Annotated in this window: 58 protein-coding genes, 2 tRNA genes and 3 pseudogenes (1 of these 63 running past the window's edge); 28 read left to right on the top strand and 35 right to left on the bottom strand. The window is 34.2% G+C overall.

The genetic code is table 11. The annotated features are described in order from the left end of the window. Both dnaB and KA814_RS10250 read left to right on the top strand, forming a co-directional pair. Positions 1 to 624: the 3' end of a replicative DNA helicase gene (gene dnaB, locus KA814_RS10255; protein WP_070038543.1), read on the top strand. It extends 780 nt beyond the left edge of the window; 624 of the gene's 1404 nt are visible here — the last part of the coding sequence; its start codon lies off the left edge, out of view; the stop codon is at positions 622 to 624. 291 nt (positions 625 to 915) lie between these two features. Beyond that, entirely contained in the window at positions 916 to 2199 is a 1284-nt protein-coding gene (locus KA814_RS10250) for an adenylosuccinate synthase (RefSeq protein ID WP_070038546.1), read from the top strand. Between the two features lie 111 nt (positions 2200 to 2310). Here the strand turns inward: KA814_RS10250 and KA814_RS10245 are convergent, their stop codons facing one another. After that, on the bottom strand, positions 2311 to 3531 hold the full coding sequence (locus KA814_RS10245; RefSeq protein ID WP_070038549.1) for a macrolide family glycosyltransferase: 1221 nt from the start codon (positions 3529 to 3531) through the stop codon (positions 2311 to 2313). Positions 3532 to 3832: 301 nt separating this feature from the next. Here KA814_RS10245 and KA814_RS10240 point away from each other — a divergent pair. The 10 genes and pseudogenes from KA814_RS10240 (at position 3833) to KA814_RS10200 (ending at position 12555) form a co-directional block, all read left to right on the top strand. Continuing rightward, a tRNA-Glu gene (locus tag KA814_RS10240) sits at positions 3833 to 3907 on the top strand. A gap of 6 nt (positions 3908 to 3913) precedes the next feature. Further along, positions 3914 to 3986 (top strand) — tRNA-Asp (locus tag KA814_RS10235). A 561-nt stretch (positions 3987 to 4547) separates the two neighbouring features. Further along, the gene (gene yycF, locus KA814_RS10230) at positions 4548 to 5249 is read left to right on the top strand and encodes a response regulator YycF (RefSeq protein WP_019468531.1); all 702 of its coding nucleotides are present in this window, start codon (positions 4548 to 4550) and stop codon (positions 5247 to 5249) included. Between the two features lie 13 nt (positions 5250 to 5262). After that, positions 5263 to 7095: a cell wall metabolism sensor histidine kinase WalK gene (walK, locus tag KA814_RS10225; protein ID WP_046207189.1), complete on the top strand. Its 1833-nt coding sequence runs from the start codon at positions 5263 to 5265 to the stop codon at positions 7093 to 7095. Continuing rightward, on the top strand, positions 7085 to 8425 hold the full coding sequence (locus KA814_RS10220; protein WP_070038552.1) for a YycH family regulatory protein: 1341 nt from the start codon (positions 7085 to 7087) through the stop codon (positions 8423 to 8425). Before walK ends, KA814_RS10220 begins: the two co-directional genes overlap by 11 nt. Beyond that, entirely contained in the window at positions 8426 to 9208 is a 783-nt protein-coding gene (locus tag KA814_RS10215; protein ID WP_046207191.1) for a two-component system regulatory protein YycI, read from the top strand. It abuts the gene before it with no gap. A gap of 425 nt (positions 9209 to 9633) precedes the next feature. Next, entirely contained in the window at positions 9634 to 10434 is an 801-nt protein-coding gene (locus tag KA814_RS10210) for an MBL fold metallo-hydrolase (protein ID WP_107360062.1), read from the top strand. A 741-nt stretch (positions 10435 to 11175) separates the two neighbouring features. Continuing rightward, positions 11176 to 11655, top strand: coding sequence for a 23S rRNA (pseudouridine(1915)-N(3))-methyltransferase RlmH (gene rlmH / locus KA814_RS10205; RefSeq protein WP_046207193.1), 480 nt, complete (start codon positions 11176 to 11178; stop codon positions 11653 to 11655). A 77-nt stretch (positions 11656 to 11732) separates the two neighbouring features. Further along, positions 11733 to 11915 (top strand): annotated as a pseudogene (locus KA814_RS13680) (type I restriction-modification system subunit M); the annotation flags it as partial. 373 nt (positions 11916 to 12288) lie between these two features. Further along, positions 12289 to 12555 carry a hypothetical protein gene (locus KA814_RS10200; RefSeq protein WP_210122750.1) on the top strand — a complete coding sequence of 89 codons (267 nt, stop codon included), beginning with the start codon at positions 12289 to 12291 and terminating at the stop codon, positions 12553 to 12555. A gap of 178 nt (positions 12556 to 12733) precedes the next feature. Here KA814_RS10200 and KA814_RS10195 read toward each other — a convergent pair whose 3' ends face one another. From KA814_RS10195 to KA814_RS10180, 4 genes are all read right to left on the bottom strand, one after another. Then, entirely contained in the window at positions 12734 to 13951 is a 1218-nt protein-coding gene (locus tag KA814_RS10195; protein WP_001291561.1) for a tyrosine-type recombinase/integrase, read from the bottom strand. Between the two features lie 81 nt (positions 13952 to 14032). Then, positions 14033 to 14236 carry an excisionase gene (locus KA814_RS10190; protein ID WP_000814511.1) on the bottom strand — a complete coding sequence of 68 codons (204 nt, stop codon included), beginning with the start codon at positions 14234 to 14236 and terminating at the stop codon, positions 14033 to 14035. 460 nt (positions 14237 to 14696) lie between these two features. After that, on the bottom strand, positions 14697 to 14927 hold the full coding sequence (locus KA814_RS10185; RefSeq protein ID WP_000857133.1) for a helix-turn-helix domain-containing protein: 231 nt from the start codon (positions 14925 to 14927) through the stop codon (positions 14697 to 14699). Then, on the bottom strand, positions 14924 to 15346 hold the full coding sequence (locus KA814_RS10180; protein WP_000804885.1) for a sigma-70 family RNA polymerase sigma factor: 423 nt from the start codon (positions 15344 to 15346) through the stop codon (positions 14924 to 14926). Before KA814_RS10180 ends, KA814_RS10185 begins: the two co-directional genes overlap by 4 nt. A gap of 504 nt (positions 15347 to 15850) precedes the next feature. Between KA814_RS10180 and KA814_RS10175 the strand changes: the two genes are divergently transcribed. After that, positions 15851 to 16204, top strand: a complete 354-nt coding sequence (locus tag KA814_RS10175) for a helix-turn-helix transcriptional regulator (RefSeq protein ID WP_001227347.1) — start codon at positions 15851 to 15853, stop codon at positions 16202 to 16204. A gap of 59 nt (positions 16205 to 16263) precedes the next feature. Here the strand turns inward: KA814_RS10175 and KA814_RS10170 are convergent, their stop codons facing one another. The 14 genes from KA814_RS10170 to KA814_RS10100 form a co-directional block, all read right to left on the bottom strand. Beyond that, the gene (locus KA814_RS10170; RefSeq protein WP_000336323.1) at positions 16264 to 16431 is read right to left on the bottom strand and encodes a cysteine-rich KTR domain-containing protein; all 168 of its coding nucleotides are present in this window, start codon (positions 16429 to 16431) and stop codon (positions 16264 to 16266) included. Positions 16432 to 16549: 118 nt separating this feature from the next. Beyond that, positions 16550 to 18469: a tetracycline resistance ribosomal protection protein Tet(M) gene (tet(M), locus tag KA814_RS10165; protein WP_000691749.1), complete on the bottom strand. Its 1920-nt coding sequence runs from the start codon at positions 18467 to 18469 to the stop codon at positions 16550 to 16552. A 15-nt stretch (positions 18470 to 18484) separates the two neighbouring features. Then, entirely contained in the window at positions 18485 to 18562 is a 78-nt protein-coding gene (locus tag KA814_RS10160) for a tetracycline resistance determinant leader peptide (protein WP_078372222.1), read from the bottom strand. Positions 18563 to 18845: 283 nt separating this feature from the next. Next, positions 18846 to 19778 carry a conjugal transfer protein gene (locus tag KA814_RS10155; protein WP_001224318.1) on the bottom strand — a complete coding sequence of 311 codons (933 nt, stop codon included), beginning with the start codon at positions 19776 to 19778 and terminating at the stop codon, positions 18846 to 18848. Next, positions 19775 to 20776, bottom strand: coding sequence for a bifunctional lytic transglycosylase/C40 family peptidase (locus KA814_RS10150; RefSeq protein ID WP_000769868.1), 1002 nt, complete (start codon positions 20774 to 20776; stop codon positions 19775 to 19777). The genes KA814_RS10155 and KA814_RS10150 overlap by 4 nt, the downstream gene beginning before the upstream one ends. Then, positions 20773 to 22950: a CD3337/EF1877 family mobilome membrane protein gene (locus KA814_RS10145; RefSeq protein ID WP_000804748.1), complete on the bottom strand. Its 2178-nt coding sequence runs from the start codon at positions 22948 to 22950 to the stop codon at positions 20773 to 20775. The genes KA814_RS10150 and KA814_RS10145 overlap by 4 nt, the downstream gene beginning before the upstream one ends. 2 nt (positions 22951 to 22952) lie before the next feature. Beyond that, positions 22953 to 25400 (bottom strand): conjugal transfer ATPase TcpF, encoded by a 2448-nt coding sequence (gene tcpF, locus KA814_RS10140; RefSeq protein WP_210122749.1) that lies wholly within the window; start codon positions 25398 to 25400, stop codon positions 22953 to 22955. After that, a complete protein-coding gene (locus KA814_RS10135) occupies positions 25384 to 25776 on the bottom strand; it encodes a conjugal transfer protein (RefSeq protein WP_000723888.1) in 393 nt (130 codons plus the stop codon). The genes tcpF and KA814_RS10135 overlap by 17 nt, the downstream gene beginning before the upstream one ends. Positions 25777 to 25864: 88 nt before the next feature. Then, positions 25865 to 26362 carry an antirestriction protein ArdA gene (locus KA814_RS10130; RefSeq protein ID WP_000342539.1) on the bottom strand — a complete coding sequence of 166 codons (498 nt, stop codon included), beginning with the start codon at positions 26360 to 26362 and terminating at the stop codon, positions 25865 to 25867. 116 nt (positions 26363 to 26478) lie between these two features. Next, positions 26479 to 26700 carry a hypothetical protein gene (locus KA814_RS10125; RefSeq protein WP_001009056.1) on the bottom strand — a complete coding sequence of 74 codons (222 nt, stop codon included), beginning with the start codon at positions 26698 to 26700 and terminating at the stop codon, positions 26479 to 26481. Positions 26701 to 26742: 42 nt separating this feature from the next. Beyond that, positions 26743 to 27948: a MobT family relaxase gene (mobT, locus tag KA814_RS10120; protein WP_000398284.1), complete on the bottom strand. Its 1206-nt coding sequence runs from the start codon at positions 27946 to 27948 to the stop codon at positions 26743 to 26745. Positions 27949 to 28125: 177 nt separating this feature from the next. Continuing rightward, positions 28126 to 29511: an FtsK/SpoIIIE domain-containing protein gene (locus tag KA814_RS10110; protein ID WP_000813488.1), complete on the bottom strand. Its 1386-nt coding sequence runs from the start codon at positions 29509 to 29511 to the stop codon at positions 28126 to 28128. Between the two features lie 28 nt (positions 29512 to 29539). After that, positions 29540 to 29923: a YdcP family protein gene (locus KA814_RS10105; protein ID WP_001234286.1), complete on the bottom strand. Its 384-nt coding sequence runs from the start codon at positions 29921 to 29923 to the stop codon at positions 29540 to 29542. 18 nt (positions 29924 to 29941) lie between these two features. Next, a complete protein-coding gene (locus KA814_RS10100; RefSeq protein WP_000420682.1) occupies positions 29942 to 30256 on the bottom strand; it encodes a YdcP family protein in 315 nt (104 codons plus the stop codon). Positions 30257 to 30561: 305 nt separating this feature from the next. Here KA814_RS10100 and KA814_RS10095 point away from each other — a divergent pair, with 305 nt between their 5' ends. The 6 genes and pseudogenes from KA814_RS10095 to KA814_RS10075 all read left to right on the top strand — a co-directional run bounded on the left by KA814_RS10095 (position 30562) and on the right by KA814_RS10075 (position 38046). Further along, the gene (locus KA814_RS10095) at positions 30562 to 31578 is read left to right on the top strand and encodes a Shedu immune nuclease family protein (protein ID WP_210122748.1); all 1017 of its coding nucleotides are present in this window, start codon (positions 30562 to 30564) and stop codon (positions 31576 to 31578) included. Positions 31579 to 31708: 130 nt separating this feature from the next. Further along, a pseudogene (locus KA814_RS13840) lies at positions 31709 to 31795 on the top strand (hypothetical protein); the annotation flags it as partial. A gap of 101 nt (positions 31796 to 31896) precedes the next feature. Continuing rightward, the gene (locus tag KA814_RS10090; RefSeq protein ID WP_119521782.1) at positions 31897 to 32124 is read left to right on the top strand and encodes a hypothetical protein; all 228 of its coding nucleotides are present in this window, start codon (positions 31897 to 31899) and stop codon (positions 32122 to 32124) included. Positions 32125 to 32143: 19 nt separating this feature from the next. Then, a complete protein-coding gene (locus KA814_RS10085; protein ID WP_210122747.1) occupies positions 32144 to 33658 on the top strand; it encodes a class I SAM-dependent DNA methyltransferase in 1515 nt (504 codons plus the stop codon). After that, positions 33648 to 34940 (top strand): restriction endonuclease subunit S, encoded by a 1293-nt coding sequence (locus tag KA814_RS10080; protein ID WP_210122746.1) that lies wholly within the window; start codon positions 33648 to 33650, stop codon positions 34938 to 34940. The genes KA814_RS10085 and KA814_RS10080 overlap by 11 nt, the downstream gene beginning before the upstream one ends. Next, entirely contained in the window at positions 34924 to 38046 is a 3123-nt protein-coding gene (locus KA814_RS10075; RefSeq protein ID WP_210122745.1) for a type I restriction endonuclease subunit R, read from the top strand. The genes KA814_RS10080 and KA814_RS10075 overlap by 17 nt, the downstream gene beginning before the upstream one ends. 196 nt (positions 38047 to 38242) lie before the next feature. Here the strand turns inward: KA814_RS10075 and KA814_RS10070 are convergent, their stop codons facing one another. The 9 genes from KA814_RS10070 to KA814_RS10030 all read right to left on the bottom strand — a co-directional run bounded on the left by KA814_RS10070 (position 38243) and on the right by KA814_RS10030 (position 48103). Further along, on the bottom strand, positions 38243 to 38755 hold the full coding sequence (locus KA814_RS10070; RefSeq protein ID WP_210122744.1) for a DUF1643 domain-containing protein: 513 nt from the start codon (positions 38753 to 38755) through the stop codon (positions 38243 to 38245). A gap of 20 nt (positions 38756 to 38775) precedes the next feature. Then, the gene (locus KA814_RS10065) at positions 38776 to 39087 is read right to left on the bottom strand and encodes a DUF960 family protein (protein WP_210122743.1); all 312 of its coding nucleotides are present in this window, start codon (positions 39085 to 39087) and stop codon (positions 38776 to 38778) included. A gap of 84 nt (positions 39088 to 39171) precedes the next feature. Beyond that, positions 39172 to 39522 carry an SAUGI family uracil-DNA glycosylase inhibitor gene (locus KA814_RS10060; RefSeq protein ID WP_031869224.1) on the bottom strand — a complete coding sequence of 117 codons (351 nt, stop codon included), beginning with the start codon at positions 39520 to 39522 and terminating at the stop codon, positions 39172 to 39174. A 569-nt stretch (positions 39523 to 40091) separates the two neighbouring features. Continuing rightward, positions 40092 to 41021 carry a ketopantoate reductase family protein gene (locus KA814_RS10055; protein ID WP_002506256.1) on the bottom strand — a complete coding sequence of 310 codons (930 nt, stop codon included), beginning with the start codon at positions 41019 to 41021 and terminating at the stop codon, positions 40092 to 40094. A gap of 537 nt (positions 41022 to 41558) precedes the next feature. Continuing rightward, positions 41559 to 43187, bottom strand: a complete 1629-nt coding sequence (ccrB, locus tag KA814_RS10050) for a cassette chromosome recombinase CcrB (protein ID WP_210122742.1) — start codon at positions 43185 to 43187, stop codon at positions 41559 to 41561. Positions 43188 to 43207: 20 nt separating this feature from the next. Continuing rightward, complete coding sequence (ccrA, locus tag KA814_RS10045; protein ID WP_210122741.1) at positions 43208 to 44557, bottom strand: cassette chromosome recombinase CcrA; 1350 nt, start codon at positions 44555 to 44557, stop codon at positions 43208 to 43210. Positions 44558 to 44733: 176 nt separating this feature from the next. Continuing rightward, positions 44734 to 44991 carry a hypothetical protein gene (locus KA814_RS10040; RefSeq protein WP_210122740.1) on the bottom strand — a complete coding sequence of 86 codons (258 nt, stop codon included), beginning with the start codon at positions 44989 to 44991 and terminating at the stop codon, positions 44734 to 44736. 67 nt (positions 44992 to 45058) lie between these two features. Beyond that, positions 45059 to 46846, bottom strand: a complete 1788-nt coding sequence (cch1, locus tag KA814_RS10035) for a cassette chromosome replicative helicase (protein ID WP_210122739.1) — start codon at positions 46844 to 46846, stop codon at positions 45059 to 45061. 270 nt (positions 46847 to 47116) lie between these two features. Beyond that, positions 47117 to 48103, bottom strand: coding sequence for a hypothetical protein (locus tag KA814_RS10030; RefSeq protein WP_245335673.1), 987 nt, complete (start codon positions 48101 to 48103; stop codon positions 47117 to 47119). Between the two features lie 357 nt (positions 48104 to 48460). Here KA814_RS10030 and KA814_RS10025 point away from each other — a divergent pair, with 357 nt between their 5' ends. From KA814_RS10025 to KA814_RS10005, 5 genes are all read left to right on the top strand, one after another. Further along, positions 48461 to 48808, top strand: a complete 348-nt coding sequence (locus KA814_RS10025; protein WP_245335672.1) for an SEFIR domain-containing protein — start codon at positions 48461 to 48463, stop codon at positions 48806 to 48808. A 71-nt stretch (positions 48809 to 48879) separates the two neighbouring features. Continuing rightward, the gene (locus tag KA814_RS10020) at positions 48880 to 49380 is read left to right on the top strand and encodes a hypothetical protein (RefSeq protein ID WP_245335671.1); all 501 of its coding nucleotides are present in this window, start codon (positions 48880 to 48882) and stop codon (positions 49378 to 49380) included. A gap of 88 nt (positions 49381 to 49468) precedes the next feature. Continuing rightward, positions 49469 to 50881, top strand: coding sequence for an ApeA N-terminal domain 1-containing protein (locus tag KA814_RS10015; RefSeq protein ID WP_210122737.1), 1413 nt, complete (start codon positions 49469 to 49471; stop codon positions 50879 to 50881). A 402-nt stretch (positions 50882 to 51283) separates the two neighbouring features. Next, positions 51284 to 51901 carry a CadD family cadmium resistance transporter gene (locus tag KA814_RS10010; RefSeq protein ID WP_037538729.1) on the top strand — a complete coding sequence of 206 codons (618 nt, stop codon included), beginning with the start codon at positions 51284 to 51286 and terminating at the stop codon, positions 51899 to 51901. An 18-nt stretch (positions 51902 to 51919) separates the two neighbouring features. Continuing rightward, positions 51920 to 52261 carry an ArsR/SmtB family transcription factor gene (locus tag KA814_RS10005; protein ID WP_203265324.1) on the top strand — a complete coding sequence of 114 codons (342 nt, stop codon included), beginning with the start codon at positions 51920 to 51922 and terminating at the stop codon, positions 52259 to 52261. Between the two features lie 19 nt (positions 52262 to 52280). Here KA814_RS10005 and arsC read toward each other — a convergent pair whose 3' ends face one another. From arsC to arsR, 3 genes are read right to left on the bottom strand one after another with little or no spacing between them, the layout of a single operon-like run. Continuing rightward, on the bottom strand, positions 52281 to 52682 hold the full coding sequence (gene arsC, locus KA814_RS10000; RefSeq protein ID WP_061854114.1) for an arsenate reductase (thioredoxin): 402 nt from the start codon (positions 52680 to 52682) through the stop codon (positions 52281 to 52283). 17 nt (positions 52683 to 52699) lie between these two features. After that, the gene (arsB, locus tag KA814_RS09995) at positions 52700 to 53992 is read right to left on the bottom strand and encodes an arsenite efflux transporter membrane subunit ArsB (RefSeq protein ID WP_203265325.1); all 1293 of its coding nucleotides are present in this window, start codon (positions 53990 to 53992) and stop codon (positions 52700 to 52702) included. After that, entirely contained in the window at positions 53989 to 54303 is a 315-nt protein-coding gene (gene arsR, locus KA814_RS09990; RefSeq protein ID WP_065865872.1) for an As(III)-sensing metalloregulatory transcriptional repressor ArsR, read from the bottom strand. The genes arsB and arsR overlap by 4 nt, the downstream gene beginning before the upstream one ends. A gap of 205 nt (positions 54304 to 54508) precedes the next feature. Between arsR and KA814_RS09985 the strand changes: the two genes are divergently transcribed. The 4 genes from KA814_RS09985 (at position 54509) to KA814_RS09970 (ending at position 56187) form a co-directional block, all read left to right on the top strand. Further along, positions 54509 to 54709, top strand: a complete 201-nt coding sequence (locus KA814_RS09985; RefSeq protein ID WP_002452584.1) for a hypothetical protein — start codon at positions 54509 to 54511, stop codon at positions 54707 to 54709. 32 nt (positions 54710 to 54741) lie between these two features. After that, positions 54742 to 55062, top strand: coding sequence for an ArsR/SmtB family transcription factor (locus KA814_RS09980; RefSeq protein ID WP_065865873.1), 321 nt, complete (start codon positions 54742 to 54744; stop codon positions 55060 to 55062). Positions 55063 to 55151: 89 nt separating this feature from the next. Then, positions 55152 to 56036 (top strand): permease, encoded by an 885-nt coding sequence (locus KA814_RS09975; RefSeq protein ID WP_065865874.1) that lies wholly within the window; start codon positions 55152 to 55154, stop codon positions 56034 to 56036. A 13-nt stretch (positions 56037 to 56049) separates the two neighbouring features. Then, the gene (locus KA814_RS09970) at positions 56050 to 56187 is read left to right on the top strand and encodes a hypothetical protein (RefSeq protein WP_107529391.1); all 138 of its coding nucleotides are present in this window, start codon (positions 56050 to 56052) and stop codon (positions 56185 to 56187) included. Between the two features lie 133 nt (positions 56188 to 56320). Here KA814_RS09970 and KA814_RS09965 read toward each other — a convergent pair whose 3' ends face one another. The 4 genes and pseudogenes from KA814_RS09965 to KA814_RS13760 all read right to left on the bottom strand — a co-directional run. Next, on the bottom strand, positions 56321 to 56500 hold the full coding sequence (locus KA814_RS09965) for a hypothetical protein (protein WP_203265405.1): 180 nt from the start codon (positions 56498 to 56500) through the stop codon (positions 56321 to 56323). A gap of 56 nt (positions 56501 to 56556) precedes the next feature. Continuing rightward, the gene (locus KA814_RS13670; RefSeq protein ID WP_229347794.1) at positions 56557 to 56769 is read right to left on the bottom strand and encodes a hypothetical protein; all 213 of its coding nucleotides are present in this window, start codon (positions 56767 to 56769) and stop codon (positions 56557 to 56559) included. Between the two features lie 24 nt (positions 56770 to 56793). Beyond that, positions 56794 to 57333, bottom strand: a complete 540-nt coding sequence (locus KA814_RS09960) for an HTH domain-containing protein (RefSeq protein ID WP_229347799.1) — start codon at positions 57331 to 57333, stop codon at positions 56794 to 56796. A 169-nt stretch (positions 57334 to 57502) separates the two neighbouring features. Continuing rightward, positions 57503 to 57640 (bottom strand): annotated as a pseudogene (locus KA814_RS13760) (JAB domain-containing protein); the annotation flags it as partial. Positions 57641 to 57671 lie beyond the last annotated feature (31 nt).

Raw genomic sequence — 57671 nt, 5'->3', positions numbered from 1 at the left:
TCTAACCGTTTGAGAACGGGTATGATGACGGAAGAAGACTGGAATCGCTTTACCATAGCAGTAGGTAAATTATCTAGAACAAAGATATTTATTGATGATACACCAGGTATTAGAATTACAGATATTCGTTCAAAATGCCGTCGTTTAAAACAAGAACACGGTTTAGACATGGTAGTCATTGACTATCTGCAATTAATCTCAGGTAGTGGTTCGAGATTCTCAGATAACCGACAACAAGAAGTATCCGAGATTTCTCGTACATTAAAGGCGATTGCCAGAGAAATGGAATGTCCGGTTATAGCATTAAGTCAGTTATCACGTGGCGTAGAGCAACGTCAAGATAAACGGCCAATGATGAGTGATATTCGTGAATCAGGATCAATCGAACAAGATGCTGACATCGTCGCATTCTTATATCGTGATGATTACTATAATCGTGGCGAAGATGAAGACGATGATGATGGAGATACGAGCTTTGAACCACAAACAAATGATGATAATGGTGAGATTGAAATTATAATAGCGAAGCAACGTAATGGCCCAACAGGGACTGTTAAATTACATTTTATGAAGCAGTATAACAAATTTACAGATATTGATTATGCACATGCAGACATGGGTTAAGAAAAAAGAATAAAATTTATTTTTCCGTACGATTTTTAAATACTTTTATTAATTGTACGGTTTTTGTTTGTTTTTAGTTCTTTCGTTTTTGATGAAGTATGTGTTGCGAAAAAGTGGATATCGGTTTGAAAACCTTGATGACACTATGTTTAAGGTGTGCAATAGCTTTTTTGGACACTCAACAAAATTTGAAAAAATGTAAAAAATCAATGTTCGATTTTTGTTTGCATTATTAGTGTGGTATTGGTAGAATACTTAATGGTTAATTGAGAAAAACTTGGAGGTGCTCATATGTCATCAATCGTAGTTGTTGGGACACAATGGGGAGACGAAGGTAAAGGTAAAATCACAGACTTTTTAGCAGAACAAGCAGATGTTATTGCACGTTTTTCAGGTGGTAACAATGCAGGTCATACAATTAAATTTGGTGGCGAAACATATAAATTGCACTTAGTACCATCTGGTATTTTCTATAAAGAAAAACTAGCAGTTATTGGAAATGGTGTAGTTATAGATCCAGTCGCATTATTGAAAGAGTTAGACGGTTTAAATGAAAGAGGTATTTCTACAGATAATTTACGTATTTCAAATCGTGCTCAAGTTATTTTACCTTATCACATAAAACAAGATGAATATGAAGAAGAACGCCGTGGAGATAATAAAATTGGTACTACGAAAAAAGGTATCGGTCCTGCTTATGTAGATAAAGCACAACGTATCGGTATCCGTGTAGCAGATTTATTAGACAAAGAAACGTTTGAAAAATTATTAAAAGAAAATATTGAATACAAATCAGCATATTTTAAAGGTATGTTTGATAAAGCATGTCCTTCATTTGAAGAAATCTTTGAAACTTATTACGCAGCAGGCCAACGTTTAGCAGAGTTCGTTACGGACACTGCAAAAGTATTGGATGATGCATTTGTAGCTGAAGAAAAAGTATTATTTGAAGGTGCACAAGGCGTTATGTTAGATATCGACCACGGAACATATCCATTTGTTACGTCAAGTAACCCAGTTGCAGGTAACGTAACTGTTGGTGGTGGCGTTGGTCCAACTTACGTATCTAAAGTTATTGGCGTATGTAAAGCTTATACATCACGTGTCGGTGATGGCCCGTTCCCAACAGAACTATTTGATGATGATGGACACCACATCCGTGAAGTTGGCCGTGAATACGGTACAACTACAGGCCGTCCACGTCGTGTAGGTTGGTTCGATTCAGTTGTATTACGTCACTCTCGTCGTGCGAGTGGTATTACCGATTTATCAATCAACTCTATCGATGTCTTAACAGGTCTAAAAGAAGTGAAGATTTGTACAGCTTATGAATTAGACGGTAAAGAAATTACTGAATATCCAGCGAACTTAAATGACTTACAGCGTTGTAAACCGATTTTTGAAACGTTACCAGGTTGGACTGAAGATGTTACAAGTTGTCGCTCATTAGATGAGTTACCAGACAATGCACGTAGATACTTAGAACGTATTTCTGAGTTGTGTGACGTTCAAATTTCAATCTTCTCTGTAGGACCAGACCGTAATCAAACAAACTTATTAAAATCATTATGGTAAGTCGTTAACCTATGTTAACGGATTTATAAATGTAAAATAATAAAATGTTAATATGAAAGAAACACCTTGTTGATGTAGCCTGAGATGGACATCGTTACAAGGTGTTTTTATTTATATCGTTGAATGTGTTACATATTGATTACGAAAGTTTAGAATGTGATCGACTGCTAGCTGATAACCTGTTTTATTACTAGATTGTATAGATTTAACTTTTCTGATATTACGTTGATAGCTTGGTATTTCATCTAGCATGTTTAAGACGATTTGTTTTAAATCATGAGACGTTATATTTTCTAGTTGTAACTGACGACCAACAAGTAGTTTTTCGATTTGGCGAGCCACAACAGGTTGATCCGCGCTTTGTGGAAAAGCTAACATAGGTACTTCCATCAACATTGCTTCATTCGTACTATTCATACCAGCATGTGTTAAAAATAGTGTCGTATGTTGCAATAATTCTGTTTGTGGCACAACATGTTCAACAGTAAAATTAGATGGTATCGCATTGAAATCTTCAAGTTGATTATCATGACCGATTGATACAACAAATGAAGCATCGATATCTGCAAATGCTTCAAAGCAAAGATTGAAAAATTCAATATTTTGATTGAATACCGTTCCAAGAGAAATATAAACGACTGGTCGTGTGGTATCAATGTGATCCATAAAGCCAGAATCTTTAGGTTCGAGTATGGAAGGACCAACAAATTTGTAATATTCAGGGTCAAAGGCGTCATAACCGACTTGGAATCCTTTCATTACATAAGCGATATTAATATTTCCCGGGTTATTCATGACTTCAAAACGGGAAGGAATGGTTACATCATATGTTGATTCAACATGGGCTTTCAAAGTGTTAAATGTTTCATCAGCATGTTGAATTTCTTGTTTGCTCACAGTCGAAGTTAAATGATTAATGAATGTTTCAAAAGATGTTTTTGTATGGGCAAATGAAGATACTGATGAAATCGATGGTAAATTTAATTTTTGCGCTAATATATAACCGCAACTAAACATAGAATCATGAATCATATAATCAAAATGCTCATTTTCAGTTTCTCTTAAAATTTGTGGCACAATGATATCTACAGTTTTTAATAAACCATTGATCACATTAAATAAATGATGATTTTCATGATCAGTGAAAGCTGTCATAATCGCTTCTGTAGGTAACGTTCTAATTTCAGCACCAGTATCTTTCAATTTATCTTTATATATATCGCTCGCGTAGTAAACAACTTCTTCGCCACGATTGACTAGTTCTTTAACAACTGCAATTGTTGGGTTTACATGTCCAGCAGAACCTGGATTTACAAATAATATTTTTGCCAATATTGTGCCTCCTTATTTATACTAATTATAATTTTAGCAAAATAAATTTAAAACAAAAAAGATTTTGTATTTATTATTTGAGTTTTGAAATAAAAATGAAAAAGTAGATAATTATAGAGCAAATCACAGAGTATTGATGCTCAAAAAATAAGTTATAAAGCAGATAAAATACTGATTTGTCAGCGTTGAGCATTATTTTCTTACTTTATACATTAATGATAGAAAATTATACTAAATAAATTTAAAAAATAGCTTGTCAACCATAATGAGAGTTGATATAATTTATCTTGTGCTTAAGAGAGGCTCCTTGGTCAAGCGGTTAAGACACCGCCCTTTCACGGCGGTAACACGGGTTCGAGTCCCGTAGGAGTCACCATTTTTAGGTCTCGTAGTGTAGCGGTTAACACGCCTGCCTGTCACGCAGGAGATCGCGGGTTCGATTCCCGTCGAGACCGTATTGCCCATCCAATAGGATGGGCATTTTTTTGTGCAATTTTCTAAGCTACATATTTCAAACTCAATTCAATTGAAGGTAGTAGTTATGGATGCATGAATTTTAAAGTGAGCGCCTTCGTGTGCATAACGAACTGATGCTAGGTGAATGGTCAATTTAAAATGTAGACTTTAAAATAATTCATGTTAGTGCAAATTAGCTCAGTTCATAAAAGTATCGTTGTAAACGTGATACATTTCCAGTATAGATGACTCATGTTCAAAATATGACAAAGGTATCTCAAAATAATCTTAGTCAAAATAACATGAACCTTGCTGAGATATGTATCACTTTTTTATAGACTATGGGCAATATAGTCGCACAGTGATATCATGTTGTGTAGGCTTAATATATCTATTATTAACCTATTAATAGTAAAAAATGTTATAATTTTACAATATACCAATTTATTTTTTTGTTTAGAAAAATAGAATTAGCACGCTATAAATGGTAAATTATATTATAGAGAAATGCGTAGAAAAATATGTAAACGTACTACAATTTAGAAATGAGGTTTATAAATATGGCTAGAAAAGTTGTGGTAGTAGATGACGAAAAACCAATTGCTGATATTTTAGAGTTCAACTTAAAAAAAGAAGGTTATGAAGTATTCTGTGCATATGATGGCAATGACGCAGTAGATTTAATATATGATGAAGAACCAGACATTGTCTTATTAGACATTATGTTACCTGGTCGCGATGGCATGGAAGTGTGCCGTGAAGTACGCAAAAAATATGAAATGCCAATTATTATGCTAACCGCAAAAGACTCAGAAATCGATAAAGTGTTGGGTCTTGAACTTGGTGCCGATGACTATGTGACGAAGCCATTTAGCACGCGTGAATTAATTGCGCGTGTCAAAGCAAACTTACGTCGTCATTATTCACAACCAGCACAAGAAGTGAACGATGCATCTAATGAAATTACAATAAAAGATATTGTTATCTATCCAGATGCATATTCTATTAAAAAACGTGGTACAGATATTGAATTAACACACCGTGAATTCGAACTGTTCCATTATTTATCTAAACACATGGGTCAAGTTATGACACGTGAACATTTATTACAAACTGTTTGGGGCTATGACTATTTTGGTGATGTACGTACAGTAGACGTAACGATTCGTCGCTTACGTGAAAAAATTGAAGACGATCCATCACATCCAGAATATATAGTGACACGCCGTGGTGTTGGATACTTCCTCCAACAACATGATTAGGGGACAATATTAAATGAAGTGGCTTAAACATTTTCAATCTCTACACACGAAACTTGTTATTGTCTATGTATTGTTAATCGTAATCGGTATGCAGATTATCGGTTTATACTTTACCAATAGTCTAGAAAAAGAATTAACACAAACATTTAAAAATAATATCTCGCAATACGCGAAACAAATAGAAATTAATATAGAAAAAGTCTATGACGAAGACAACTCGGTCAATGCACAAAAAGAAGTACAAAATTTATTGAATGAGTATGCTAATAGACAAGAAATAGAAGAAATTCGTTTTATTGATAAAGATCAAATTATCATGGCTACCTCAAAGCAGTCTACGCGTAGTCTAATAAATCAAAAAGCTAATGACAGCTCGATACAAAAAGCGCTATCTCTAGGAGAAATTAATAGCCATACGGTATTGAAAGACTATGGTAATGGTAAACAACGTGTGTGGGTCTACAATTTACCTGTGAAGACATCAGATGATGGGACAATTGGTGATGTTTATATAGAAGCAGATATCAATGATGTCTACAACCAATTGAGCAACATCAACCAAATCTTTATTGTTGGGACAGGCATCTCGCTATTAATTACTGTGATATTAGGTTTCTTTATTGCGCGCACAATCACAAAGCCAATTACTGATATGCGTAACCAAACTGTTGAGATGTCTAAAGGTAACTATACGCAACGTGTTAAAATTTACGGTAATGATGAAATTGGTGAACTTGCACTAGCCTTTAATAATTTATCCAAGCGTGTACAAGAAGCACAAGCAAATACGGAAAGTGAAAAACGACGCTTAGACTCTGTTATTACACATATGAGTGATGGTATTATCGCAACTGATCGTCGTGGCCGTGTGCGTATTGTCAACGATATGGCATTAACGATGCTAGGCATGATGAAAGAAGAAATTATCGGTCATTACATGTTAAATATGCTTAAATTAGAAGAAGACTTTTCATTAGATGAAATTCAAGAAAATAATGATAGTTTCTTATTAGATATCAATGAAAGTGAAGGCATTATTGCTCGTGTAAACTTCAGTACAATCGTACAAGAGACTGGCTTCGTTACAGGCTATATTGCTGTACTTCACGACGTAACAGAACAACAACAAGTGGAACAAGAACGTCGCGAATTCGTCGCAAATGTTTCACATGAATTACGTACGCCGTTAACGTCCATGAATAGTTATATCGAAGCATTAGAAAGCGGTGCATGGAAAGATGATGCGTTAGCCCCACAATTCCTATCAGTAACACGTGAAGAGACGGAACGTATGATTCGACTCGTTAACGATTTATTACAATTATCAAAAATGGATAACGAATCAGATCAGATTACCAAAGAAATTGTCGACTTTAACATGTTTATCAATAAAATCATTAACCGTCATGAAATGTCGGCGAAAGATACGACATTTGTACGTGAAATTCCAAAACAAACCATCTTTACAGAAATTGATCCAGATAAGATGACACAAGTGTTTGATAATGTCATTACCAACGCTATGAAGTATTCACGCGGCGATAAACGCGTTGAGTTTCACGTGAAACAGAACTCACTGTATAATCGTATGACTATTCGCGTTAAAGATAACGGCATTGGTATCCCTATCAATAAAGTAGATAAAATCTTTGACCGTTTCTATCGTGTAGATAAAGCACGGACACGAAAAATGGGTGGTACAGGATTAGGTTTAGCCATTTCTAAAGAAATCGTCGAAGCGCATAATGGTCGCATTTGGGCAAATAGTGTAGAAGGACAAGGTACGTCAATCTTTATTACGCTTCCATGTGAAGTACTAGAAGATGGTGATTGGGATGCAGAGTAAAGAGCTAATTAAATCTATTATCCTATTTCTTTTAGTACTCATGAGTGCGATTTTAACTTATATGACATGGAACTTTTCACCCGATTTGGCTAATGTAGATAAACAAGATAATAGTAAAAAAGAAGCGAAATCAAACACAATCGGTAAACCTTTGAAACAAGGCATGCCACAAGTAATTACACCATATCAAGTCATTCACTCAAAAGGTGAAAGCACAGAAGGTATGGAAGCAACACGCAGCAATGTCGAAGAAACAATTAAACCCTTAAAAAATCATCGTGTATTACACGCGGAACAAATGCATAGCAATCATAATTTAATTATTCCAGACTTGAGCGATGAATTTTTAGTATTGGACTTCACCTATGATATGCCACTCGCTACATATTTAGGTCAAGTTTTAAATATTAATGCCAAAGTACCCAACAACTTTAAATTTGATCGCCTGTTAATAGATAACAATCAAGATGGCAAAATTAAACTTTATGCGATAAGTAAAGATAGACACAATGTTGTACGTATGACGACAACGGTTAAGGCAGATAAATTCACGGAAGCATTGGAAAAGCAGCATAAACATATGCAACCTTACACAGAAATTATTACCAATAAAGATACGATAGATAAAGCGACACATATCTTTGCACCGAAGTCACCAAAAGGACAAAAATCCTACCATACAATCTATAATCACATTAGTGTGGATACCATGAATTCAATACTATTTAACGATTCTGTTGTAGTGCGTAGCTCAAGAAGTGGCTCAGTCACTTACAACAATAATACAGGTGTAGCCAATTACAACGATGAAACCGAAAAATATCGCTACACAAATCTATTAGAAGATGAAAACCGTTCAACAAACATGCAAGAAAGCATTCCAAGTACCTATGCATACATCAATAATCACGGTGGTTTTACAGATGATTTCAGATTGTTCCATACGGACGACAAACGTGGCGATCTGACTTATCAAATGTTCTTGAATGGACGACCAACGTTTAACGACGACGATTTAAATACATTGAAAGTCTCTTGGGGCAATAAAGGTATTTACGGCTATGCGCGTACGTTATTAAAAGCGAATGTGACGATTGATAGTGGCGAAAAAGAAGTCAACCTGCCAGGTGCTGAAACTGTGCGTACGGAACTCGCCAATAATCCTGAAATAGATTTCGAAAAGGTTACCAACATGACGATTGGTTACCGAATGGAAGATAAACAGGACAACGGAGATATAGAAATCCAGCGCAACAGTGAATTTAAGCCATGTTGGTATGTAGAGTACGATGACAAGTGGCGTGCATACAAAGATGGGGGGCTAGAATAAATGAACTGGAAACACACGAAAACGTTATTTATTTTTGTATTTATTCTAGTAAATATTAGCCTTATCATCATTTATATTGATAAAGTCAATAAATCTCATATTAACGATAGCGCTGAAGAAAATGCAGTGAATTTTAAACAAGAAAAAATAGAAATTCCTGAAAATTTGCCAAGCGTTAAAAATATAGAAATGCAATTACTCACTGCAAGATCTAATGATTTTTCATCTTATGCAAAAGCACGTTCAAGTATTTCAAGCGAAGCAGACGGTCAAAAAATCAAAGGTGAAATCAATGACCCGATTGATGTGAGTAATGACCAATACACAGATTTAAAATCATATGTTAAAGATAAAATCTTTAAAGGCCAAAATTACGAAATGAGTAAAATTGACGATAAACACGTCACCTTTGAACAGACTTACAACGATTTTCCAATAATGAACAATAGTAAAGCACAACTTAAATTTAATATCAATGACGATGGTAAAGCGTCGAGTTACAGACAAACCGCTATGAAATCGATAGAGCCATCAGAAGGTGCAAACAACGATAAGAAACAAGTAAATACTGCGAGAAGTTCGATAGAAGCACTGTATTATAATCGTTATCTTAAAAGAAACGATGAAGTGACCAACGTCCGACTCGGCTATTATACCGTCGTTAAAGAGCCTAACGTGCAAGTACTAGAAGCCAATTGGGAAATCAAAGTAAAACATAAAGACGAATCCAAGACATATTACGTCGAAGCCATTTCAGACAGTCCAAAGATAGTTGAAGAATAGTGCAAACATAGCGTTTATGACTTCACGCAAGCACAACGTTTAGTGAGTATTGAAAGATTTATCATAAAAATAAGAGAGCGGATATACGAAATCAAAAGTATATCCGCTCTTTTATTTTGTACTTTGAGACACAGTATTTTAAAAAACAAGACACCACATTAAACATTAAATTCAATTTAAGCTACAAAGTATGTTAAAATAGATTATTGTTAAATCAAAGTTATAAACCAACTGCGTTGATTTAAGATGAACGCATGTAAACATAAATATGTACCACATAGGATAGTTCAAAAGTACATAATTTAAAAAACAGTTTCAGCAGATATAAAAAACTTTAATAATTAGACAGAGGGCATGTTGAGGTCACATAAACCGTAGACTGCCTATACAAATTATAAGCAACGAGTGTTTATCGATTAGAAAGGGTGAATCGCTTGATACGAATGAGTGTCTTAGCGAGTGGTAGTACAGGAAACGCCACTTATGTAGAAAGTGATAAAGGTAGTATTCTCGTCGATGCAGGCCTGACAGGTAAGAAAATGGAAGAACTGTTTGGCCAGATCGACAAACAAATTAAGCATTTAAACGGCATTTTAGTAACACATGAACATTCCGACCATATCAAAGGCCTCGGTGTCTTAGCGCGTAAATACGGATTGCCAATATACGCAAACGAAAAAACATGGACAGCGATTGAAAAGAAAGATAGTAAAATCCCAATGGATCAGAAATTCATTTTTAATCCATACGAGACTAAGTCTATTGCAGGCTTTGATATTGAATCATTCAACGTGTCTCACGATGCCATAGATCCACAGTTTTATATCTTCCATAATAATTATAAAAAATTCACGATACTTACAGACACAGGTTACGTTTCAGATCGCATGAAAGGCATGATTCAAGGCAGTGATGCTTTCGTATTCGAAAGTAATCACGACGTTGACATGCTTCGTATGTGCGGCTATCCATGGAAGACAAAACAACGTATCCTTAGTGATATGGGACACGTATCTAATGAAGATGCAGGGCTTGCCATGACAGACGTCATTACAGGCAACACGAAACGCATCTATCTATCCCACTTATCACAAGACAACAACATGAAAGATCTTGCCCGCATGAGCGTTGGCCAAGTCCTAAACGAACACGACATCGATACAGAGAAAGAAGTGCTCCTCTGCGACACAGACAAAGCTCAAGCCACACCAATATACACACTATAGTAAGAAGCCCTTGCCCTTCATTGAAGAAGCGGTTAGGGCTTTTTTGTGCATTAATCCAAGACTACTGTAAGCTATTGTTGAAATGGCATGTTTGAATAGATAGATGATTTTGATGGATTTGCTGAAGATGATGCAAGTCGTAGTTAGCATATGGAGTAAAATTGAGTATTTTTTAACACGATGGCTAAACGTAAATCTAGTTAAAGCACCAGTTTTCATATTATTGAGTTATCGGAGACTTATGCATGAGCCTTAGCTTAGTCTCACTTTAACGCTAGTCATCTTGCTGTGATGACACAATGAAATCATTTTAACTAAATTAGAGGTTTGTTTAACAAGCGATTTTTATAAAATGATTAGTCCATTAAAGTAGTTACATATATGCATTTACCTTATAATTTATAAACAGTGGATAACTTACCTAATAGCTTGAACGAACATGATATTTTGTAAAATAAGCGTAAATTTTGTGAATAAGTATGTAAGACAATCGGCAACTTATCCACGTATTTATCCAAAGTTATCCAGAGATGTGCACAATTAACATAGAAATACCCACATTATACACAGGGTTATCCACAAATAAACAGGTTATCCACCGCTACTTGTGAAAAAAACGTAAATTATTTTAAATTATCGTATACATTCCTGTTATAATAAGAGGGAATTGTGTGAATAAGTGTATAACTTGTGGATAAGTCTAATAACTATTGATTTTTAAGCTTTTACAGGAGGCAAATTATGAAAATTACTATACTTGCAGTTGGCAAATTAAAAGAAAAATACTGGAAACAAGCAATTGCTGAATACGAAAAACGTTTAGGTGCATATTCCAAAATTGAAATTATCGAAGTACCAGATGAAAAAGCACCCGAAAATATGAGTGACAAAGAAGTTGAACAAGTGAAAGAAAAAGAAGGCCAACGCTTACTAGCAAAAGTAAAACCACAATCCACAGTCATTACCTTAGAAATAAAAGGCAATATGCTGACTTCTGAAGGACTTGCTAAAGAATTAGAAAGCCGCATGACACGCGGTCAAAGCGACTTCACATTTATTATCGGTGGTTCCAATGGCTTGCATCAAGACGTCTTAAACAGAAGCGACTACGCCCTATCATTCAGTAAAATGACATTTCCACACCAGATGATGCGCGTCGTCTTAATCGAGCAAGTCTACCGTGCGTTTAAAATCATGCGTGGTGAAGCATATCATAAGTGATGAGGTTTTTGTTAAATGAACAATAATATAATAATACAACCTCCAATTTAGTACGAATGAATATGTTACTTCACAAAGATAATGACTATAACTTACATATTCCAAAAGATGTCGAAACATTTGAAGAAGAATAATTGATTAACTTAGACTTAGTTCAACAACAACTGTTAGAAATTGATAAAGATATTGCAGAAGTTGAATCAAAAATCAAAGAATATCTTAAAAAACTCGGAGTGTTAAAATATGATTGGACAAACTAATATGCGAGAAACGCGCTATTCACTAAATTATTTAATTGATGAATATAATATGTAAATAGGCGATACTATTAAAGAAGAAATAAATTTAGAAACAACATTGAAATATCAAAGAAAAAAAGATTGTCATCCAAAAAATTATATTTATTTTTGAGACAATAATAAATACTATGATTTTAATCTAATGAGTGACGGAGAAAGATAAGTACTTTATTTTGTCGCAAGCATATTAGTTAACGACAAAGAAGGATATATAAATTACTATAATGAAGCAGTGTATTTGATTAAAAATAATATTGAATTAAAAGAAATATTATTTTTAATTGAAAATTTTAAAGTTAAGGATGAGTAAAAATGAGAAAAGGAAGTATAATAAATGAGTGAAACTTTAAGAATTCAAAAAAATGAAGACACATTAATAATAAATTATTATATATATAATTATCCAAACTTTAAAGAGGAATTATTTAGGGCATTAAAAACTAATGGATCATATAGGTTAAAAAAAACTTTTAAAATAACATTCGAATCGTTATTAGAACATGAGGATGAGGAATGTGTGTGTTTTAAAATTGGATCTTTACAAGATGGATTTTATAAATTAGATTCAGAAGTGTTCGAATTAGAAAATAATTTTTATTAGACATAAACAAAGTATAAATTTCTAATTATCTTTTTATATTTTCTTAAATGCTCGTAAAGCCTTATTCTATGTGCTTTCGAGTATTTTTACTGTAGGAAGATACTTCACGTTTCTTTGCATATTTCCTCATGTCTTAGCTGTCAGAAGTGGTAAATAAGTAGTAAATTCATTTGTACTACTAAGCAACAAGACGCTCCTGTTGCTTCTCTTTATTCAAGCGTTTCATTTCTGCCATTGCAGAATCGAATGTTGCATGTGCGTAATAGTTCAGCGTCATGGCTATATTAGCATGTCCCATAATGTACTGTAATGCCTTTGGATTCATTCCTGCATTTGCATAGTTGGTACAGAATGTATGTCGCAAACTATGTGGAGTGATGTGTGGCAATTTATCCTCGTTATACTTATTGTATTTCTTAACAAGACCTTTCATCATGCCGTTGTAATCACTTGCCACTTTTGGATAGTTCTTTCTATTAAGAAAGAGGAAATCACTATATCCATCAATCTCAACACGCTTATCATTCTTTCGATTCGCTAACACTCGCTTAAATGCTTGATAGGCTTCTTCAACCATAGGAACTTGACGTTCGCCACTTTTGGTCTTTGGTGTTTCAATGTAGTACCCAATTTCAGTATCTCTCAATAGCTGATGGTCTATATTGACAAGACGATTCTCAAAATCTAAATCTGGAAGTGTCAAACCACCAAACTCTGAAATACGAAGACCTGTTTTTAAGAGTATCAGAATTTCATCATAATTTTTGCTGTAGGTTTTATCAGCTTTTGCAAAGGCTAACAGTTTTTCTTCCTGTTCTTCTGTTAGTACGGTCTTAGGGACAGTATCATCATCAAGAACTGCTTTCAGTTGAAAGTCAAATGGATTCTTCCGAACACAATCATCTTGTATAGCAATATAGAATGAAGCCTTTAAAGAACGTTTGTAGTTATTGATGGTTTGATAAGCATAACCATTTTCACTCATTCTAATAGCCCATTCTTTAGCGTCTGATGGCTTAATACTGTCAATACTTCTTACACCTAACTTGTCTTTCTTCAAAATATCCATAAGATATTTGCGTCCAGTTTCAGTGTTTTTTCTAACCTTTGGTCTTTGAGCGTTCTGTTTTGCGTAAAGCTGGCAGAGTGTCATTTTCTTTCCTACAACATCAATACCATCATGAATGTCTTTCTGTAACTCTGCGATTTTCTCTCTAAGTGAGATACAATCACGCTTTCCTGCTGGTACTCGGTCTGTAGCCACAAGTTTCCACGAGTAAACAAATTGCGGTTCTCCAAATGAATCTATATATTTGTATAAGTATCTTCCGTCTTTTCGTTGGCTCTCTCCAGTCTTTAAGATTCGACCTTTATTGTCACGTCTTTTTTCTGACATGGCATTTGCTCCTTTCCTTTATGGAAAGAGCCTTGATACGACTTAATACTATTTTATCATATACAAGACCCTTTGGCGACGCTAGATTGCGTCCAATGTATCTATAATTTTTTCAAATTGTTTTCGTTTAATCTGAATACGATTGCCATTCATAATCAGCCAATTTGCATTTTTATTTTCCTCTGCCAAGCGTCGTAGCTTGTTTTCGCCAATACGAAAATATTTTGACGCTTCTTCAATGGTTAGGGTATAACGTTCCCAAATAGGAATGTCAGTCTGCTTCATAAAATCCTCCTTTCCAAATCACTTATTTGGATTTCATAAAAGTTGTTTTACCAGCAATCGAACAGCTTTAGCAAAGCTCACGGGAGTTCCACCCCTGCATGGTTCTCATGTAGCCATACTCATTGCCTGCGACGGTTTTATCACGCTCGGACTATTGACTGTATGGGAGTATCATTATCACGATAAGAATGTCGTTGCAGGCAATCCTGCTAAAGATTGCTTCTCGGATCACTAACATGAATCGCTCGCTATCTTTATAAGATAGGTCATGGCGGTTAGTTCCGTTGGCTCTTTTCTTATCGAAACGTATTCGATTACTTTTATTCAGTTTTCAAAGAACAATGGCTCGTTAGCCTATCAAAACACATTGAAAGCTCAATATGCTTTGGTGGAATAACAAACCTCCCTGTTCGGGAAGCGTGGAATGGTTTAGCACGCTTCCACGAAAGGAGAGAGGATATTACTTAATTTCAAATGACAAAATCTTTGTAATCAGTCTGGTTTCCATTCTTCCACGTAAGACTTCATCAACGACCATACTTTGATTGCCATATTCATCTTTCATAAGTCGTAGGGAACGCTTCGTTATGTACCCTCTGTAATGATGTAGAATCTGGTTAATCGCTTCGGTATCGCCATCTGTTGCCTTTACAATGAGAGGAAAGGGAATCATAGGATATTGTGTTTTCATTCTTCAAATTCCTCCATAAACTTTTTAATTAAGGCTAGTCCACTGGTTCTATGCCGATAGACAGTAGAACGGTTCAATTTCAACAGGTCTGCAATTTCTGAATCGCTCATGTCCATAAAGTAAAACAGCAGTAGAATTTCACGTTTCTTGTCTGGCAACTCACGTAATGCTTCACTCAACAAATCATTTTCAACGCCTACTGATAACCCATTGAGTGTAAAAATCTGAAAGTCAGTTGAATAGTTATCTGTTGTCGCAAACTGGCTAACAAGATAATCGCCAACATCCGAAAAGGACACCTCACGCTTTGCAATCCTTGAAAGATAAAGCATATAATTCTTTCGCTCGTCTTCCATAGCACGTTTACAGATATAGTCAAACTGATTTTCTATTGTGGTCTGAAAAGAAGATGGTTTCATGTTTCTCACCCCCTTTCTGTCTAGGAAAGGAAGTGAGCCTTGCTCGTTTATCTCCTTTCACTCTTAGTCCCAATGTGAAAGGGGGATTTGTTGCATTACTGATAAATAAACTTTGTAAAAAAGTTCTGAATAGCCAAAAAAGCATATAAACAGATTTATTTCTCTGTTTACATGCTTCTGTTATTCTATCTATATGATTTATAAAACCACATTGGTGGACGTACTTATCTATTGCAGATAGACGACTTTTTTTGACAAGAACCCAATGTAAGGAAATTTATTGTATATGATGTACTTCATGGCGACGTTGACCTCCAACAAACCGCCATTTGGAAGTAATATACAATATTTTAACAGCGTAAATAGCACTACCATATAACGGTTTTTTTTATTGGCGTTTAGTAGTGCTTTTTATTAAATATAAACCTATAAACCATATAACACGTTTTTCTATACCTGTTTTTAATTCAGTAGGAACAATAAAATGTATAGAGGTGGTCTACTATGCGTAAAAAAGAAGATAAATATGATTTTAGAGCCTTTGGTTTAGCCATTAAAGAAGCTCGATTGAAACGAGGTTTAACTCGTGAACAAGTGGGAGCATTGATTGAAATTGACCCACGGTACTTAACTAATATTGAAAATAAAGGGCAACACCCCAGCATACAAGTTCTTTATGACCTTGTATCGTTACTTCATGTTTCCGTTGATGAATTTTTCTTACCTGCTAATAACTTGGTAAAAAGCACCCGACGATTACAGATAGAGAAATACATGGATAGCTTTACAGACAAAGAACTATCCTTAATGGAATCTTTAGCCAGCGGTATCAACGAAGCAAGAAACATCGAAGACTAATTAAAAGAATCCATACATAACGGAAAGAGCCGATAAAATGAGATTGTATTAATCTCATTTTATCGGCTCTGCGTCTTTGCGTCTGGCTCTGTAATCACAGTTACTTTGAACTGCTTTATTTCAATTAAATTTTCTTGTCTGCATTTCGGACAATAGAGGGGGAATTTTTTTAATTCAGTATCTTCCCTTATCTTTAATCGTGTTTTATTTCCACATACAGGACACAATATCCACTTGTAGTTTATAATAACTATCTCCTCCTTTACACTTTAATTCAAATCTTTATTAAAAAATATTTCATCTTATTTAACAAGAAACCATATTTATATAACAACATAAAATACACTAAGTTATTTTATTGAACATATATCGTACTTTATCTATCCGACTATTTGGACGACGGGGCTGGCAAACAGGTTCACCGGTAGTAACATGGTACCCTTTTAACTCTGTTAAACAAACACTACGTCCATTTGTAAAGAAAGTTAAATCACTACGATATTCTTGAATACACCGAGCAGGGATTTCTCCACTAAGAATGACCTCATTATTTTTCAATTGAGTGTCTACGATGTTCGCACAATATTTAGGAGCATCGTTGTATGCTCGTGAAAGATATTCCTGTGGCGCATAAATTTTAAAACTAAGATATGGCTCTAACAATTCTGTTCCAGCTTTTTTTAAGACTTGTTCCAATACAATAGGAGCAAGCATCCGAAAATCTGCTGGGGTACTAACAGGGCTATAGTATAAGCCATACTTAAAACAGATTTTACAGTCCGTCACATTCCAACCATACAATCCTTGTTCACAACCATAGCGTATCCCTTCCATAACTGCATTTTGAAATGATTGATTTAAGTATCCAAGAGAAACCGAGCTCTCATACTGCATTCCACTTCCCAACGGAAGCGGTGATACAGATAAACCAATGGAAGCCCAGAAAGGATTTGGCGGCACTTCGATGTGAATGGTATATTCTGCATTTTTTAACGGTCTCTCCATATAAATGACTGTAGGCTCTTTTAGTTCTATCTCCACATGATACTTTTCTTGCAACAGTGCACTAATCACTTCCATTTGTACTTTCCCTAAGAAAGAAAGTATAATTTCATGTGTCGTAGAATCCACGTAATATCGTAGAAGCGGATCACTATCTGAGATTTCCAAAAGGGCATCAAGCAACATTTCTCTCTGTTCAGGTTTACTCGGTTCAACAGTTGTTTGTAGTAGAGGGTGCGGATTTTCAATCTTTTTTCTCTGTGGCAATAGTTTTGTATCTCCAAGAACACTATTTAACTTCAAAAACTCATTTTGCAAAATAACAATTTCTCCAGAATAAGCTCTATCAATCTTACATAATTCACCATTTATTGAAGTATACATTTCTGTAACTTTTATTTTTTCTTTTTCTGATACTCTAACCGAATCTCGTAAATGTAGTACTCCACTATAAAGGCGTATATATGCAAGACGTTGTCTTTTTTTTGTATATTCAATTTTGAAAACATTTCCGCAAAGTTCAGACGGACCTCGATGTGTTGATGAATAAAATTTATTAGTAATAACTTCTATAAGGTTATCAATCCCTATATTACTTTTTGCACTTCCATGATAAAGAGGGAACAGAGAACAATTCTGAAATCTTATGCTTTCCTCTTGTTCGAGTTCCAATGCTTCTAATGATTTACCGGACATATATTTCTCTAAAAGGTCATCGTTTCCCTCTATTACCGTATCCCATTGTTCAGATTCGGTAAAGTTCGTCACACACACATTAGGATACAGTTCTACCTTCTGTTTGATTACAATTTCGGCAGAAAGTTTCTCTTTAATATCCTGATAAACCGTTGATAAATCAATTCCATTTTGGTCAATCTTATTGATAAAAAAGATTGTGGGAATCCCCATTTTCCTAAGTGCATGAAATAATATACGAGTTTGTGCTTGTACGCCATCTTTTGCAGAAATCAGTAGAATTGCCCCATCTAAAACTGATAATGAACGATATACTTCTGCTAAGAAATCCATATGTCCTGGCGTGTCTATGATGTTCACCTTCGTATTTTCCCACTGAAAAGAGGTTATTCCTGTCTGAATTGTAATTCCTCTCTGACGTTCTAAAAGCGTATTATCCGTCCTCGTTGTACCTTTGTCCACGCTTCCTAATTCTGTAATCGCTCCACTGTTATATAATAAGCTTTCTGTTAAGGTAGTTTTTCCTGCATCAACATGAGCTAAAACTCCAATATTAATAATTTTCATGTGATTTTCCTCCATTCAAAAGCCCAAAAGGGCATAAAAATCCCAGTGATAAATACTCTTATCACTGGGATTTTTATGCATAACCATAGGCATACAAAGCATACAGATATTCTCCGGATACTTTAGAATCACATGATAAAAGTATTCTTAAACTGGGTACAAAAAACTAAGCCCTCCTAAAAAAGGACATCCAATTATTTGTTCCCGCTATCAAATTGACAGTTTATTTAAGAATACCTTGCCGCATATTTATTAACTCCTTTTAAATAGATACTTAAATAATAGCACGTAAGAGCATATTTGTAAAGGAATCTCCAATTTTTTATCAAAGAGAGTACGTGATTACAAAATAGCTGTAATAATGTACCAATATTTGTTATTCTATAATCTTCCAATTACTCCCGTTCTTTTCAAGTACCAAATCAAATTGAGATACCTGCGTTGCTTTGGTCTGCTGGTCGATATACTCCACTGTCAGCGATACCGTGACTTGATTATCCTTACGATTGTGAATAGGATTTACCAGTTCTTGAAAGATGTACTCTTTTCCGATTGGTTTTAATATCCCGTCATTCACATAGTAGGAAAGTTCACTGGCTGTCGCTGTAGGATAGAGCTTGAAGAACGTCGTTAAAAACTCATTGATTTCATTGGTTGTAATGGAATCAACCGTCCCCTCACTTTCAATGGCTTTTGGTTTATAACTTGATTTCTTAGGTATGTTGGTAATGGTCGGATTCTTAACCAGTACCATATTTCCAGAACCATCTACATAGACACTCACTATATAAGCAGAGTGGACGGTCTTTGTATTTTCTCCCTCTGTAATGAGCTGGTCTACACTGTAGGTTACATTAAACTCATTGTCGCCAGTTGGCTCTACCGTCCATATCTGAAATCCTCTTACAGAAGACGATACAGGAATATCTTTGCGTACTGTATCAACATTGAGAGCTTGAAGTTCATCTGTCAGATAGCCTTTTAGACTTTCCATTCGATTATCAATGGACTTATCGGATTGCTCCCATGAATAGTAGACTTTCGCAAAGTTCTCTACAAAATTTTCTACATGATGAGTATCAACGTATTCCTTTTCTATGATAGTTGTTTCGTGAATAGTATGAGTATCTATAGCTGTAAAGTGCTTGAATATCGCAAAGCTGAAACTAAGCCCTAAAAGTACCCACAAGGCAATCACAACCTTTTTATGAGGATTGACCTTATAGACACGAGGTTTCTTTTCCTTTGGTATCTGTTTTTCTTTATTCTGATTTTTTCTAAATTTCATCATTAAATCTTCCTTTCTCATTGTTTGATTCGTCCTGCTCCCACTAAATGCTGTTGCCAGTAGGGGCTTGTTAAGTCGGCATAACCGATTGGGTCGCCTGCATGAAACATACGGTTATTGCCAAGGTATATCCCAACATGAGTAATATAAGAGCCAGCGTTATAGGTAGAATGAAAGAAAACCAAATCGCCAGCTTGTGCTTCCGATAGTGGGATATGCTGGGTCACATCATATTGCTGTTGTGCGGTTCGTGGTAAGTTAATTCCAGCTTTTCCATACGTCCATTGTGTCAGTCCGCTACAATCAAAAGAAGTAGTCGGGGAAGCTCCACCGTAAACGTATCGCCAGCCCTCATATTTCAGTGCTTCGTCCATGATGGCTTGTACCGTATCATCATCAAACTCTGTTGTGACAAGATACTGCGTTACCAGTTGCACATAAAACATATTGCCATAGTTGTATCGCCAGCCCCCATTGATAGGTATGGCTATGGGATTGGGGTAAGACACTTTTTCGCCACCTGAATACTCTTTTGAGAAACTTTGAGCCAGTTCAAAGGTATATTTATTTCCACGATTAGCCACATACCCTAAGAAACCACCACCATAATTGTAGGACTGGATAACCGATTCTAAATCTACACTGAGCCTTTCGCTACTGGCTAATAATTCACTGAAATACTTCACACCTTGCTTAATGGATTCTTCTGTACTCAATGAATTAGGTGGAAGACCGAGGGATTCCGAGGACTGCATAACATCTTCCGCAGTACCGCCCGATTCCACCTGTATAATCGCAAGAAGTATGTTGACATATTCTTCAACGCCATATTCTTTGGCATATTTTTCTACCATAGGCTTATGAGCCAGCACTTCTGCGGAAACATTCACACCTCCATAATGAATATTGGAAATTCCGCTGTCCTGTTCATCTGAAAATAAAATGGCAACAAACAGAAGCAGTGAGAAGACCATCAAGAATAATCCAGAACCACCAATCACTAAAGTTTTCAACTTCATGGTTTCTTACCGACTTTCTTAATGGTGGCGGTTTTGATTGGTGGTCTACTTCTTGTATTTTGTAGTGGTACTCTTTGAACAGTAGACGGACGTTCTTTTGTGATTGGACGTTGTGAAGTTCTATCTGCTGTAGTGGTTGAAGTTGCTGGCTTTTGAACGGTTTTTTCTTGAACGGTATTGCCTTGGCGTTCCACTTTTGGACTTGAAAAATCGGACTTAACTGCTGGACGCTCTTGTTTGGCTTGTTGAGATTCCTTATATGAAGTCTGAATATTAGACTGTTTTGAGGTCTGTTCATCATGATATTGTTCTTGTCTTGTAGTCGGTCTTTCATGAACAGAAGAAGCAGGCTGTTTTTTCTGTTTGACCTGTTCCATTTCAGAGCGACGCTTCGCAATGGTTTTTCGCCTTTGTTCCTGCTGTTCCTTGCGTCCACTGGCTCTGTCCGCTTTGGTTTGAGAAATACTACTGGTTAAATCACGGACATTCTCTTTTACTTTGGATTTTCCTTGATATACTGCATATCTTGCATTGGTCGGCAAATCTTTAACCTGTTCTTTCAAACCACTAGCAGTGTCTACCATTCTGTCTTTGGTATCAGCTACTGTACCGATGGTTTGACCGATACGTTTTCCAAGTGTTGATTTTTCCTTTCCGTCTGGTCGGGAGTGATCTGCTTGTGTCCTTGCAGAACTCCCCGAACCCGACTGTCCTTTTTTACCTGTAACAATGGCAGACCCAGCCCCTAGAGTAGTCATGGAACGTCCAAGTTTCCGCTGTAGACGGTGCATGTGAGCGTGCATAAGCATACGAGGTTTTCTCATCACACGACTTCCCACACTTTGAGAATCGTTACTCTGTAGAGAAAACATACTCATTAAATCGCCCAGCTTGAAGTAGATTCCTGCAAAGGTCACAATCTGTAGAAAAGCAATCAAAAAGAACGGATAACCAGCCGATAAGGTATAGAGCATGGTTGAAATACTAAATGCTGTCGTAATAATCAATGTGATTCCAGCTCGTGTCAAAATGGTATTAAAGAGCTTTGTTATGGCTCGTTTTGACATACCATCAAATGATGGAATCATGCTTAAAATAAAGCTCACAGGCAGAAACATAGCATAGATGATAAAAAGTACCTGCGAGAAAATCATGATTCCTGTTAATAGGAATACAAATATGGAAATCCCAATATTGAAGACAAATAGGAAGAAGACTGTACCTAAACGGTTAATGGTCTTTGTAATGGTTAGATTGGTATTGCTTCTGTCTTCAATTTCTTCCGCAACAATTTTTTCTCTGTCTTCGCCATTGTTGGAATCTGGGCTGGTGGAGAGCAGGCTTTCCACACGGTCAATACCGATACTTTCAATGTCTGAACTGTTGTATTGAAGCAGTAGCCACGGTTGCTGAACCTGTATGGAAAACAGGCTATCTCTGATTAAGTCCACGCTGTCCTTGCCTTGACTATCGGAATGGGGCATGACAATCTTCGTGCCAAGTGATAAACTGGCATTACTGATGTCTGATGAAAAGTCATTGATTTTTTTAATGTAGTCGGGAGCGTAGGCAATAAAGGAAGCCGATAGGATAAACACCAGCACAAAATTCATAATGGCATGAATTGCCTTTGTGGTTTCTCTCTTTATCAGTCCCGTATAGGCAACATAAACCCCAAGAACCAAAATCAAGAGTAAGAGGAATCCAACATAGAAACCCTCTGTTGAAAATCCGTTTGCACTCACACCAGCTAAGGTCTGCATATTCTTACCAATGGAATCTGCTGTAGCGGAAATGAAGTCTAAGGAATAGGCTTCCTGTACTAAGTAACCTGTCGCATTGGAAACATACAAACTGATTGTCCAAATAAAATTGGTAATGGCATATAGTCCATACATGACCTGTTTTCCAATCCCGTCCGACCAGTTCCACGGAAGCCAGCCCCAGCTATTATCCACATAAAAATCCAGTTGATAGTTTTCAAGTGGGTATCGGCTGTATTCATTTGCCACATTGACCGTATCATCTACCAAGCCCGCAGCTTGAACCACCGTTCCCAGCATGGCTAAAAGAAAAATGGCAATCACAAGTGTGAAAGCCACTGTCATTGCCACTTTACCTAGACGTTTCAGCGTCCAGTTTGATTTTATTCTGTTTACTATTGATGGTTTCACATTTACACCTCTTTTCGCACAGGTGGTCTGGTATCAAAGGCATGGAGCAGTTCTTCAAATACAGGGTGGAACTGTATCACACCGACACGACCATATAAATCACTGATAAGGCATTGCCCGTTTTCCAAATCACGCAATCGCTTCTGATTGTTTTCGTCCTCTGGGTCTACACCAAAAAAGGCTAAGGTCTTTTTAATCTCGTTAAGGTCAGTGGAACGAAATGCAAATTTTAAGCCGAGGTTATTTTTCAGTTTTTCATCTAAGAGGTCGTCTGTATTTTGGGTCACGAAATATACCCCAGCGTTCATAGCACGACCAGCCCGAACCAGCTTCATAGATAGTGTTTTTCCTTGTGCTACCTGTAAAAAGCTCCATGCTTCGTCTAAATCTACAATCTTGAAAATGCTTCGGTCTGTATGGATAAAGTCTAAAGCAAAGGTACTAATGACAATCAGCATAGCAACGGATAAAAGCTCCATAGTGGTATATTCCTCAAAGGAAGTTTCCTTGTCGGGAAGTACCAAGTCCGCAACCTGTATAATGTTCAGTTGTTTTTCTAAGCTGATAGACTGCTCCACATAACCATTACTGAATAATAAATGTGCAAAGTCATAGTCTGTAAAACTTTCGATATGGTCGGCTATACTGGTACTTAGTGGCGTATTCTCAACCCGTAATTCCTCAATCACTTTCATCAACCCTCGTACTTCACTATTGGTTACTGCACGAATGGCTTTTCTAAGGATTGGGAAGCGTTCCCCATCACGAGAGGAAATCCCCGTAAGGAATGTCAGAATATCAATAGCCAGTGATTCAGAATCTTTGGGATTTTTCATAATCACATAAGGGTCAAGTAAGCCTTTGTTTTTCTCATCAGAAGTCAGAGTGACGATATTGATTTCATGGGAAATCTCTGGCAAGGTTTCTTTCCATCTGCCACGTTCTGCTTTTGGGTCTACAATCACTGCTTGTGCCCCATAAAGCACCGCATAATAGACGATAAGGTTATTCGCAAAGGATTTACCACCACCCAGCGAACCAACAAAAGCCGACGCTAACGCATTGGTTACTGAACCCTTAACCCCTTGACTGGCAAGAGCAGGTTTCAGATAGACATTGCGTCCAGTATCTAAGCTGTAGCCAACATAAATCCCCTCATTTTCCCCCAGCATTTGAGTAGCACCAAAACCTAAACCAGCGAGGAAATCAGAGGTCACGTATTGAATATAATCATTCATATAACGCTTGCTGGCAGGTAAAAATTCTTCATGTAAGCCGAGCATATCCCCAAATGGTCGTACCAGTTTTACGCTTAAATCGTCATAAAAATCTTTCACTTCATTACAACGACGTTTGAGTTCGTCAAGATCATTTGCTGATACCCTTACCACATAAGACAGCTTGTACATAGATTCCTTGCTTTGGTCTAAATTGGTTTCCAGCTCATTCACACTTTCCAGAGCTTCCGCCACATTGGAGCTGGTTTCATTATCACTTTGCCAAGCGTAGTTATCCAAGTCTTTCAGTTCTTTCTTTTTATTGCGGACAGTAGATAGGGCTTTACGATTCGCTACAATTTCCACATTCATTGACGTATCAATCGGGAATGTAAATTGCTGTTGCTGGTAGTAGAAGATTTCAGAGGACGGGAAGTCCAGTTCTCCGACAATGCTGTTAATGGTAAAGTAAGCTACATAGACGGTTTCATCTTCCTGCTGGATTTTCAAATATCGCTGTTTTTCTTCCACCAAACAGCGAGTAGGCTTAATCAAGTCATAGTATTTAATCAGCGTTTCATTATCCAGCTTTTTCTTTGATAGATGGTACTCATACTCTTCATAGGCAGTGCCTGTCTGTCCGTAAAGGTGTTCAATCAGATAGCCGAAGTCGTCCTTATCTAACCTGCGGATTTTGAAACGACGAGAGATTTTATTTTCTAAGAGCTTTTCCATCTTCTGAAAACGCAGGATTTCATCATTACTCATACTAACAAAATCGCCCATCAGCTTATGGTTCACATCATAGACAAAATCAGACAAAGCATTTTTTGCTTCAACGGTAAGACTTTTCATAGAAAACTCCTGATCGTTGAGAAGCAACTTAAAGCCGATAAAGAAACGGTAGTTCACTCGATTTTCGCCAATCATGGATATTAAAGCGTCTGTCTGTTGGTCGATTTTGTCATAGGCAACCGCTTTGAGCTTGCCAGTGACTTCATTTTTGGAACGCTCTTGTGCAGAACGTATGCTGGATTCTGTACTGATTTGTAAAGCATGAATTTTGCCATCACGATTTTGTGCGATAAGCTGTCTGAAAGAATCATGCACTTGTATTTTCTGTTCTGGACTTAGAAATGAGTAATTGTAAGGAACAAGCTCATAGTAAGCATAACATTCCCCGTCTTTATTCCAGACGAGATTGTTTTCAATGTATTTAATTGGATATGCCATAAAATTCACTCCTAACTGCTGTAATGGCTTCTTGTGGCTGGTTTCTGCCAAGCGTTACTTTTTTTCCTGCATAGGTCAGCTTTGGTCGCAGTGCATAAGCAATGACAGACTTCAAAAATCCATAAGGCTTTTTACCATCAAAAGTTTTTGTAGACATAAACCATGTGAAAGCCACAGGAATCCCAAAGTATTTGAGAAATGCTCCCTCTATCATGGAAAGAGGGGGCAAGTTGCCAAGTATCATCACTGCAAAGAGTGACACGACAAACCATGTCATTTGCGTAAAGGTTATGGGAAACGGAAGTCTAAAATCATTGATAGAATACAGTACCTTTTCCACAGACCAGATACTGGTATAGCTTCGTATTTTCTTCATGTAATCAATCCTTTCATAAAAAATAGGGGTAGCTGATTGAGCCACCCCGTAAAATAGAAAATCTGCCAGTAGTAATGTACCGACAGATTTAATAGACGATTTCAAAAATCCCATGATTGGTTGAGATAAACGTTCCTGAAAGGTCTAAATCCCGACCATAGGCTTGATAATCAATATAGTTTTGAAGACTAGCTGGTACTTCGCCTAAAGCACCCGTTTCTTCAATGTAGTAGCGTGCCACGTCATACATATCATCACAATCGGAATGAATGATAATATCCTCTTGATGTTCGCTTAGTTCTTCAATGCTTGAAAAATGAGTGAGCAGAGCAGATAGCTCCGATTGTAATTCTTCGGGTAATTCCGATACCATTTCCCATAGTCGATTGAGTTCGCCAATGGAAGTGTATTCGTCAACCGTAAAGGGTAACTCGTAGTCATGAATGGCGTATTCCTCATATTCATCATTCAAGCCGATTTTCTCTTTGACTTCCTCAAAGTCAATGGGAAAGGTAAACCACGCACCGACCAATTCGCCCTCATTGTATTTGCCTAAATTCGCAATATAGACTTGCATATCGTCCATATATTCACGTCCTTTCTTTGTAGAGATTCAAAAATCCCTACCGCACTTCGTTTGGTGTACCATTCCTTTGCGGAACATAAGAAAACCACTTATATTCCACAAAAGAACGGTTTTATTTAAGCACCAATAATGCGATTGAATAGCTCTAGTAAAATGTCTTTTACTCCAGCAGCGTTGAAGACTAAGCCAACCGCAATAATCGCAATAATTAAAAAGCCAATCAGTTTGCTAAACTCACGCTTGAAGCCAAGATACAAGCCAATCACAACGATTGCTAAAAGCACCAGTGATTGAGCGTTTGATAGAAACCAGTTATAAAGGTTTTGTCCAAAATTCATAAAAATGTTCTCCTCTCTATATTCAATGAATTTGTATTTGAGTTATTTTTTTGTTGTTATCACGTCCTGTTCTTTTACTGACTGTTGCTTCAAAATCTGCTTGTGTCGGTCTGTCAGTTTCGCATGGTCGAGAATGTCTTTTACAACCTGCGTCTGGTTGATTTCATCAAGTTTAATCGCAACCTTTAAGGTCGGGGCAACTTGATGAGATAGCCAGTTCAGCGTCCTTTGGAAGGAGTAAGGCTCTGGTTTTGTGGTTAGTTTTAATCGTTCACGATTGTTCCCAATAAACCAAGCCCATTCTTCATTCAGTTTCCAATCAGAACGAGGTTTGGAATCGTCTTTATCTACAAAACGGATATACCGATTGATAATTTTAAAGGCGGTATGCTCTGGATTGTCATAGACGAGTAAATCACGGACTGCATAATAGGCACGCTCATTTTTCAATCGAATCTCAAAACGGTTTTTTACTTCTGCGTCTTCAATGGGAATATCATTTTTCTTGTACTGCTCGTAGTCCTTTTCATAGATACAGAAATAAACTTCACTTTGTAATGAACCGATATAGAGGGTGTTTCCCATACATTCCTTTTCCTCTTTGCGTACCAGTTCGCCACTGCGATAGCTTTTAAAACTGCGGAAGACGGAGATACATTCTTCCTGTTGGCACTTTTCAGTGAGTACAGGGATATTCAAAATCCCTGTCTTATCGTTAATGGCAAGGTCAAGGCGTTTCATCACACCGCCAGCCACCAAAACGTCCATAAAGAACTCATACCAGCTTCTTTGTTGTGCCAGAAGATAGCTTTCAAATTGTCTGCACCCACGACCTTTCAATTCCACCAGAACTCCTTTGTCCAGTTCATGGGAGCAAAGGACGAATATGTCGCCTAAAGCATAATGCTCTGAATAAGAATAGAAACCATAGTCCTCATGAAGAAAATAGGACAGTTTCAGTTGTAAGATGTTTTCGACCACCTGCTGTACGTCTGTTGTCGGAAAGCGAATCCTTACATAATCAAACAGCATTTCAAGGGGAGCGTCGGGATTGAAGCGTTCCAGAGCTTCCCAAAGGGACTGCTGTAAATCCTCTGATGGCTTGACTTTTCCTGTTTCAATATCGCTTAGATACTGCCTTGTAATACCAGTCGCAACAGCTAAACGGTTTTGAGATAGTCCATAAGCCAAGCGTTTTTCTTTTAAATGCTGTAACCAAGTTTGTTCATTCAGTAAAAATCCCTCCAATCAAAAAGGCGTATGTCAACTTTTAAAGCCCATTTGACATACGCTGAAATTTTGTAAATCCCTTGTAACCAAAGGATTTTCTAATGTTTTTTTGACTGTTTCCTGTCGATTTGTACCCCCCTGTTAGATACGGGGGGTTAAGTGCTGGCGTGGCTATTGCCACACCAGCCAGCAAGATCAGTCCACACCTGCGACTTCCGCTTCGCACGTCGCCTGCGTGGACTGTCTGCTGTTGGATAACTTTTTAATTTCCTCCAAGAAATCATATCCTTTTGGTACAAGGGGAGTATAAAACTCTGATATGACACTTGTTCCTACATCAACATAGCCACGACCTTTGATTCGCTTTAAGAAGAAATCCTTTTGTACGTCACTGCCAAACATCATGCCATAGCCCATTTCAGACATACGACCTAAAGCCACTCTGAAATTAAACTGATCACGGATTCCGTCGCCTAAATATTTTGCGTCTGGACGTTGACAAGCCAGTATTAGAAAGAAGCCAGCTTGACGACCTAACATGACAATCTGTTTCAGCTTATTCATAACTGCGGTGTTTTCTTTTGTTCCCAGCATTTCCATGAAAGCGACGTATTCATCAAAGATTAAGAAGTGTGCCGGGAGACCTAAGTAAGCATAATTTTTGCCAGTCTTATAGTTCTTCATCTGCTTCATTTCCTCACTACGTTTCATCATTTCTTCATAGAATGTTTCAATGCAAGAAAGCAAGTCTTCTTTTCTATAGTAGACATTTGCCATCACAGAACCTAAGTCCGCAAGGTCAGCATTTTTCGGGTCAAGAATATACAGTTTTGAATCTGTATGAAGCAAGGCTTCAATCAGTGTCAGTATAAAGTAAGTTTTACCGCCACCTGTACCACCAGCAATCAACATATGAGGGAGCTTATCATATTCCCACCATACGTTTTTCATTAAGCGAAGTTTACCATCTTTAGCTTCTACTTCATCAATAGAAATACGACTGGCTATGGTGTCATAGAGCAAAGTATATTCCACATAGGAATCCTTTAACTCTTTATCCGTCAGCTCACAGTACAAGCCACTCTCTAATTTCTTTTCCAAGTGTAAGAGTTGGTCTTGATATTTTCCCAGCGTGATTTCCACCCGTATCTGTATCAAGCCATTTTTAAGTCGATAATACATTTTAGGGAAGTAGGTTATCTTTTCCTTTGTACGACCAGCACTATCTTTAAAGAAACCCTCTGTTTTGACCTGTTCAGATTCATACCACTTGTTTTCAAGTATCATCTTTGCCAGTTTTTGACGGTGGTAAAGTTGTTTAACCGTATCATAGCGAACCCGTTTGAATACAAACGCTACCAGCAAGCAGATAAGAATTGCGACACTGAAACTGATAATTAAATAGGGAATGTCAATCTTATCTGCTTGTGATAGGTTAAAATCCTGCCAGTTGATCTGCTGGATTGTCTTCACATGAAACAGTCCGACAACCAGCAGGAAAACAGGCAGGAGTGACGCTATCGTAAAATGAAAGACTAAATCTTTACCAGATGGGCGAATCCTTTTACCACGCTGTTTCATGCGAAAAAGTCTCCTTTCTACCTAGCGACTATTTGTCTTGTGTCGGTTCTTTCTTTGCTTGTGGTTGAGCTTTGAATGAACTAGAATCCTTTGTCAGCACAATATCGTCTGCCTTGATATACCAGTCAACATCTGCTCCTTGATAGGTGGCAGTAGCAACGGTGTCCGCAATGGGATTGATAAGTTCCACCCGTGCGTTATAATCAAACTCTTTCAAAGGCACGCTGGCAGGAATACTTACTTGAATCATGCGTCCTTGTCCTTTGGATTTTAAGTCATAGGTACGTTCCTTGATTTCATCTGAAACCGACCCGTCTTCATTTTGGATTCTCACTTCACGACGTAGAGCAGAGAATTTCAATTCTCCAAAAGTCGTGTCTTTATCTAATACAATGCCATTTGCTAATCTCATCATTTTTCCTCTCTTTCTTTATTCTTTTATCATGTCGTCAGCATGTAAAAGGTAATTTGTAAAACCACGAGTGCCGATTTTGTAGCCCTCTGCGGTAATACGTGGATTGACTAACTTCACACGTTCCTCAAAGCCGAAATGTTTTTCGCCAGCTTCAGCAGGAAGCACCACCACAATATCATCTGCTCTTTGAACATCAGAATAGAGATTATAGCTTCTTGATAAGACAGTTAGCCGTCCGTTGATTCTTCGCTGAACGACTTTATCCTCGCCAGCAAATTCTAAATTGCCGAATGTTTTTTCCATGTTGGGAATCACAAATTTAAGTTCCATATTTTTACCTATCCTTTCTTTTTTATTGGCTGAATGAATGTTTGATGGTCTTAAAGAGTGGGGAACGACCTTTTGATTCTTGATTTTTTGTTTTCATAAGTTCACTTCCTTTCAAAATCGGGTAAAAAAATAGACACCTCATTTTTTGAAGTGTCTACCTATTAAATATTCAAATTTTATTGGAAGTATCTTTATATCTTCACTTTTCAAGGATAAATCGTCGTATCAAAGCTCATTCATAAGTAGTAAATTAGTAGTAAATTGAGTGGTTTTGACCTTGATAAAGTGTGATAAGTCCAGTTTTTATGCGGATAACTAGATTTTTATGCTATTTTTTTGATAAAAATTTTAAATTTAATAAAAAGCATTTTATAGCTTGGAGAAATATTTCAGTTCTCAAAAAGATAGATGACATAATTGATGAAGATTTTATAGTTATTTCTAATTCAGATGACGATAAGAATTTGAGTTTATCGACATCTACTATAACAGAATTAGAATACAATAATTTAATTAATAATTTTCCGAAAAGTACAGAATTAGATAAATATAGTAATGTTAGAATAAGCCAAATTGTTTCAGAATTTTTTAATGTTAAAAAAGATTATATTGGAAACTATGAAGAATATATAAGAAAACAAAAAATAAAATTGAAAGAAATTAGTAATATATCTACTGAAAGTGAAATGTTACTAAGTGATGTTTTATCTGAATATGAGCAAGATAAATACAGATTAATTCTAAATAGGCTTAAATATTTAATATCTAATGAACAAACACATGAAAAAGTTTGGCAAAAAGAAATTGTAGATATTTTAACTCTAATTTTCCCAAAATATATAGATGTCTTTAGTGAATATGAAGTAATCAGACATAGTGATAAGAAAAAGAGAGTCGACTTTATCTTGCTAGATAATAATAATAATGTAGATATTATTGAAATTAAAAAAGCCCATGGAATAAAAATTTTAAATTCTACAAAATCAAGAGGAAATTATCCTCCTACAAGAGATTTAAGTAGTGCTTTAATGCAAGTAGAAAAATATTTACATTATATTAATACTGAAAGTAAAAATGTGATAAAAAAACTCCAAAAAGCAATTAAAGAAAGAGAAGCTAAGGATATTGAAATTAATATAAGAAGTCCTAAGGGTATAGTTATTTTAGGTAGAACTAATAATTTTAATCAGGAGCAATTACAAGATTACAGACTTATTAAAAATGCATATAAAAATATTGTAGATATATATAGTTATGATGAATTAATCGTAACTCTAGAAAATATTATTAAAAAGTTTGAAAAAAATAATATAAATAGTTAGTTATGTGTAACAGTTTAACTTTCGTTGAAAATTAATCTTAATTTGTTAGTCAAAAATGAAGTATACAATATTAATTATTACTAAATTTTGATATATTTAAGAAAATATTAAGTTTAGGGTGGATAAATGGATGGCTTATCAAAGTGAATATGCATTAGAAAATGAGGTACTTCAACAACTTGAGAGTTTAGGATACGAACGAGTAAACATACATAACGTTGAATTAGAAATCAAAGCGCTAACCAACTAGCACAAGCAGAGTTGAATAATAGTTTTACATTTACCAATGAAATTTTAAAATGTCCATGTTGTGCTGCGATGTCCTTAGTAACATACACTAAAAAAGTAATTACTGATATTCATGAATATGAGTACGAGGATGAACAAGGTAATGTTCAATTTTATGAACAAGAAGATAGTTTTCAATGTATATATACAGTTAAATGTGCAAATTGTAGTTTTCAATTAAATGATAAAGGTATTAAAAATTTAAAAGAATATGAATTTGATGTTGAAGATTACTGGATAAATATAGACCACTATTAATAAAAGGGAGAGAAAGTATATGGCAACAATTGGATTTGAAGAAAAGTTATGGCAAGCTGCAGATAAATTACGTGGCAGTATGGATGCAGCAGAATACAAGAATGTAGCGTTAGGTATTATATTTTTGAAATATGTTTCTGATTCTTTTGAAGAAAAATATGAAGAATTGAAAAATGATGAATATGCAGACGAAGAAGATAAAGATGAGTATTTAGCAGAGAATATTTTCTGGGTTCCTAAAGAAGCACGTTGGCAATATATTAACGATAATTCAAAGAAACCAGAAATTGGTCAAATTATTGATAAAGCAATGATAGCAATTGAAAAAGAAAATGAGTCATTAAAAGGCGTGTTACCTAAAGATTACGCAAGACCAGCATTAGATAAAGAAAAATTAGGCGATATTATCGATCTATTTACATTCAAAGTCGGAGACTCTGAAAGTAAGAAGCAAGATGTCTTGGGGCGTGTTTATGAATACTTTATCGCGAAATTCGCAAGCGCTGAGGGTAAGAATGCTGGGGAATTCTACACACCAGCTTCAATAGTTAAATTGCTTGTTGAAATGATTGAACCATATCAAGGTAGAATTTATGACCCTTGTTGTGGCTCAGGAGGAATGTTTGTACAAAGTGAGCATTTTATAGAACGCCATCAAGGTCGTATAGATGATATTGCTGTTTATGGTCAAGAATCTAATCCAACTACTTGGAAATTAGCAAAAATGAATTTGGCTATTCGAGGTATAGATAATGATTTAGGTGATCATCATGCAGACACATTTCATAATGATTTACATAAAGATTTGAAAGCTGATTTTATATTAGCTAACCCTCCATTCAATGCCAGTGACTGGGGACAAGAAAAATTATTAGATGATTACCGCTGGAAATTTGGTATTCCTCCTAAGGGCAATGCCAACTATGCTTGGATTGAACATATGATTTCTAAACTTGCACCAAGTGGTACAGCAGGGTTTGTATTAGCGAATGGTTCGATGTCTACAAGTGGTAAAGATGAATTAGAAATACGTAAAAACTTAATTGAACAAGACTTAGTTGAGTGTATTGTCACATTACCAGGGCAACTATTCTATTCAACTCAAATTCCAGTATGTTTGTGGTTCGTGACAAAAAATAAAGCTAAAAACGGTAAGAATGAACGACGTGGAGAAGTACTATTTATAGATGCTAGAAATATCGGAAGTATGGTATCAAGAACATTAAAAGAGTTCTCAGATGAAGAAATAAAAGATATAGCAAATGTCTATCATTCATGGCGTGGAACAAACGATAATCAATATGAAGACAAAGCAGGTTTCTCTAAAGTAGCAAAGACAGAAGAAATAAAAGATAACGAATATATCTTAACACCAGGACGTTATGTAGGCTTAGCAGAAGTACAAGAAGATTCAGAACCATTTGAACAGAAAATGGAAAGAATCACAGCAGATTTAAGTGAACAATTTGCGAAATCAAAAGAACTCGAAGACCAAATCCGTAAGTCATTGGAGGGATTAGGTTATGGAGTTTGAGACATTTAATTTAACTGATTTATATACTATTAGTTCAGGTTTATCAAAAAATAGAAAATATTTTGGCACTGGTACACCTTTTTTAACATTTAAAGATGTATTCGATAATTTAATATTACCTAATGAATTTTCTGGGCAAGTTATAACTGAAGAAAAAGAAAGAGAAAAGTATTCAGTTAAAAAAGGAGACCTTTTTTTAACAAGAACTAGTGAGAAACAAAATGAGTTAGGTATAAGTGCAGTAGCTTTAAAAGACTATAAAAATGCGACTTTTAATGGATTTACCAAAAGATTAAGACCAAACAAATATTGTGAGAATAAATTGTTACCAGTATATGCTGCATTTTATTTTAGAAGTAATAATTTTAGAAATCAAGTAAATTCTATGTCTATCATGTCTACAAGAGCAAGTTTAAATAACGAAATGATTTCAAAACTTAAAATTACTATACCTAGCCTTCAAAATCAGATGAAAATTAGTCATATACTATTAGCACTTTTAAAAAAAGAAAAAATCAATCAAAAAATCATAGCAAATCTTGAAGAACTTTCAAAAACATTATTCAAACGATGGTTTGTTGATTTTGAGTTTCCTGATGAAAATGGAAATCCATACAAATCAAGCGGCGGAGAGATGGTTGATAGTGAATTAGGGAAGATACCAAAAGGATGGGAATGTGTATATTTAAAAGACATAGTACATCACAAAAAAGATACATTTAATCCTAAAAAAAGTAATGAATCAGAGGTGAAACATTTCAGTTTACCAGCATTTGATAGTGGACAGTATCCTACCATTGATAATGTAACTGATATTAAAAGTAACAAGTGGATAATAGATGAGAATTGTATTTTGTTTTCTAAGATGAACCCCACAACTAGAAGAATATGGGTAACTTCATATAACGAAAATTTTCTAAACGTTGCTTCATCAGAATTTGTAGTTCTTAAAAGCGATAATAGTTATAGAAATGCTTTTATTTATAACATATGTATTTCTGACAAATTTAATGAATATTTGGTTTCAAATACTACTGGTTCAACTAATAGTAGGCAAAGAGTTAAGCCAGATATAGCAGTCCAATACAGGTTTGCATATAATGAAGAAGTTTCATATTTATTAAGTGAAAAAATTGAACCATATATTCAAAAAATTAAAATAATTAGAGAACAAAACCAAAATTTAACCCAACTCCGTGACACATTACTACCAAAATTAATGTCAGGTGAAATTGAGATACCTGACGATATCGAGGTGAATGAAGATGAGCTTTCAATTTAGTGAAGATGATTTAGAACAGGTTGCATTGAAGTGGTTTGAGGGTCTTGGTTATTCTGTTAAGAATGGTCGAGATAGTAGTGACAATGGGATTATGAATGAACGGAAGAGCGACAAAGATGTTGTGCTTGATGATCGTTTGGAAGCGGCTTTGAGACGTATTAATCCTGAACTAAATAATAGTGCAATTGAACAGGCAATTCATGAAATTTCAATTGAGAAGTCTCCTAGTTTATTAGAGAATAATCGTTCTTTCCATGAAATGATTACAAATGGTATTGAGGTTGAACACTATAATGATGACGGTGAGACGATTAATGATTTGGTCTATGTATTTGACTTTGATAACCCAGGAAATAATGATTTCTTAGCGGTTAATCAATTAACTGTTGTGAATGGAGATTATAAAAAAAGACCTGATATTGTGTTATTCATAAATGGATTACCAGTAGTGGTAATTGAACTGAAAAATTCTACAAATGAATCTGTTGGTATTGAAGATGGATACCATCAGTTAGAAACTTATAAAATGAGAATTCCACAATTATTTAATCATAATGCAGTGTTAGTAACGAGTGATGGTATAAATACAAAAGCTGGTTCTTTAACTGTTGATTATGATCGTTTTATGACTTGGCGTACTAAAGATGGAAAAAATGAAGATTCATCAACGTTTCGTAGTTTAGATATATTGATTCACGGTATGTTAAATAAGGAAGTACTATTAGATTTAATTCATCATTTTGTTTTGTTCCAAGATGATGGTAAAGGAAATATAGTTAAAATATTAGCTGCATATCATCAATATTATGCAGTGAATAAAGCTATTGATCGTGTTATGGAAGCAACATCTGAACATGGAGATGGCAAGGGTGGTGTTATTTGGCACACACAAGGTTCTGGTAAGAGTTTGACAATGGTCTTTTTCTCAGGAAAGTTAATTCAAAAATTAAATAACCCAACATTAGTGGTCGTAACAGACCGTAATGACTTAGACAATCAATTGTATGGTACTTTTGTTAAGTCCAAAGGACGCTCAGGTAAAGGATTACTAAGACAGACACCTAAACAAGCAGAATCACGAAAAGAATTGAAAGAACTATTATCTGTAGAATCAGGTGGTATCGTATTTACAACTATGCAGAAATTCGAACCTGAAGAAGGTCAAGTGACAATGGATGCATTAACAGAACGTAAAAATGTAGTAGTTATGGCAGACGAAGCACACCGCACACAATATGGTTTCAAAGCAACTTACGATGAAAAAGGTGAAGGTATTAAATATGGATATGCAAAATATTTAAGAGATGCTCTACCTAATGCTTCGTTCGTTGGTTTTACTGGAACACCTGTATCTTCAACAGATAAGAATACACAAATGGTATTTGGAAATTATATTGATGTATATGATATGACACAATCTGTAGAAGACGGTAGTACGGTTAAAATATATTATGAAAGTCGTATTATTCCATTAAATTTACCAACCGATTTAGATATTGATGAAGCATATGATGTCATTACTTCTGGCCAAGAAGAAGATACTAAATCTCGATTGAAATCTAAATGGTCACGTATAGAAGCTCTATCTGGTGCCGAACAACGTGTACATGCTTTAGCGACTGACATTATTAATCACTTTGAAACAAGACAGAAGGCAATGAAGGGTAAGGGTATGATTGTCACAATGAGTCGTCGTATTGCAGTCGATTTATATGATGAAATTGTAAGACTTAAACCCGAATGGCATTCAGATGATGATGACAAAGGTGTTATCAAAGTCGTTATGACAGGTTCATCTAGTGATCCGCAAAACTTCCAAAAACATATAGGTCCGAAAAAACGAAGAAACCTTTTAGAGAATCGTATGAAAGATGTTAATGATGAATTGCAACTCGTAATTGTGCGAGACATGTGGTTAACAGGATTTGATGTACCTTCAATGCATACAATGTACATAGATAAGCCGATGAAAGGTCATAACTTAATGCAAGCTATTGCACGAGTTAATAGAGTATTTAAAGATAAACCAGGCGGCTTAATTGTTGATTATGTAGGTATTGCTGAAAGTCTGAAGGAAGCACTAAAAGAGTATACGGACTCTGATAGAGAACAAACAGGTATAGACACAGATAAAGCACTTGAGGTTATGTTAATGAAATACGATATCATACAAGATATGTTGTATAATCATGACTATTCTGATTTTGAGTCAGAAGACCAATTAAATCGCTATAATGCTATCTCAAATACGATGGATTATATCATTGGATTAGGTGAGAAAGAAAGAGAGCGTTTTGTGAAAACAGTGACCGAGCTTACTAAGGCGTTTGCTCTTTGTGCGACAGAGGAAGATGCTCAGGAACTGAACAGTGAAATTGCATTTTTAAAAGCCGTAAAATCAGGGCTTGTTAAATTATTAGCTCCACCTAGTGAAGGAAGCAAGCGTAAAAAGACACCTGCTGAAGTTGAAGCAGAGATAAATCAATTAATTTCAAAATCAGTTGTCACTGAAGAAGTTGTAGATATTTATCAAACCCTTGGATTAGATAATCCAGACATTTCAATTTTATCTGATGATTTTCTAAAAGATGTTGCAGCTTTAAAACAAAAAAATGTAGCAGTTGAATTGTTGAACAAATTACTTAAAGGACAAGTTAAGTCATTAATGAAAACAAATGCTACTGTATCTAAAAGATTTTCAGAGATGCTAAATAAATCTATTCAAAAATACAATAATCGAACAATAAATGCATCGAAGACTATAGAGTTATTAATGCAATTATCTAGCGATATAGAAGCGGAGAAACAAAAAGGTAAAGATTTAGGTTTAAGTGTCGAAGAAATTGCATTTTATGATGCATTATCTACACACGAAACTGCTAAGGAAATAATGGGTGACATAAAACTTAGAGCAATAGCACATGAATTAACAAAAACAGTGAAAGATAATATGGGTGTGGACTGGCATAAAAGAAGTAATATTAAAGCAAAAATGAGAACCCAAGTAAGAAAATTATTGAAGGAGTATGGATATCCACCAGATTTACAAAAAATTGCCGTTGAACAAGTAGTAGAACAAGCAGAATTAATGGCAAGTCAGCAATAAAAAAAATAATTGAGCATCTTCCAAGTAAAGCGGAAGATGCTCGTATTTTTAACTATATTTATACTTCTATTTTAATAATTTAAATGTAAATGATACTTTAAAATCTTATTTTTTATTAGGATCGATTACTTCCAATATAATGAAAATAATTAAGACAATTCTATTACTAAAAAATTATCTATATGGGTACTCGTATTCAACCTAGTGGTTTTATTGTCCAAGCTTTTCGTGCATAAGGATTTAAAGGATGCATGATTTCATTTGTTTGAGGGTTTGTTAGTATATTGATTTTCTTACTGTGAGGTTTTAACATGTCTAATACATCATTCACTCGATTTTCCACAAGGGGTTTCTTTCCGTAGGAACCCCAAGCCAATAAAACACTATCGGCTTCTTTGACAGCTTTCATAATATGAATATCCGTATGCTTGTCATGGCTGTTTTCGATATGTTTTAAATTAATAGGTGTATCAATATTTGAAAAAAGGTTAATAAAATTAACACCACCATATTCATCTTTTTCAGCTACTTTATTGATAATTAGTTGTGTTGTAAGGTCAACGTTGATAACTCCATCATAATGAGGATACATCGTTATAATTGTGAGTACTTCTTTATCAATATCCCAAGTTTTCTTGAGAAGATAACGATGCATTTTATCCTCACTAAATATCGCTTCTGTTTCTAATACACTTTTGATTGATTTCATTTTTTATCTAACTCCTTTGTTTAATATTCTTCTGGTAACAACATGACGTAATAAGAAAGGTCTACATCATCTTCTCGGATAATGTAGACCTTATTAATATTGATAGCTTTTGAATAATTTGCCTTATGAATTTTTACGTACTCTGGACGTTCTTGCTTATGTTTGATATATAATTGACTATTATGCATATTGAACTGGAATATATGAAAGTAATCAATCTCTTCTAGTTCCTTGAATTGTTCGTTTTCGCGTTGCGCTACAAGTTTCCATAACTCTTGCTGCAATATTGCTGGCAAGTAATTGGCAATACCACGTGTAATATAACGTTCCATGCTCATTTCTCCTTTTCTATATCTTTCATTATTGTAATAACTTCTGTAATGACTGTGACGCTTATCTGAGCTATGTGTATCCATTTATTCATTATTATAATTCTCCTTTTCAAGTAAGTGTCTTTGATCTAGTAGTGGCATAACTGTGTTATGAAGATATAAGAAGTCCATATCGTTTGTTTCATCAATATAACCAATCGCAATGAGTTGTTTTTGATAGTAGAGGATAAAGGGGTATATATGTCTTTCATGAAGTGTATCAGAGTAGTAAGTATGCGTATGAAGGATTTTGTTGGTGAGTGGACCAAGTCTGACATATTGATCAGGAAGGATATCATCAGCGATTTCCTCGATAGATTCACATTCCCATTTTTCATCCCTTGGCAGATTGAATAAGTTGGTTATATAATGCTTGAGTTGTAGTTCTAATGTCATTGTTATGACCTCCTAATGTATTTGGTTGATGTATACATGTGATACATCATTTAGATAATATAAGTTTGAAATAATGTTTGTTTCGCTTAGAAATCCCACTGAAATACAGAAAATATCCCAATCGAAAATCATCACAATTGTTGATATGACAAGGAAATCCCGTTATCCCGCTCATTTCTCAGGAAATATAGCTATATATTTATATATGATTTGGATTTGTAGATGTCAGTACGACTGACTTTTTCTTTTTATATTATTTATTTATAAATAATAATGGGATTTTGGGATTACGCTTGCGTAATCCTTCTGCTACATGAAGTTATTGAATCCCGCTGTTATCCCGTTGACATTTTATTTTGGGATGTTCTTTCGTCATACAATATAAGCTTCATATCGAGTTATGACTGATTAGTTTGTTGAAATATTTGATAGATGCGTGTTATTGAATGACGAAAGGACAAGTATGTTTACATTATATTTTGAGAAAGAGGGTTTGAGGTAAAAATAAAGACGAAGTGCTGAGACGCACTTCGTCGAGAGAAGAATGATTAAATTTGATTTTGTAGTTATTATAATTTTGATTCTAATTGGTGGACAAGATGAGTTAGCATTGTATTAATCGGTGTAGGTATATTAAATTCTTTTCCATAAGCAGCTATTTGTCCATTAAGGTAGTCTATTTCAGTTAAGCGGCCATTTGAATAATCTTGATGCATTGATGGGTAATGAAGTCCTTGAGCTTCTTTTGGATAGGCTGATACAACTTTTTTAAAAAGCTCATTACGATCCAAATGAATGTCTTTTGCCTTTGCAACTGCGACAATTTCATCAATAATTGGCATAATCATTTCATCTGATTGTGCATAATTACCAAATTCGTAAATGGTTTTGTTTAATATCGTACATAGAGGATTTAAAACACTATTGAGTGTAGCTTTAGACCATATTGATTCGAATACATTGGAACTAATTTGTGCATTCAAGCCAGAGTCATTGAATATTTGAAGTATAGTATTAGCTTGTTCATCTACTTCACCATCTGCTCTTTGTAGATATATAGATCCTTCGCCTTCGAGTAATAATTGACCTGGCCCGCGCAGTCCAGCTGTCCACATAGTTACGCCAAGATAGATTTGTGATAGCGGAACAATTTGTGATAATCGCTCTTCATGACCTAAGCCATTCATCATACTTAATATAGCTGTCCCACTATGAATACAGCCAGCTTCTTGTAAACGTTGTAACATCTCTTCAGATTGCATAGCTTTGGTTAATATTATGATGAGATCAAATTCAGCTGAAACATCTTTGGTTAATATTGCGGGAATGTTAATTGAGTAGTTATCTGTTTCTGTTTTAATGTTCATGCCATCTTGATTAATTTGATTAACATGCTCTTCCCAATTATCTATAAGTGTTACGTCATAACCAGCTTCTTTTATAGAAATACCAATTCTTCCACCCATTGCGCCTGCACCTGCTATGGCTATTTTGTACATAAAATACACTCCTTAGCTATTTTTAGATTTTATAATCAATATTACAATATAATTGAATTATATCATTTTAGACCTTTTGGTGAATTGTTGCGCAATTCTTTGATTTGAGCCATCATTCAGTTGGTTATCATATTATGGTTTTTAGTATTATTTGAAAATCCCATTGAAATTCAGAAAATATCCCAACCGAAATGCATGCTCATTGTTGGTATGACGAGGAAATCCCGTTATCCCGCTTATTTCTCGGGAAATATAGCTATATATTTATATATGATTTGGATTTGTAGATGTCAGTACGACTTACTTTTTCTTTTTATATTATTTATTTATAAATAATAATGGGATTTCGGGATTACGCTTGCGTAATCCTTCTGTCACTTGAAGTTATCCAATCCCATTGCTATCCCGTTCATATTATATTTTGGGATGTTCTTTCGTCATACAATATAAGCTTCACATTGAGTTGTGACTTGTTAGTATGTTGAAAAGGTTCGTTAGATGGGGGTTATTGAATGACGAAAGGACAGTACATAGATATTAGATTTGAAAGTAGAGTGTTTGAGGCAAAAACAAAGACGAAGTGCTGAGGAGCACTTCGTCTAGATTATTATTATTGAAAAGTTGTTTAATAATTTCATTATTAAGTTTTAGTGTAACGTAGAATTGCTTTTTATGATTCTCATGTTTACGAATGTCAATACGGTCAATAACCGTTAGGTACAAAGCTTTGAGCTGTGATTTATCCATGGATTCTATATTTTGAAATATTCGTTGTAATAGGGCAGCGATTTTTTTCGTATCATAAGATGGTTTCTCTTGATTTTGTTGGTGCTTGAGTTGATTCATTTGATTTGTAATGTCATTGAGTTGTGTTTCATATTGATGAATAGTTGGTTTGAGTGCAGATGTTAAGTCTGGATTGTCTTCGATGGTTTGAATTAGATTTTTTAGTTTAGTGTTTATTTCATCAAATTGTTGTTGCTTATATGCGATATCATGGTTAAGTGCAGCCATATCAATTTGACTATCTTGATTAACACGTTCGACAACTTGTTTGAGAACTTTATCGCTTTTGACAATTTCAAGTATTTGATCCATAACGTATTTCTCAATCACCTCAGCTCTAACACTATTCGCAGAACATACTTTTGAGCCTTTATTTCGAAAGTTACTACAAGAATAATAGCGTATTCGCTTCTTGGTACCATCTTTCAATGTGTTCGTTGTGTTACTAGCTGCCATTGGTGCACCACATTGTGGGCAGTGAATAATACCTGTTAATTGATTGGTTCCTTTTCCATGAACTTGAGGTTTTTGACTGACCTGTTTTTTGCGTGATTGGACTTTATCCCATAATTCTTGACTAATAATAGGAGGGTGTTTACCATCAGCTATAATAGGTTTATCATTCAGTCCTTTACGACGCTTTTCATTCCAATCTTTGTACTTCGCAAATTGAATTTTACCAATGTAGAATGGATTGACTAAGATATAGGTTATTGAATTGATGCTAAAAGGATTACCTTTTTTAGTAACATATCCTTTGTGATTGAGGGCATTGGCAATTTTACGATAACCATGTCCTTTGGCATAAGATTCGAATATATATTTCACGATATTCGCTTCATGTTGATTAATCATTAGTTCGTGTTTATTATCAGGGATTTTGTCATATCCTAGTGGCAAATTCCCTTGATAGTAGCCTTCTTGTGCACGTCTAGTTTGGCCCATGAATACATTCTCGACAATGTTATTACGTTCGAATTCTGAGAAGCTCGCAAGTATTTGTAGCATCAGTTTACCACTGCTTGTATTAACTTCCATACGCTCAGACAGGCTGAAGAATTCGACATTTTGACGATGAAGGTCTTCAACAATTTTGAGTAAGTCTGATGTATTACGTGCGAGTCTATTCGTTTTATACACCATGACACAATCGATATGACCTTCGTTCGCATCTTTTAACAAACGTTGGAGCTCAGGGCGGTTCATAGACTTTCCTGAAATACCACGATCAGCGTATATATCTTTGACTTCGAAATGATGGAAGTTACAATATTCTTTGATTTGATTGATTTGCCCGTCGATACTATAGCCCTCTGCACTTTGCATTTCTGTTGATACGCGGACATAGATACCGACACGTTTTTGTTTGAGTTGTTGCATGATTTTTTCATCCTTTCTGATTAAGCAATCGATGACTGTGTTTTTTGATTGACGATGTTTAAGGGTTCATTTTTGAAATAGATTCCAACAAGGGCTTTGTTTTTAGTAATGCGAATTTCATCAATATAGGGATGCAGCATGTTTAACGTGAAACTTTTCTGTATAACCTTTTGTAGTGATGCTTTTATCCGAATATCACTTATTGCTTGTATAGGTTTATTCTGTAGATTAATTGATTGGGACTGTTCTCTGAATGTTTCTACATCAATTGTTCCTTGAGCTAATTTTTCAATGAGCTTTTCATGAGTTAATGTGTTATTAGTATTATGCATTTTTTGTTTTTTGAGCTGTTTCTCAATAGCGTGTTTGATTTTCGAATAGAGCTGTTGGTCTCGAAAGAATTTTTGGCAAGATTCTAAGACCTGTTTTTCTAGGTTTTCAGCGTTTATGCCTTTAAAGTCACATGCAAAACGTGATGCATTCATATTTTTAGGACAGACATAATAACGTAATGAATGATTGGTTTTTCTAATGGTCATGTTGGTAAGGGTTGAACCACAACAAGGACATTTTATTTTTTGTTTGAGTTGGTTTTCTGACGGTTTACGTTTGACTTGTTTCTGAGTTCGGGTAACTTGAGCTTCTTCGTATATCGTTGTACTGACAATAGCTGGGAACATGTTTTCATATTGTCCGTATTGATTGATAACACGGCCACAGTAATTAGGGTTAAGGATAATATTACGCACTTGATAGGGCTTACGATTAATGAATTTATCATCAGCTTCTAAGTATTGTGCAATTTTTTTATAACCATAACCTTGAAGGTAATAATTGAACACAGCTTTTACTGTTGGTGCTTTTACTGTGTCTATCATGAATGTTCCATTATGGTAGTGATAGCCAAATGGAGCGTGCGTTGTAATTAGTTTACCTTGGCTTGCTTTTTCTCGGATTCCATTTTTAACTTGTTCTCCAATATTATCGGATTCAAGTTCAGCGAGACTCATGAAAATATTGAGTTTGAGCCGATCGAATGCTTTATCCATGTCGAAGTAGCCATCATGAACGCTTAAGATATGAACATGATACTTTTGACACAATTTCATGAGTTTTAATGCATTTTTTAGGTTACGATGAAGTCGATTCAGACGATAGCAACATAATACGTCACATTGTCCCTGTTGAATCAGTTCAGTAATTTGTTGATAACCATTCCGCTTATCAGTGCGTCCTGATTGCTTATCGTTATAAAAAGTGATTTGTTTAATACTGTGTTTTTTGGCTAGTGCTTTGATGGTCTGTTTCTGTGCTGCTAGAGATTGTTGTTTGAGTGTACTTTGACGTAAGTAACCTATTGCTTGTTTCATCTTGTTTCCTCCTTCCAAAGTAATAATATATATTTATGAACGAATTTATAGATTAGCCCAACACCAGCCAGGTGTTGGGCGTATTATTAGTCATCAACGTGATTGATTTCTTCAATCACTAAATCAGCAAGTAATGTGATTAATTCGTCCATATGATTCAACCTCCAAATATCAAATTATATAGAATTGATAACATGTTGCATTGTTATTCGTTCTTGTCGTTTACTTGGGACAAAATGTTCAGTTATCTCTTTTTCATTCATGAATTCAGGGTACAAGTGATAAAATTTTAGTAGCTTTTGTTCCGTTTCAGTTAATACATATTGTTGTATATGGTAGTATCTGTCGATATAATTAACGATAATAGATTTTTGATGATCATCGACTTCTACCGAATCAATTGTATAATCTAATAAGTTGACGTTTGTTTTCATTTTTATGCCTCCGATTAATTTAATGAGCTACAACGCATAGAGCGTTGTAGCGATATAATATTCAAATTTATAGTTCTAAATCGTCATTTGCTTCTTTTTCTTTCGCTTGTTTAATAAAATTATTAAGCAAATCTGGATTTGTATTATTATCAAATTTCGGTGGTGTAAAAGCTTCTGTATCAGGGCTTAAGCCGAGAATAGGTGCAAGTTCTTTATCCAATTTAAGATGGTAGAACACAATGGTCTTTGATTTTCCTTGAGCATCTTTGATACTACGTTTAGTTGTTTTTCGATTAGGGTCAGATTGAATATGGCCTTTATCTCGCAAAGCATTGATAACATTATTGACATCTTGGTATTGATTTTCTTCCAGCATTTGTTTAAAAACATCTTTAAGCATTTTGACTTGAACACAATTTTCCTTTAATTGAATAAGTCCATAATTCTCCACTATAGTTGATAGCTTACTATCTTCAGTAAATTTGCCTCTGTTCTGTGCCACAAACTGAACTATAGTTTCGAGAGCTTTGGAAGACAGATCTCGTTCACTAACAGAATCTAAATGATAGTTAATGAGGTAATCTCTAACTGCATCCAAACCGATAGGTGTCGCGATTACACGTTCTAATATTCGTGCTGAAGTCGTAATGGTGGCGTAGCGCTTGAACATGCGGATACCTGTATTGCTCGTTTCATTTTCTAGTTGCGTTTTGAACCATTGATGCTCAGTTCGGAACCATTGAATGACTTCTGCTTCACGATTAAGTAGGTACTCGGCGACTAATGGCATCACATGACCGTAATTAGCTGATGTTGCCTTTTTAATGGCATCAGCATTTTTAGCGCTTTTAGTGAAATGTTCGTTAATTTCGATGGTTCTAACCCGTAGCCCATCATTTTTTGCTGAGTCTTTAAAAATACTATGTTCGCCTGTTACTATAATGCTAGTTCCCCAATGTCGGACACCTTTAGCCTTGCCGTTTATATCTGAACGTTGTCGTCCTAATCCTTCTGCAATACTGTACAGAAGTCCGGTAGAATCTTGAAATGAGGAAGAGGACAACTCATCTAATACAATAGGGACACCGTGATTATCATTTAGGTAACTTTCTATTCCATTACGTGTTCCGTTAAGTGATTTCATTAATGTATTTGAGCCATTGTTTACGTTACCCGCTACACTAGCTGAAAGTGCACCACTAGTACTTTTACCGCTACTAGAATTACCTACAAACGAGAAAATAGTGCCTGCAAATTCAATCTCATGTTTTGCTTTTAAGTACGCAGACACTAAAGAAGAAACACCAAATACCACGGCAAGCTCTAGCAACAAGTTCCCTTTTACTTCATCAAGATACATTTGCCACCAGTTTCCAAATGAACCTTTAGGTTGTAAATCATATTGTGTTTCGCAAATAATTTCGTCAGCTTGTGACTGTTTGATTTCATTTGAAAGATAAGGCTCGTCCAATGAAATGACGATACCTTTATCAGTATTTAAGACACCAACACCTGTATACAATGAGGACAGTGGTAGTGATTGGCGCATTAATTGCAAGGCATTACTTAACGATTTAATGTACTTTTCATTGATGCTGAAGCCATACATAATCAGACCGGGTAGCTTCTGCGATATTAAAATATCTGACGTTTCAATACGTTCGATATTTTTACCGTCAGTGATAGTCAATTTCTCAATCCCAGTAGAGGGATCAAGAAATTTGTTTTCAATGATGATTGGACTAGATAAACGAACTACCTTATCTTCGTCGTTTTTGTTTTTTGCTGGAATAAGTTCGTAACATCCAGTTGAATTTACCCAGTATGGATATTGCTCGAAAATGTTGTTAGCCATTAGTTGTTACCACCTTTCCAGTTACTTTTGTGACGCATTGGATTTGGTCCTATTTTAAATTCGTTAAAATCTTCACCTTTGTACTTCATACTAATTTACCTCCGAATGTTTTAATTTTTGTATCGGCCGAATACATTTACAACTATATAGGTAATAGCGTGAGTAGTAAGTCTGTAAAATAGCCTTAGAAATTCCATACAAAATTCCGGAGGAAAATATTGACAAAAAAAGAGTACCGATTTATATCGATACGTCTTTATATAGTAGTGACTATTTTGTTGTTATAAAAAAATAGTCAGATTGACTATTTTCATCTTTATCATCCTTCTTAAAATGATAGTTTAAAGCTTTTTTTAATTCAGCAATAAGTTTGTTACGGTTTTCTTTGGTGTACTCTGGGGGATCTACTAACTCGCTATAACTTAATAATCTAATTACTAGATCTTTAGGTGCAGATGCTTGGGTTTCTTTGTTGGTTAAGTACTTCGCAAGATTTAAGTTAATGTGAACAAGACTCTCTTGTTCTAGATAGTCGCTATAGCTGTAAGTTTGAGATGTAGCCAACCTTGAATTAACTTCGTCGTTAAGTTCAGCTAATTCGTCCATGTAGTAATTCATTACATCTATTTTTTGAGCATTATTAACATTTGGTGCAGTTATTATGTCTATAACTTTAGATTTGATACCCACTTCGATATTTGAATTGACTAAGAAATATAAATAATAATTTGTCATAGCAGTTTCATAATCAATAGGGTCTGTAATTTCATTTTTTATGAAGTAATAAAGATTTTCATTAATTTTGTTTATATATTTTAAGTCTTTTTTATTAACACCATTTTTTAAAAAATGAATATATTCAGGGTTATTTAGTAATATATCATGTAAAACGGATTCACTTTCAGATTTAAATGCATAAGACTTTCCAATTTTAAAGTTTTCAGAATCAATACCAAGTGCAAGACAAAATTTTTTGAAATTTGCTGAAAAGTTAGTTTTAGTTGGAACAAATAAATCATGATCTTCCCATTTTTTGGGTTTATTTTCGTCATCTTTATGATTGGTGTAATAAATACGTTCTACTTCAAGTTTAATTATATCATTAAGAATCAATGGGTAATTCTCCTTGTTACGAGTGTTACTATTCCTGTGTAATTCTTCATAGGATTGATTTGCGTAGTTCATTACTTCTTTTACATTTTTTGAATCGATATCCTCAATAATTGATTGTAATTCACGGCCCCAATCATGGTTCATCAAATCACTCATTTCCAATTTTTTAATAATTATACTTTAATACACTCAGGTATTTAAGGGAACATAAGTTCCTTTGTGGTATAATATGAGAACGCTAGTTCTATAAAGCGTTTATTATTGTAAGTATAACTATTCAATTAATCGAGTAATTCTCTAGTTATATAAAGGTGCTAGAAAATATACTTAATAATGAACGTGTAATTTAGTGAAAAGTTTACAAACTATTGCTTAATAGTAATATCGCAAAGATATATCCATTGCATAGCACATCGTTTTATCAGATTAGAGGATTACAATAAAAGTGAAAAATGAGTTATTATTGTAATGATGCAGATTACATAGGGAGTTGATTTATTAATGAAAAAAATATTTATTTCATACGCCTGGGATGAAATTGAAGATGAAAAAGTTATTAAGCTAGCGGAGATGTTAGAAGATTACAAAGAATTCGAAGTAAGTTTTGATAAATGGGATATAAACAAAGGACAGGAAGTACCTCTTTTTATGGAGCGTGGAATTCAGCAATCTGATTTTGTACTAATTATTTGTAGTGAGCGCTATAAAGTGAATGCAGATAAAAGGCGTGGTGGAAGCGGGTATGAAGCAAGGTTAATGTCTGATGGAGTTTTAAGAAACGAAGATAAAGATAGATTTCTTCCTATAATTTTAAATGAAAAAGATAAAAAAATATACCCAATTTTCTAAAAAGTAAGCTCTGGACAGAATTATATCATGATGAACAATCCATTGAATATAATAATCAACTTGATGACTTATTGACAACAATTATAGGACATGATAAGAAACCCAAATCAAAAAGTAAAAGCGTTTATGATCGTTTAGATAATACGAGTATATCAAATATAATTAGGAGTGATATTAAAATTTTAGGAATAAAGCAAGAAGAAGTAACGCTTCCGAAATTAGATGGTACAAGAGGATCAGCATTATATAGTATTCCATTTCTATTAAATCAAATCCCGAATCAAGAGTGGTGTGAAATTTTTATACACAAATGGAATAACCCTAGAGTTTATTCTACAATGCATAGATTTGGAAAGGCAAAAGTTGTTGGAAATAGAATAATATTGGATGGGACTACAATTGATGAAGTGAAAAAATATCATAGAGACACTTTAGTTATGTGTGTTGATGATGCGAATGAAGAGTATAAAAAAATAGAGGAAAGGAAATTGGAGTTGGAACAAATTGAAAAAAATCAAAAAAATCAATTTAAAAAAGCAATAAATAAAAAAATTCAAGATATTGAGTTTTGAAACTCTAGGATATTGCAAAATCAAAGGGTAAAATTAATAAATAGTATATCCAATTTTTATTAATTATTAAGCATTTGGAGGTATGTAAATGAAAGTTGTTTTTTCAGCTACAGGTTTTTGGAGGATTAATAATAAAGGAAAAAAATTAAAAGGGGATTTATATTTAAATGAAGAAGAAGGTGGCGTTATATTATATATTCGTATACCTAATAAGGGGCCAATGATGAGTTATTTAGAATTACCTCTTGAAATACCTTTTATTACTGGTTCTACAATTAATGGTGCCAAAATGACAATTGTCAATTGTTCAAGAATAAGTACTACTAGTAGAATAGGAACAGAAGAAGTATACGGATATAGAGCTGATTTTATGTTTAATGGTGTGAACTTTAATAATGAAGAAGATATTAAATTTTCTAAAATGACTGTAAGTATCCCAAATATTATTCAATGGGGGGATACTTCAAATTATGTAAGCCCTGAATTAGAAACTAATGCTACTTCCTTAATAGATTTAAATATCGTAGAACCTATTGAAATATATTCTAATAAAAATTATAGTGTATTCTATTATTTGAATTTTAGTAACCCATTTGAACTAATGAAGGAGGAAATAGTTTTAAAGCAAATTCCTCATCTTATAATCGAAGTTCAAACAACTAAAACGATTGAATGGTTTATGAATGTATCCAATCAGATGAGACGACTTATAGAGATAGCTATAGGTATTCCTTTAAGTTATGGGGAGATGATTGTGACAACTCCCAAATTTTACTATGAATTTGAAAATGGTAAGAAGTATATCCAACCACTGAAAGTTATTCATAGTTATAAACATACTGTGCATAATGAAAATAGTGATAATCATTTAACAAAACATGACTATCTTTTTAGCCTAAGTGAGCTTAAGAAGGGGAATTTCTCCCATTGGCAAGAAGTATCAACTATAATGGAACCTATAATTGAACTTTATATCGATAGTTTATATAACCAGAATTTATCGATTAGTCGACACTTTTTGAACATGGTACAAGCATTAGAGACCTATCATTCTCGAAGAATAGCTTTTTCTCTTAAAAATTATAAAAAAAGAGTTGAAAAATTATTAAAATTAAGACCTGAATCTTTTCGTGAAAAAGATAGGAAGTTTTTATTGGATGGTTGTAGAAAATTCATTACATTGAGAAGTCGTATTGCCGATTTATTACTAGCTAACTATGAATTTTATTTTTTTATTGGAGATTTTGAATTACAAAAGTTCCCAAGCTTAATTGCTAATACTAGAAATTATTACACCCACTATAATCCAAAACAAAAGGATAAAGTTCTTAAAGGTGAAGATTTAAGTAATGCTTTCCACATGTTGCGTAACATATTAGAATTTTATTTATTACAAGAATTAGGATTTGAAGAGGATTTTATTCACGAAAGGATAAGTGAAAGGATACAACCAATTGCGAATAGTATTAGTTTAAAAAATGCTGATAGAAAAAATATTTAATAACAATAAGTATCCAATTAAGTGATTATTAATTTTTCATTTCACTTTAGCCATCATAAGTTGAAAAGTATTATAAATAAGCTGACATACAAAGATAATTCGACATTCGTAACTTACTTTTTTAAAACCGCATCACCAACCGATAAGCAGAAGCGTATCATAAATGATGCGGTTTTTATAAGGTTCTTCTTATTGGTGAAATTGTTAAAAAAACAAAATGCAATGAACTGACAAATTAAAATCGCTTTAAGTCGTATTCTCAAAGAATCTATAAATCACTCGTATGTACACAGCCCCTTACTATCAGTTAAAGTGTCACTTTTCGGTTCTAATATTTATTATTCATAAGATATGCAATATATGATACAATTCATTCAAATGTATATTTGAATGAGGTGCTCTATGGTTCAGACTATTATAACTGCGGCAATACTTTATATTGCAACTGCGGTAGATTTATTAGTGATTTTATTAATATTTTTTGCTAGAGCAAAGACTAGAAAAGAATATAGGGATATTTATATAGGTCAATATTTAGGATCGATTATCCTCATATTAGTCAGTTTATTTTTAGCTTTTGTGTTACATTATGTTCCAGAGAAATGGATATTAGGTTTATTAGGTTTGATCCCCATCTACTTAGGTATAAAAGTTGCTATTTATGATGATTGTGAAGGTGAAAAAAGAGCAAAAAAAGAATTAAACGAAAAAGGTTTGTCCAAATTAGTAGGGACTGTTTCTTTAGTGACAATTGCAAGTTGTGGTGCAGATAATATTGGTTTATTTGTCCCTTATTTTGTAGCATTGGATATTATTGAATTACTGACTACCTTAATTGTATTTTTAGTTTTAATTTTCTTTTTAGTATTCACAGCACAAAAACTAGCTAGAATTCCTGGTGTGGGTGAAATTGTTGAGAAATTCAGTCGTTGGATTATGGCTGTTATTTACATAGCATTGGGCTTATTTATTATTATTGAAAATGAAACCATACAAACGATATTAGGATTTATATTATAAATTAAGGTGTGACTTAATATGAGTAACAATAAAATTTGTGACGTCATTTGTGTTCATGAGGAAAAAGTGAATTATGCTTTAAGATTTTTAAAAGAAGAAAAAACTCAACGGCTTATCAATACATTATTAAAGATAAGTGATGAGAATAAGCTGAAAATTATATTAGCTCTAATTAAAGAGAAAGAATTATGTGTTTGTGACTTATCTATAACATTAGGTTTGAGTATAGCTTCAACATCACATCATTTGAGAGCTCTGTATAAAAGAGACGTGCTGGATTTTTACAAGGATGGGAAAATGACATACTATTATATCAAAGATATAGAAATGAAATCATTATTAATAAAATGTATGACTTAAATATAAAGAAACGCTCACATTAAACGAGCGTTTCTTTGAATTCTTGTATTCTTTTTCCAATTTCATCTCTAACACGTTGAAATTCTGGCCATTCTTTTCCTGCTGGATCATCAAAGCCCCAGTGTTCTTTTTTAACATTAGGTGGTAATATAGGGCAATTATCGTCTGCATCACTACATAATGTTACGACCAAAGCTGACTGTTCTAAGATATCACTATCAATCAAATCTGATGTATGGTTTGAGATATCAATATCCACTTCTTTCATAGCTTCTATTGCTTTAGGATTAACACCATGTGTTTCAATACCAGCAGAATAGACATTCCAATCTTCACCCAATATTTCTTTTCCCCAACCTTCAGCCATTTGGCTACGACAAGAGTTTCCTGTACATATAAAATAAATTGTTTTCTTATCCATAATTAAAGCCTCTTTTCTTAAAATATGATTAGTGAAAGGTATAAACCTAAGAGTGTTACAAATAGGACCGGAATAGTAATGATAATTCCAGTTTTAAAGTATGTTCCCCACGAAATTTTCACACCTTTTTGTGTTAAGACATGTAGCCACAATAATGTTGCTAAAGAACCAATCGGTGTTATTTTAGGTCCTAAATCAGAACCTATGACATTCGCATAAACCATACCTTCTTTAATTGTTCCAACTACATTCGATTGTCCGATAGCAATTGCATCTATTAAAACTGTAGGCATATTATTCATAATTGATGATAACAAAGCAGATATAAAGCCCATGCCCATAACACTACTGAATAGTCCATAACTTGAAATATTGGATAATGCATCAGCTAAAATTGTGGTGATGCCTACGTTTTTCAAGCCGAATACGACTAAATACATACCAATTGAAAATAGGACAATATTCCATGGTGCACCTTTAATTACTTGTTTCGTATGCACAGCTTCGGAATTGCGAGCTAACAGTACAAAGATAATAGCAATAATACCAGCAATGATTGATACAGGGATTTGAATAAACTCACTAACAAGATAACCCACAAGTAGTATTGCTAATACAATCCATGAAATCTTAAATAATTTAGAATCTTTAATTGCATTTTTAGGATGTGAAAGATTTTCTGTATCGAACGTTTTAGGTATAGATTTTCTGAAATATAACCATAAAACGAGAATACTAGCAATCAGAGAGAATATATTAGGAATAATCATTCGACTAAAATATTCAATAAATCCAATATCGAAGTAATCTGCAGAAACGATATTAACTAAGTTACTTACAATTAAGGGTAGTGATGTAGTATCAGCGATAAAGCCACTGGCAATAATAAAGGGGAAAATCACTTTTTTATTAAACCCTAGATTTCTTACCATCGCTAATACAATAGGCGTTAAGATTAAAGCCGCACCATCATTTGCGAAAAATGCTGCTACAATTGCCCCAAGTAACATAATAAAAACAAACATTTTTAAGCCATTACCGTTTGAAGCCTTGACCATATGTATTGCAGACCATTCAAAAAAACCAATTTCATCTAATATTAATGAAATTAGAATAACAGCTACAAAAGTTAAAGTTGCATTCCAAACAATACCGGTTACTTCTAATACATCGGAAAAACTTACGACTCCTGTAAAGATAGCAACAACAGCTCCAATTAAAGCTGTAATACCAATATCTAAACCTTTTGGTTGCCATATCACAAAGATTAAAGTTAACAAGAAGATTATAATTGCTAAAATGGTCATCAACAGTCACCTGATTTCACATTTTTACATACACATCTTTGATTAGATGTATTAATGATGTTTAAGTTTTGAATAATATCATCTAAAATAGCATGATTAAGTTGATACCAATGTTTGTTGCCGTCTTTTCGTGTTGTAACTAATTCGTTATCTACTAATGACTTCATATGATGACTTAGTGTAGGTTGTGAGAATTGAAAGTGTTCTAATAAGTCACAAGCGCATAGCTCACCACAAGAAAGTAAATCTAATATTTCTAACCTGCTTGGATCTGATAAAACTTTTAATATTGCTGATAATTCTTTATAAGACATAAATAATACCTCCTTTTCATTACATAGATTAACATCTATATAGTTTTATGTCTATGTAGTTTTTTGACTAATTTTAGTATTAGATTAGAATGCGTCCTAAATAACTAGTTTTATTATCTTGCAAAAGTTGAAATAATAATTTATATTTAATACATCAAAAAAAATTGATGTATCATTTTAGTATTTTATAAAGGAGTTCGATTTTATGAGAATAAATCATGCAGGTACATTATCTGTTGATTATTTTGTTAGCTACTTAAATCTAATTATGATATCAAGAGAAGTTTCTTTAAAAGAAGCTATATCATATATGAAAAATGAATTCTTTAAAGGAGAACCTGACATGTATGGTAAAATAACAGAAACTCATTTTAATCAAGCAATACAAGAACTCAAACAAAAATAGAAATATCTATATATAAGAGAGGTGATTATTTAATGGAAATTATTAAGTCCAGTCCTAATAGAAGTGAGGAAGAAAAATTAGACTTTTATGAACAGATGTTTAATGCGCTAGCTGATAAAATCAGGCTTAAAATTCTACAATCAATACGTCAAAGCGATTCAAAATCTTTATGTGTTTGTGATCTAGAAGAATTATTAGCGTTAAAACAATCTAAACTTTCCTATCATTTAAAAAAATTAGTAGATGCAAATATTCTTATTGCTGAAAAGCATGGCACATGGAATTATTATAAAATTAATGAGCAACAAATACAGGTGGTTTTAAATGAAGATACTTGCTGTAAGATACTTTAAGTATCTTCTTTATAACATAGAATTAATCAAATTTTTTTGATTAATACATCAAGAAAAGTTGATTAAATGAATTCGGAGGCGTTATACTAATGATAGATTCAATTATGGAATTCATAAAAACATTTCTGATGTTATTTTTTGAATTATTATTACTATTTATAGTAGTGAGTTTTATAGTAAGTCTGATTCAACAAGTTGTTTCAGAAGAAAAAATTAAAAAGCTTTTGAGCAAACCTAATAAAGCTGTCAATTACATATTAGGTATGGTGTTTGGTGCTGTTACACCATTTTGTTCTTGTTCAACTATTCCAATACTTGCAGGTCTATTAAATTCCAAAGTTCCTTTTGGTCCGGCTATGAGTTTTTTGATTGCTTCACCATTAATGAACCCATTAATGATATTTATGTTATGGGCTTTATTAGGATGGAAAGTAGCCATTGTTTATTTTGTAGTACTAGCAATTTTCAGTATTTTAACAGGTTTAGTATTTTCAAAAATGAATTTAGCTGAAAGTTATAAAGGGGTCAATGTTAAAGGTGATGGATTTTTTGCTAATAAAACAGGATCTCGTTTTAAACAAGCATTAAACGATGCGTGGGCATTTTTATACCCAATGTTACCTTATCTATTTATTGGTGTATTTATTGGTGCCTTTATATATGGATTCATACCTGAAGAATTTATAACTAAGTATGCAAGTGGTGATGGTTTTATATCGGTGTTTATTGCTTCTGTTATCGGTATCCCTATGTATATCAGACCAGAAACAATGTTACCTATAGCCGAAGCATTAGTATCAAAAGGTATGTCGCTAGGAACAGTAGTTGCATTAATAATTGGTGGTGCTGGCGCAAGTATTCCAGAGGTCGTATTGCTATCTAAGCTATTCAAGAAAAAATTTGTAATATCATTCATTATTGCAATTTTAATTGTAGCCATTGCTACAGGTTTGATTGTGAATATCATTATTTAAAGGAGGTGAAATAATGGGTATTAAAGACGCATTAAAAAAAATAAAACCTCAAGAACAGTCATGTTGTTCGGTAGAAATTGAGGAAAAGAACGAAAAAAAAGAAAAAGATGAAAAAGAGCAAGAAGATAATAACAATTGCTGTAACAAGTAATATAAGGGCCTGGAATTTATATCCAGGCCCTTATATTAATCTATTTTGCTACGCTTTTCTATATTTATTCTACAATAATTAAAAAAGGACATATTTTGAAATCAATGTGTCTTTGAAAATGGTTACCTCTATATTATGCTTTGATTTCTACAGGTTCACTAAAGTGATTTTCTATAATTCTTGTTATTTCTTTACCTAGTGGTCCATTTATTGTGAAAGTTCTTTTGAAATAAGAACCTAAAATACCTAGACCTGCTGTTGCACCGACACCTTTTCCAATGCCTTTGCCTATCGTTTTTATGATGTTACTCATGATTATCATTCCTTTCATTATAATTAATATTATTTGTAAAACATTGTCTGCTTGGTTTACTTTTGAACTTGTTGTTTTAAATATGTTAATTGTAGTAAAAGTAATTCATCAATCACTTGTTCTCTTAAATCAGGGGGTGAAATGATACGTATATTGGATTGATATATAAAACGGAGTTGAATAGCTTCGACTCTTGTCATCTTGAAAGTGACAATAAGATAATGTGCATCATATTTTTCTATTACATGAATTTGATAAAATCGATGCATTTTTGACCACACATCTTTACCGATTTAAAACGTGATATAGGTTTGTAACTTTGATTTTTCTTGTATATCCACGGATTTTTCAGACAAACTCAGATTCATTTGATTAATATCATCTATATAAATTTCATTCATTGCGCGAACAACTAATGATGCTGGCAAAATACCTGTTTGATTTTTATCAATTTCAAAGCGGTCAAGATATTTTAGTAATGTAGTTCGATGACCTGAATGATGTTTGATGATTAATAATTTAAGATATTGATAAAAGTAATGACTTAATTTGGGTGTCGTCAGGTATAAAGCAGTCAAAATATCATACATAAAATGCATATTTTCATGCTTATCTTGTTCGAGCTTATAACTTTCTGATTTATAATCGTACGTGATTGCTTTAGGTGTACTGATCCACGATTTACTTTCATATAAGAAGTTTCTGGTATCGTCGATATCTCTTTGTATCGTCCTAGGACTCGTATTGAGTTCTAATGTAAGTGATTGTTTGTTGACGGATTTATTCTGTAGTAAACGATGGTATATTGTTAATATTCGAAATGCACGATCCAATATGTCACCTCCTTTAAGTTATACATTACAAAATAGGTTTGTCACAATAAGTCAATCCTCCGTATATTTAATAAAAGTTGTGAAAAAAATTTTTTAGATAAATACATTGATATAAAGAGATTTTATAAATATTGATAAGTGAAGAAATAGCGGTAATGACAAAATACGGCTATACCTCTACTTTTAAATTATGTTTTCTAATGGAATAGGCGTTACTATTTGAGAAAATAACATGGTCATAAAATAAAATGCCCATCATTTCACTGATGAGCATTAATCGTTCGGTCACATTGATATCTTCAGGAGAGGGTGTGGGGTCTTATCAAGAGTAAATTACT

The organism is Staphylococcus sp. GDY8P196P (assembly GCF_017891705.1).
GTDB classification, from domain to species: domain Bacteria; phylum Bacillota; class Bacilli; order Staphylococcales; family Staphylococcaceae; genus Staphylococcus; species Staphylococcus ureilyticus.
Note: the sequence above shows the minus strand (reverse complement) of the source record. Positions and strands in the feature narration are given on the sequence as shown.

What these genes read in the sequence shown, in the direction of transcription:
- KA814_RS10250 (WP_070038546.1), top strand. Translation starts at nt 916, where the DNA reads ATGTCATCAATCGTAGTTGTTGGGACACAATGGGGAGACGAAGGTAAA.
- yycF (WP_019468531.1), top strand. Translation starts at nt 4,548, where the DNA reads ATGGCTAGAAAAGTTGTGGTAGTAGATGACGAAAAACCAATTGCTGAT.
- walK (WP_046207189.1), top strand. Translation starts at nt 5,263, where the DNA reads ATGAAGTGGCTTAAACATTTTCAATCTCTACACACGAAACTTGTTATT.
- KA814_RS10220 (WP_070038552.1), top strand. Translation starts at nt 7,085, where the DNA reads ATGCAGAGTAAAGAGCTAATTAAATCTATTATCCTATTTCTTTTAGTA.
- KA814_RS10215 (WP_046207191.1), top strand. Translation starts at nt 8,426, where the DNA reads ATGAACTGGAAACACACGAAAACGTTATTTATTTTTGTATTTATTCTA.
- rlmH (WP_046207193.1), top strand. Translation starts at nt 11,176, where the DNA reads ATGAAAATTACTATACTTGCAGTTGGCAAATTAAAAGAAAAATACTGG.
- KA814_RS10200 (WP_210122750.1), top strand. Translation starts at nt 12,289, where the DNA reads ATGAGTGAAACTTTAAGAATTCAAAAAAATGAAGACACATTAATAATA.
- KA814_RS10195 (WP_001291561.1), bottom strand. Translation starts at nt 13,951, where the DNA reads ATGTCAGAAAAAAGACGTGACAATAAAGGTCGAATCTTAAAGACTGGA.
- KA814_RS10190 (WP_000814511.1), bottom strand. Translation starts at nt 14,236, where the DNA reads ATGAAGCAGACTGACATTCCTATTTGGGAACGTTATACCCTAACCATT.
- KA814_RS10185 (WP_000857133.1), bottom strand. Translation starts at nt 14,927, where the DNA reads ATGAAAACACAATATCCTATGATTCCCTTTCCTCTCATTGTAAAGGCA.
- KA814_RS10180 (WP_000804885.1), bottom strand. Translation starts at nt 15,346, where the DNA reads ATGAAACCATCTTCTTTTCAGACCACAATAGAAAATCAGTTTGACTAT.
- KA814_RS10175 (WP_001227347.1), top strand. Translation starts at nt 15,851, where the DNA reads ATGCGTAAAAAAGAAGATAAATATGATTTTAGAGCCTTTGGTTTAGCC.
- KA814_RS10160 (WP_078372222.1), bottom strand. Translation starts at nt 18,562, where the DNA reads ATGCCTATGGTTATGCATAAAAATCCCAGTGATAAGAGTATTTATCAC.
- KA814_RS10155 (WP_001224318.1), bottom strand. Translation starts at nt 19,778, where the DNA reads ATGAGAAAGGAAGATTTAATGATGAAATTTAGAAAAAATCAGAATAAA.
- KA814_RS10150 (WP_000769868.1), bottom strand. Translation starts at nt 20,776, where the DNA reads ATGAAGTTGAAAACTTTAGTGATTGGTGGTTCTGGATTATTCTTGATG.
- tcpF (WP_210122749.1), bottom strand. Translation starts at nt 25,400, where the DNA reads ATGGCATATCCAATTAAATACATTGAAAACAATCTCGTCTGGAATAAA.
- KA814_RS10135 (WP_000723888.1), bottom strand. Translation starts at nt 25,776, where the DNA reads ATGAAGAAAATACGAAGCTATACCAGTATCTGGTCTGTGGAAAAGGTA.
- KA814_RS10130 (WP_000342539.1), bottom strand. Translation starts at nt 26,362, where the DNA reads ATGGACGATATGCAAGTCTATATTGCGAATTTAGGCAAATACAATGAG.
- KA814_RS10125 (WP_001009056.1), bottom strand. Translation starts at nt 26,700, where the DNA reads ATGAATTTTGGACAAAACCTTTATAACTGGTTTCTATCAAACGCTCAA.
- KA814_RS10110 (WP_000813488.1), bottom strand. Translation starts at nt 29,511, where the DNA reads ATGAAACAGCGTGGTAAAAGGATTCGCCCATCTGGTAAAGATTTAGTC.
- KA814_RS10105 (WP_001234286.1), bottom strand. Translation starts at nt 29,923, where the DNA reads ATGAGATTAGCAAATGGCATTGTATTAGATAAAGACACGACTTTTGGA.
- KA814_RS10100 (WP_000420682.1), bottom strand. Translation starts at nt 30,256, where the DNA reads ATGGAACTTAAATTTGTGATTCCCAACATGGAAAAAACATTCGGCAAT.
- KA814_RS10095 (WP_210122748.1), top strand. Translation starts at nt 30,562, where the DNA reads ATGCGGATAACTAGATTTTTATGCTATTTTTTTGATAAAAATTTTAAA.
- KA814_RS10090 (WP_119521782.1), top strand. Translation starts at nt 31,897, where the DNA reads ATGTCCTTAGTAACATACACTAAAAAAGTAATTACTGATATTCATGAA.
- KA814_RS10085 (WP_210122747.1), top strand. Translation starts at nt 32,144, where the DNA reads ATGGCAACAATTGGATTTGAAGAAAAGTTATGGCAAGCTGCAGATAAA.
- KA814_RS10080 (WP_210122746.1), top strand. Translation starts at nt 33,648, where the DNA reads ATGGAGTTTGAGACATTTAATTTAACTGATTTATATACTATTAGTTCA.
- KA814_RS10075 (WP_210122745.1), top strand. Translation starts at nt 34,924, where the DNA reads ATGAGCTTTCAATTTAGTGAAGATGATTTAGAACAGGTTGCATTGAAG.
- KA814_RS10070 (WP_210122744.1), bottom strand. Translation starts at nt 38,755, where the DNA reads ATGAAATCAATCAAAAGTGTATTAGAAACAGAAGCGATATTTAGTGAG.
- KA814_RS10065 (WP_210122743.1), bottom strand. Translation starts at nt 39,087, where the DNA reads ATGGAACGTTATATTACACGTGGTATTGCCAATTACTTGCCAGCAATA.
- KA814_RS10060 (WP_031869224.1), bottom strand. Translation starts at nt 39,522, where the DNA reads ATGACATTAGAACTACAACTCAAGCATTATATAACCAACTTATTCAAT.
- KA814_RS10055 (WP_002506256.1), bottom strand. Translation starts at nt 41,021, where the DNA reads ATGTACAAAATAGCCATAGCAGGTGCAGGCGCAATGGGTGGAAGAATT.
- ccrB (WP_210122742.1), bottom strand. Translation starts at nt 43,187, where the DNA reads ATGCAACAACTCAAACAAAAACGTGTCGGTATCTATGTCCGCGTATCA.
- ccrA (WP_210122741.1), bottom strand. Translation starts at nt 44,557, where the DNA reads ATGAAACAAGCAATAGGTTACTTACGTCAAAGTACACTCAAACAACAA.
- KA814_RS10040 (WP_210122740.1), bottom strand. Translation starts at nt 44,991, where the DNA reads ATGAAAACAAACGTCAACTTATTAGATTATACAATTGATTCGGTAGAA.
- cch1 (WP_210122739.1), bottom strand. Translation starts at nt 46,846, where the DNA reads ATGGCTAACAACATTTTCGAGCAATATCCATACTGGGTAAATTCAACT.
- KA814_RS10030 (WP_245335673.1), bottom strand. Translation starts at nt 48,103, where the DNA reads ATGAACCATGATTGGGGCCGTGAATTACAATCAATTATTGAGGATATC.
- KA814_RS10025 (WP_245335672.1), top strand. Translation starts at nt 48,461, where the DNA reads ATGAAAAAAATATTTATTTCATACGCCTGGGATGAAATTGAAGATGAA.
- KA814_RS10015 (WP_210122737.1), top strand. Translation starts at nt 49,469, where the DNA reads ATGAAAGTTGTTTTTTCAGCTACAGGTTTTTGGAGGATTAATAATAAA.
- KA814_RS10010 (WP_037538729.1), top strand. Translation starts at nt 51,284, where the DNA reads ATGGTTCAGACTATTATAACTGCGGCAATACTTTATATTGCAACTGCG.
- KA814_RS10005 (WP_203265324.1), top strand. Translation starts at nt 51,920, where the DNA reads ATGAGTAACAATAAAATTTGTGACGTCATTTGTGTTCATGAGGAAAAA.
- arsC (WP_061854114.1), bottom strand. Translation starts at nt 52,682, where the DNA reads ATGGATAAGAAAACAATTTATTTTATATGTACAGGAAACTCTTGTCGT.
- arsR (WP_065865872.1), bottom strand. Translation starts at nt 54,303, where the DNA reads ATGTCTTATAAAGAATTATCAGCAATATTAAAAGTTTTATCAGATCCA.
- KA814_RS09985 (WP_002452584.1), top strand. Translation starts at nt 54,509, where the DNA reads ATGAGAATAAATCATGCAGGTACATTATCTGTTGATTATTTTGTTAGC.
- KA814_RS09980 (WP_065865873.1), top strand. Translation starts at nt 54,742, where the DNA reads ATGGAAATTATTAAGTCCAGTCCTAATAGAAGTGAGGAAGAAAAATTA.
- KA814_RS09975 (WP_065865874.1), top strand. Translation starts at nt 55,152, where the DNA reads ATGATAGATTCAATTATGGAATTCATAAAAACATTTCTGATGTTATTT.
- KA814_RS09970 (WP_107529391.1), top strand. Translation starts at nt 56,050, where the DNA reads ATGGGTATTAAAGACGCATTAAAAAAAATAAAACCTCAAGAACAGTCA.
- KA814_RS09965 (WP_203265405.1), bottom strand. Translation starts at nt 56,500, where the DNA reads ATGAGTAACATCATAAAAACGATAGGCAAAGGCATTGGAAAAGGTGTC.
- KA814_RS13670 (WP_229347794.1), bottom strand. Translation starts at nt 56,769, where the DNA reads ATGCATCGATTTTATCAAATTCATGTAATAGAAAAATATGATGCACAT.